Origin of the sequence: Novosphingobium sp. PhB55 (assembly GCF_004368805.1) — a bacterium.
Taxonomy (GTDB): Bacteria; Pseudomonadota; Alphaproteobacteria; order Sphingomonadales; family Sphingomonadaceae; genus Novosphingobium.
In genome coordinates, this window is record NZ_SODQ01000002.1 from 633,307 (window position 1) to 690,977 (window position 57,671).

The 57,671-nt window shown below is 65.2% G+C and carries 44 protein-coding genes and 1 riboswitch (2 of these 45 only partly in view); of the genes, 23 read left to right on the forward strand and 21 right to left on the reverse strand.

The window, feature by feature from the left end; translation table 11 throughout:
- Both EDF57_RS07075 and EDF57_RS07080 read right to left on the reverse strand, forming a co-directional pair.
- A protein-coding gene (locus EDF57_RS07075; protein WP_134093630.1) for a flavin reductase crosses the window boundary here: on the reverse strand, window positions 1-413 show its 5' portion. 532 nt of this gene lie to the left of the window's left edge; only the first 413 of its 945 coding nucleotides appear in the window; it begins with the start codon at window positions 411-413; its stop codon lies beyond the left edge, outside the window.
- A 13-nt stretch (window positions 414-426) separates the two neighbouring features.
- Complete coding sequence (locus EDF57_RS07080; protein WP_208324809.1) at window positions 427-1,818, reverse strand: LLM class flavin-dependent oxidoreductase; 1,392 nt, start codon at window positions 1,816-1,818, stop codon at window positions 427-429.
- Window positions 1,819-2,080: 262 nt separating this feature from the next.
- Between EDF57_RS07080 and EDF57_RS07085 the strand changes: the two genes are divergently transcribed.
- Entirely contained in the window at window positions 2,081-2,827 is a 747-nt protein-coding gene (locus EDF57_RS07085) for an SDR family NAD(P)-dependent oxidoreductase (RefSeq protein WP_134093631.1), read from the forward strand.
- Between the two features lie 4 nt (window positions 2,828-2,831).
- On the opposite strand, the gene EDF57_RS07090 is transcribed toward EDF57_RS07085, so the two are convergent.
- Together EDF57_RS07090 and EDF57_RS07095 are read right to left on the reverse strand one after the other, a co-directional pair.
- Window positions 2,832-3,671: an IclR family transcriptional regulator gene (locus EDF57_RS07090; protein ID WP_208324810.1), complete on the reverse strand. Its 840-nt coding sequence runs from the start codon at window positions 3,669-3,671 to the stop codon at window positions 2,832-2,834.
- A gap of 185 nt (window positions 3,672-3,856) precedes the next feature.
- Window positions 3,857-5,239 carry an MFS transporter gene (locus EDF57_RS07095; protein WP_208324811.1) on the reverse strand — a complete coding sequence of 461 codons (1,383 nt, stop codon included), beginning with the start codon at window positions 5,237-5,239 and terminating at the stop codon, window positions 3,857-3,859.
- A gap of 406 nt (window positions 5,240-5,645) precedes the next feature.
- Between EDF57_RS07095 and EDF57_RS07100 the strand changes: the two genes are divergently transcribed.
- Window positions 5,646-7,223: an aldehyde dehydrogenase (NADP(+)) gene (locus tag EDF57_RS07100; RefSeq protein WP_134093632.1), complete on the forward strand. Its 1,578-nt coding sequence runs from the start codon at window positions 5,646-5,648 to the stop codon at window positions 7,221-7,223.
- Between the two features lie 180 nt (window positions 7,224-7,403).
- On the forward strand, window positions 7,404-8,762 hold the full coding sequence (locus EDF57_RS07105; RefSeq protein WP_134093633.1) for a hypothetical protein: 1,359 nt from the start codon (window positions 7,404-7,406) through the stop codon (window positions 8,760-8,762).
- Window positions 8,763-8,966: 204 nt separating this feature from the next.
- Here the strand turns inward: EDF57_RS07105 and EDF57_RS07110 are convergent, their stop codons facing one another.
- The 7 genes from EDF57_RS07110 to EDF57_RS07140 form a co-directional block, all read right to left on the reverse strand.
- Window positions 8,967-10,232: an amidohydrolase family protein gene (locus tag EDF57_RS07110; protein WP_134093634.1), complete on the reverse strand. Its 1,266-nt coding sequence runs from the start codon at window positions 10,230-10,232 to the stop codon at window positions 8,967-8,969.
- Window position 10,233: 1 nt separating this feature from the next.
- The gene (locus tag EDF57_RS07115; RefSeq protein ID WP_243840934.1) at window positions 10,234-11,700 is read right to left on the reverse strand and encodes an amidohydrolase; all 1,467 of its coding nucleotides are present in this window, start codon (window positions 11,698-11,700) and stop codon (window positions 10,234-10,236) included.
- 79 nt (window positions 11,701-11,779) lie between these two features.
- Window positions 11,780-14,854: a TonB-dependent receptor gene (locus tag EDF57_RS07120; protein WP_134093635.1), complete on the reverse strand. Its 3,075-nt coding sequence runs from the start codon at window positions 14,852-14,854 to the stop codon at window positions 11,780-11,782.
- Between the two features lie 77 nt (window positions 14,855-14,931).
- Entirely contained in the window at window positions 14,932-16,572 is a 1,641-nt protein-coding gene (locus EDF57_RS07125; RefSeq protein ID WP_243840935.1) for an amidohydrolase family protein, read from the reverse strand.
- A 992-nt stretch (window positions 16,573-17,564) separates the two neighbouring features.
- On the reverse strand, window positions 17,565-18,653 hold the full coding sequence (locus EDF57_RS07130) for a mechanosensitive ion channel domain-containing protein (protein ID WP_134093637.1): 1,089 nt from the start codon (window positions 18,651-18,653) through the stop codon (window positions 17,565-17,567).
- A complete protein-coding gene (gene metC / locus EDF57_RS07135) occupies window positions 18,650-19,876 on the reverse strand; it encodes a cystathionine beta-lyase (protein ID WP_243840936.1) in 1,227 nt (408 codons plus the stop codon). The genes EDF57_RS07130 and metC overlap by 4 nt, the downstream gene beginning before the upstream one ends.
- 156 nt (window positions 19,877-20,032) lie before the next feature.
- Entirely contained in the window at window positions 20,033-21,382 is a 1,350-nt protein-coding gene (locus tag EDF57_RS07140; RefSeq protein ID WP_134093639.1) for a hypothetical protein, read from the reverse strand.
- Window positions 21,383-21,698: 316 nt separating this feature from the next.
- Here EDF57_RS07140 and queF point away from each other — a divergent pair, with 316 nt between their 5' ends.
- On the forward strand, window positions 21,699-22,160 hold the full coding sequence (queF, locus tag EDF57_RS07145; protein ID WP_134093640.1) for a preQ(1) synthase: 462 nt from the start codon (window positions 21,699-21,701) through the stop codon (window positions 22,158-22,160).
- A gap of 158 nt (window positions 22,161-22,318) precedes the next feature.
- Here queF and EDF57_RS07150 read toward each other — a convergent pair whose 3' ends face one another.
- Window positions 22,319-22,585 (reverse strand): hypothetical protein, encoded by a 267-nt coding sequence (locus tag EDF57_RS07150; protein WP_132270035.1) that lies wholly within the window; start codon window positions 22,583-22,585, stop codon window positions 22,319-22,321.
- A gap of 119 nt (window positions 22,586-22,704) precedes the next feature.
- Here EDF57_RS07150 and EDF57_RS07155 point away from each other — a divergent pair, with 119 nt between their 5' ends.
- On the forward strand, window positions 22,705-24,264 hold the full coding sequence (locus EDF57_RS07155; protein ID WP_134093641.1) for a bifunctional GNAT family N-acetyltransferase/carbon-nitrogen hydrolase family protein: 1,560 nt from the start codon (window positions 22,705-22,707) through the stop codon (window positions 24,262-24,264).
- A gap of 31 nt (window positions 24,265-24,295) precedes the next feature.
- Here the strand turns inward: EDF57_RS07155 and EDF57_RS07160 are convergent, their stop codons facing one another.
- Window positions 24,296-24,865 (reverse strand): nucleoside 2-deoxyribosyltransferase domain-containing protein, encoded by a 570-nt coding sequence (locus EDF57_RS07160; RefSeq protein WP_134093642.1) that lies wholly within the window; start codon window positions 24,863-24,865, stop codon window positions 24,296-24,298.
- Window positions 24,866-24,962: 97 nt separating this feature from the next.
- On the reverse strand, window positions 24,963-26,654 hold the full coding sequence (locus EDF57_RS07165; RefSeq protein WP_134093643.1) for an alpha-glucosidase: 1,692 nt from the start codon (window positions 26,652-26,654) through the stop codon (window positions 24,963-24,965).
- Window positions 26,655-26,930: 276 nt separating this feature from the next.
- On the opposite strand from EDF57_RS07165, the gene EDF57_RS07170 reads away from it, so the two are divergent.
- The 5 genes from EDF57_RS07170 to glgX are packed head-to-tail and all read left to right on the forward strand — an operon-like array spanning window position 26,931 to window position 36,087.
- Complete coding sequence (locus tag EDF57_RS07170) at window positions 26,931-29,312, forward strand: glycogen/starch/alpha-glucan phosphorylase (RefSeq protein ID WP_208324817.1); 2,382 nt, start codon at window positions 26,931-26,933, stop codon at window positions 29,310-29,312.
- A complete protein-coding gene (gene glgB / locus EDF57_RS07175; RefSeq protein ID WP_134093645.1) occupies window positions 29,309-31,483 on the forward strand; it encodes a 1,4-alpha-glucan branching protein GlgB in 2,175 nt (724 codons plus the stop codon). Before EDF57_RS07170 ends, glgB begins: the two co-directional genes overlap by 4 nt.
- A gap of 29 nt (window positions 31,484-31,512) precedes the next feature.
- On the forward strand, window positions 31,513-32,775 hold the full coding sequence (gene glgC / locus EDF57_RS07180) for a glucose-1-phosphate adenylyltransferase (protein WP_134093646.1): 1,263 nt from the start codon (window positions 31,513-31,515) through the stop codon (window positions 32,773-32,775).
- A gap of 46 nt (window positions 32,776-32,821) precedes the next feature.
- A complete protein-coding gene (gene glgA / locus EDF57_RS07185) occupies window positions 32,822-34,285 on the forward strand; it encodes a glycogen synthase GlgA (protein ID WP_134093647.1) in 1,464 nt (487 codons plus the stop codon).
- On the forward strand, window positions 34,282-36,087 hold the full coding sequence (gene glgX, locus EDF57_RS07190) for a glycogen debranching protein GlgX (RefSeq protein WP_134093648.1): 1,806 nt from the start codon (window positions 34,282-34,284) through the stop codon (window positions 36,085-36,087). The genes glgA and glgX overlap by 4 nt, the downstream gene beginning before the upstream one ends.
- On the opposite strand, the gene EDF57_RS07195 is transcribed toward glgX, so the two are convergent.
- Complete coding sequence (locus EDF57_RS07195) at window positions 36,023-37,144, reverse strand: glycosyltransferase family 1 protein (RefSeq protein WP_134093649.1); 1,122 nt, start codon at window positions 37,142-37,144, stop codon at window positions 36,023-36,025. The two genes, glgX and EDF57_RS07195, sit on opposite strands and share 65 nt — an antisense overlap.
- Window positions 37,145-37,228: 84 nt before the next feature.
- Window positions 37,229-38,695 carry an oligosaccharide flippase family protein gene (locus EDF57_RS07200; protein WP_134093650.1) on the reverse strand — a complete coding sequence of 489 codons (1,467 nt, stop codon included), beginning with the start codon at window positions 38,693-38,695 and terminating at the stop codon, window positions 37,229-37,231.
- A gap of 603 nt (window positions 38,696-39,298) precedes the next feature.
- Here EDF57_RS07200 and EDF57_RS07205 point away from each other — a divergent pair.
- Window positions 39,299-40,021, forward strand: a complete 723-nt coding sequence (locus EDF57_RS07205) for a sugar transferase (RefSeq protein ID WP_243840937.1) — start codon at window positions 39,299-39,301, stop codon at window positions 40,019-40,021.
- A gap of 499 nt (window positions 40,022-40,520) precedes the next feature.
- Here EDF57_RS07205 and EDF57_RS07210 read toward each other — a convergent pair whose 3' ends face one another.
- From EDF57_RS07210 to EDF57_RS07225, 4 genes are all read right to left on the reverse strand, one after another.
- Window positions 40,521-42,668, reverse strand: a complete 2,148-nt coding sequence (locus EDF57_RS07210) for a bifunctional diguanylate cyclase/phosphodiesterase (RefSeq protein ID WP_166675197.1) — start codon at window positions 42,666-42,668, stop codon at window positions 40,521-40,523.
- Window positions 42,669-42,874: 206 nt separating this feature from the next.
- Complete coding sequence (locus EDF57_RS07215) at window positions 42,875-44,608, reverse strand: ATP-binding protein (RefSeq protein WP_134093652.1); 1,734 nt, start codon at window positions 44,606-44,608, stop codon at window positions 42,875-42,877.
- 129 nt (window positions 44,609-44,737) lie between these two features.
- A complete protein-coding gene (locus EDF57_RS07220) occupies window positions 44,738-45,406 on the reverse strand; it encodes a glutathione S-transferase family protein (RefSeq protein WP_134093653.1) in 669 nt (222 codons plus the stop codon).
- Between the two features lie 94 nt (window positions 45,407-45,500).
- Complete coding sequence (locus EDF57_RS07225; protein ID WP_134093654.1) at window positions 45,501-46,673, reverse strand: glycerophosphodiester phosphodiesterase; 1,173 nt, start codon at window positions 46,671-46,673, stop codon at window positions 45,501-45,503.
- 286 nt (window positions 46,674-46,959) lie between these two features.
- Between EDF57_RS07225 and EDF57_RS07230 the strand changes: the two genes are divergently transcribed.
- From EDF57_RS07230 to cobJ, 5 genes are all read left to right on the forward strand, one after another.
- Window positions 46,960-47,679, forward strand: a complete 720-nt coding sequence (locus EDF57_RS07230) for a DUF899 family protein (RefSeq protein ID WP_134093655.1) — start codon at window positions 46,960-46,962, stop codon at window positions 47,677-47,679.
- A 117-nt stretch (window positions 47,680-47,796) separates the two neighbouring features.
- Window positions 47,797-48,030: riboswitch (cobalamin riboswitch) on the forward strand.
- Window positions 48,031-48,205: 175 nt separating this feature from the next.
- On the forward strand, window positions 48,206-49,339 hold the full coding sequence (locus EDF57_RS07235; protein ID WP_347876946.1) for a cobalamin biosynthesis protein CobG: 1,134 nt from the start codon (window positions 48,206-48,208) through the stop codon (window positions 49,337-49,339).
- Window positions 49,340-49,969 carry a precorrin-8X methylmutase gene (locus EDF57_RS07240; protein ID WP_134093656.1) on the forward strand — a complete coding sequence of 210 codons (630 nt, stop codon included), beginning with the start codon at window positions 49,340-49,342 and terminating at the stop codon, window positions 49,967-49,969.
- Window positions 49,966-50,715 (forward strand): precorrin-2 C(20)-methyltransferase, encoded by a 750-nt coding sequence (cobI, locus tag EDF57_RS07245; RefSeq protein WP_134093657.1) that lies wholly within the window; start codon window positions 49,966-49,968, stop codon window positions 50,713-50,715. The genes EDF57_RS07240 and cobI overlap by 4 nt, the downstream gene beginning before the upstream one ends.
- Window positions 50,712-51,461 carry a precorrin-3B C(17)-methyltransferase gene (gene cobJ, locus EDF57_RS07250; protein ID WP_134093658.1) on the forward strand — a complete coding sequence of 250 codons (750 nt, stop codon included), beginning with the start codon at window positions 50,712-50,714 and terminating at the stop codon, window positions 51,459-51,461. Before cobI ends, cobJ begins: the two co-directional genes overlap by 4 nt.
- On the opposite strand, the gene EDF57_RS07255 is transcribed toward cobJ, so the two are convergent.
- On the reverse strand, window positions 51,437-52,186 hold the full coding sequence (locus EDF57_RS07255; protein WP_134093659.1) for a cobalt-precorrin-6A reductase: 750 nt from the start codon (window positions 52,184-52,186) through the stop codon (window positions 51,437-51,439). The genes cobJ and EDF57_RS07255 overlap by 25 nt on opposite strands.
- Between EDF57_RS07255 and cbiE the strand changes: the two genes are divergently transcribed.
- The 7 genes from cbiE to EDF57_RS07290 all read left to right on the forward strand — a co-directional run.
- Window positions 52,185-53,390, forward strand: a complete 1,206-nt coding sequence (gene cbiE / locus EDF57_RS07260) for a precorrin-6y C5,15-methyltransferase (decarboxylating) subunit CbiE (RefSeq protein WP_134093660.1) — start codon at window positions 52,185-52,187, stop codon at window positions 53,388-53,390. The genes EDF57_RS07255 and cbiE overlap by 2 nt on opposite strands.
- Window positions 53,372-53,752 carry a cobalamin biosynthesis protein gene (locus EDF57_RS07265; RefSeq protein WP_243840938.1) on the forward strand — a complete coding sequence of 127 codons (381 nt, stop codon included), beginning with the start codon at window positions 53,372-53,374 and terminating at the stop codon, window positions 53,750-53,752. Before cbiE ends, EDF57_RS07265 begins: the two co-directional genes overlap by 19 nt.
- A complete protein-coding gene (cobM, locus tag EDF57_RS07270) occupies window positions 53,749-54,558 on the forward strand; it encodes a precorrin-4 C(11)-methyltransferase (RefSeq protein WP_134093661.1) in 810 nt (269 codons plus the stop codon). The genes EDF57_RS07265 and cobM overlap by 4 nt, the downstream gene beginning before the upstream one ends.
- Window positions 54,555-55,325, forward strand: a complete 771-nt coding sequence (gene cobF / locus EDF57_RS07275; RefSeq protein WP_134093662.1) for a precorrin-6A synthase (deacetylating) — start codon at window positions 54,555-54,557, stop codon at window positions 55,323-55,325. The genes cobM and cobF overlap by 4 nt, the downstream gene beginning before the upstream one ends.
- A 91-nt stretch (window positions 55,326-55,416) precedes the next feature.
- A complete protein-coding gene (locus EDF57_RS07280; protein WP_134093663.1) occupies window positions 55,417-55,635 on the forward strand; it encodes a ParD-like family protein in 219 nt (72 codons plus the stop codon).
- Window positions 55,632-56,432, forward strand: a complete 801-nt coding sequence (gene map / locus EDF57_RS07285; RefSeq protein WP_134093664.1) for a type I methionyl aminopeptidase — start codon at window positions 55,632-55,634, stop codon at window positions 56,430-56,432. The genes EDF57_RS07280 and map overlap by 4 nt, the downstream gene beginning before the upstream one ends.
- A gap of 147 nt (window positions 56,433-56,579) precedes the next feature.
- On the forward strand, window positions 56,580-57,671 hold the 5' end (the start) of the coding sequence (locus EDF57_RS07290; protein ID WP_134093665.1) for a catalase. It continues 1,152 nt past the right edge of the window; only the first 1,092 of its 2,244 coding nucleotides appear in the window; its start codon is at window positions 56,580-56,582; its stop codon lies beyond the right edge, outside the window.

Sequence of the window (57,671 nt, forward strand, 5' to 3'; positions counted from 1 at the left end):
ACGAAATGATCGCCGGCGACGACTTCGGATAGCACCCGGCAGTCGAGCCAGGCGGCCGCATCGGGCAGTCGCGGCGTGCCGATCGCGCTGTCGTCATAGGTGAGGCCCTGGAACTTGTCCTCGCCCTTGCGGCCGAGCGCCTTGCAGATGCCTTCCTGGCCCACGGACAGGATGTTTGCCGTGAACTTCGCGCTTGCCCGCAGCACCGGCCAGGTGCTGGAGGACTTGTCGACGCAGAAGGTGACGAGGGCCGGATCGAGCGAAAGCGACTGGAAGGTGCCGACGACGAAGCCGGTGGGCTTGTCGTCCTCGGTGCGGCCGGTGATCGCGACGACCCCGGTGGGGAGCAGTGCAAAGAGCTTGCGCTGTTCCGCCGCCGAGAATGCCGCAGGTGATGGAGGAATGCTCGCCATGGCGGACTCCGGCTCAGGCGTTTTCAGGAGTGCGCGACAGATCGCGAGCGATCGCCGCACCCGGATGATCGGCGGCCAGGCGAGCCTGTCCAGCACCGAAAATGTTCTCGCGCAGGGTCGAGCCATCGTACTGCGTGCGCATCAGGCCGCGCTTCTGGAGAACGGGTACGACATAGTCGGCGAAGTTCTTGAGGTCCTGGTACTTCACGCCGTAGCCGAGGTTGAAGCCGTCGATGCCGGTGTCCTCGACCCAGGAGGCGAGCTGGTCGGCAATGCTTTCCGGGCCGCCCACAAGCGTCGGCGAGGTACCGCCGATCCCGATGTATTCGGCGATGTCGCGCGGGGTCCACTCCTTGGTCGGGTCCATCTTCGAGAAGAGGTCGACCATGGTCTGACCGGCGTTGGTCTTCACGTGGCGCAGCGGCACGTCGGGATCGAACGTGGACATGTCGAGGCCGGACCAGCCGCTGTAGCGCGCCATCGCGCCTTCGTAGTCGACCAGGCTCTTGTACTGTTCGTAGCGTTCCTGGGCTTCGGCGTCGGTGGCGCCGGTGACGACGGTCATCATCTGGACGACGGCGACGTGGCTTGGATCGCGGCCCGCTTCGGCGGCCTTCGCGCGCACGGCGTCGACCTGCTTCTTGAGACCGGTCTTCGACGTGGCATTGGTGAACACGGCTTCAGCGGTCGCGGCGGCGAGGGCGACGCCCTGGCTCGAACCGCCGGCCTGGAAGATCACCGGGGTACGCTGCGGCGAAGGTTCACACAGGAAGATGCCGGGGACCGAGAAATATTCGCCCTGATGGCCGATCTCATGGACGCGGGAGGGATCGACGTAAGTGGAGGTCGCGGCATCGGCAACGGCGGCGCTGTCTTCCCACGAACCTTCCCAGAGCTTCAGCGCGACGTCGATGAACTCGGCAGCCATCGCATAGCGGTCGTCGTGCGAACGCTGGGTGCCGGTTCCGAGGTTGCGCGCCGCGCTCTGGGCGTAGGAGGTCACCACATTCCAGCCGATGCGGCCGTCGGTCAGGTGGTCGAGCGTCGCGAACTTGCGGGCAAGGCTGTAGGGATGGTCGTAGGCCGTCGTCGAAGTAACGCCGAAGCCGAGGTTCCTGGTTGCGGCCGCCATGGCGGTGACGACATAGGACGGATCGTTGGCGGGGATCTGCGCGCAGTCCTTGAGCGCTGCGTCCACGTTGCCGCGATAGATGTCGTGATAGCCGACATTGTCCGCGAAGAAGACGCCGTCAAAGCAGGCTTTCTCCAGCATCTGTGCAAATTCGACCCAGTAGTGGACCGACTTGTACTCGCGGCCGCGATCTTCGGGGTGACGCCAAAGCCCGGCCGAAAGGTGGCTCGGGCCGTTGAAGTCGAACGCGAACAGCTTCATCTGCTTGGTCATGTCAGCCTCTCCAGTGCGTTCTATAATTGAACGTGATGTTTGAGATATGAACGTAATATCCCTAGGAGAGAGTCGCGTCAAGAATTAGGCTCAGGCGCGCAGTCAGGCCGAACAGACTGAAAATCGGGTAATTTTTCGGATTAAGGGAACTCGTTCTCGAGAAAGATCCGACGAGAGAGACGAATCGAGCCGTCAAGCCGCAGGCTTAAGCTGGTCCCTGCCTTGCATCAGAAATCCAGCCATTTGAGAGAGAGCAAAACGGATGAAGCGATTTGAAGGAAAGGTGGCGCTCGTCACCGGCGGGCGATCCGGAATCGGACGCAGCATCGCGCAGAAACTGCGGAGCGAAGGCGCGCTGGTAGTGACCGCCCAGCGCGGTGAGGATCCGGAGTTTTCCGGCGTATCAGTCGATTTTTCGGATCTGACAGGTCCGCGCAGGGTGATCGATCATGTTCTGACCCGCGCAGGAAGGCTGGACGTTCTGGTCAACAATGCCGGGGTCATGGTCGAAAGCGCGATCGAGGAAATGACGCTGGAGGCCTGGAACCAGACTTTGGCCATCAACCTCACGGCGCCGTTCCTGATGATCCAGGCGGCCCTGCCGCATCTTCGCGAGACCCAGGGCAGCATCGTCAACGTTGGTTCGATCGAGGGTCTCGGTGCCAATCCCGGCCATGCCGCCTATTGCGCGTCGAAGGCCGGCCTGCACGGGCTGACCCGGGCCGTCGCCATCGACCACGGGCACGAAGGCATTCGCTGCAATGCCGTGGCGCCGGGCTGGATCGATACGGAACTGAACGAGGCCTTCATCGAACCCATGCCCGATCCGCTGGCGTTTCGCCGTGAGATCGCACGCATACACCCTGCCGGGCATACCGGCTCTCCCCAGGATGTCGCCAATCTCGTGGCATTCCTGGCTTCGGATGAAGCACGTTTCGTTACCGGGCAGGTCTATCCCGTAGACGGCGGCCGGATGGCGAAGCTTAGCCTGCCATCCGGCTCGCTGTAACTTATTATTTGCCGGGAGCGAGAGCCCGCGCGATCTCGCTCGCCGTTTGTCGCAGCTGCGCCGCAAGATCGTCCAGTGGGCGGCTCCTCATGCGTTCGGAAGGGCCTGTAACCGACAGAACGCCGATGAAATGCCCGAGTTCATCATGGACCGGGACCGACATGGCGAAGAGGCTTTCCTCCAACTCGTCATCGACGATGGCATAGCCGCGCTCGCGCACCTCGTGGAGATCTCGGATCAGTTTCTTGCGATCGGTAATGGTCTTGCTGGCGAAGCGCTCGAGTGTCCTGGGCATAAGCGCCTCGATACGCTCGTCGTTCAGGTCGGCAAGAACCTGCTTCCCGGTGGCGCTGGCATGGATCGGAAAATCACGGCCCACATAACCCTGCGAGAGCGTTATGAGCCGGTTGGAATGCGCCTCTGCGATCAGGTCGAAATCCGCTTCTCCGTTGACGACGGCATAGCCCACCATCTCGTTGAGGCCGTCTGCCAAGGCTTTGAGGATAGGCTGAACGCGGGCGATGATGCCCTGATGGGGATCTGCAAGGCGGCCTAGCCGAGCGATCTTCCAACCCAGCTTGTACTTGTTGTCGAGCCGTTCGACGAAGCCGGTCTGTTCCAGGCTGAGGAGAAGGCGAAACGCGGTGGGACGCGACATTCGCACATGCTGCGCAAGTTCGGTCACGGTTATTCCGGCCGGAAAGCGACCCAGTTCGTTGAGGATCGTTGCGGCCTTGATGACCGACTTGTTGGTAAGCTCGGTGGTTTCGACCGCGTCGGACGCCGTCTCGCCGCCATTTGTCATGTCGGCGGTTTCGACATCGATTTCGCTCGGTTCCGACACAGTTGGTCCTGTCCTCCAGTTGGTTGCCTCTTCCAGATGGGGCAAAGCGCCACGGCGATCAAGTCGGGGAGTGAGCGCTGGCCTTGGGCCAATGGGTTGGCAGAGGTCGGATATAGGCCAAAAAAAAACGACCTCCCCCAGGGCGTGAAAGGGGAAGGCCGAAGTGGGTGTCGGGATAGCCAGGCCTAAGCGGGCTCGGCCGCTGCGTTCTGCGGTCGCTTGCGCGTCGACGCCGAGGTCTCGCTGAGCAGTTTGCCCTTCGTTTCCGGCGCCAGGATGTGCGAAACGACCCCGCCGACAAGGCAGATGGCGGCGGCGATGATCATCGTGCCGGACGTGCCGAGCGATTCCATCGACAAGGGCAGGAGGAATGTGCCGGCCGCAGCGCCGACGCGCGAGACCGCCGTTGCGAAGCCGACGCCGACGCCGCGGATCTCAGTGGGGAACACTTCACCGGGATAGACGCCGGTGAGGGTGGTCGACACCGCGTTCACGAACGAAAAGGTCAGGAAGCAGAAGACGATCAGGGCTGGCGAGGGGTTTGCCACCAGTGCGATGGCGAGCAAGGCCAGGGTGGAGATGTAAAACGGCGGGATCGCCAGCTTGCGGCGGCCGAGGCGCTCGATGAAGAAAGCGGCGAAGAAGGTGCCGATAAGGGCAAGGCCGTTGAGAGCGAGGCCGCCGGTCAAGCCGTCCTTCAGACCGATATGTTCAAGCACGATCGGCGCGAACGTGCCGATGGCGAAATAGGGGGTGACATTGCAGACCCAGAAAACCGAGATGAAGATCGTCGCGCGGATATAGTCGGGCGAGAAGAGATGCTTGAAGCCAAGGGCCTCGGTGGGTTCCTGGCCGTGAATGTCGCGCTGGCCTTCCTCGCACATGTATTCACGGGCGATCTCGATGGCTTCCTCGCGGCGGCCCTTGCTCATCAGCCAGCGAGGAGATTCCGGAGTGCCGAGGCGCAACAGGAGAACGATCAGGGTCGGTACCGTGCTGAGCCCCAGAATGACGTTCCAGCCGGCAAGGTCGTAAACGGTCAGGGCCCAGCCCAGCGCATAGGCGACGAGAAAACCGAAATACCAGCCGACTTCCTGGATCGAAAGCAGGCGACCGCGCAGACGCGCCGGGGCGAATTCGGCGAGCATCGGCCAGCCGATCGCGTAGTCGGCACCGATCGCAACGCCCATGAGCGTGCGCACCAGGAAGAGCTGGTAGGCGTCAGTGACGAAGAATTGCGCGGCCGACCCAACAAGGAAAATAGCCATATCGATAGTGAACATCGGCTTGCGGCCGATTTTGTCGGCGAGATATCCCCCGAGCGGTCCGCCGATGAAAATGCCGATAAGGGTCGAGGCGCCGATCAGGCCCTGCCAGACCAGCGAGAGGTTCATGTCCCGCGTCATGGCCGGCATCACAATGCCGATCCCACCGAGGATGAAGCCGTCGATGAACATGCCTCCCGAGATCAGGAGCGTCAGCTTTGCGATGAAGGCGCGTTGCTTCTGGGGCATGGGTGCCGGGCGGTGAGTCGCTGGCATGGCAGCGACCGATTGTACATTGGCCAAGTCCACTTCTCCTATCCCATTTATTGTTATCAATTCCGCGCTTTCAGCTGCGGTTATGGCTGTCCGAGCAGCGTTGCAGAGGGACACGCAAGGCTGCCGATAATGCGGTGACCGTTCACATAGTAAACGCTACGTTCGAAAAACAATCAGCAAATGCGTCGGCTGTCAAGCGCTTCTCGCCTGCGTCACGTCGCTCTTGACGGCAAATTTGGCGCAGACTATCACTTTCTAATACCGAACGCCATGTTCGGAAAATGAACGTCGTATTGACCGGTTCAAGTTGTACGTACGCGTACATCGCCGTCCTGCGCCAAGCCGGGGGATGACGAGTCCGACAAGCAGGATCCCGCGCTGCAAAGCCGGGTTCATGCTGTCCGCCCAAGGGCAAGAGGATGGAAGGAAAATCATGAGTATTACTGGCGAACTGCTGCTGGGAGCGCGTTCCATTCGCGGGACGAGTGGAAGCTTCGAAGCAAGCGATCCCACTACCGGAAACAGCATGGCGCCCTCCTTCGGCGGCGCGTCGATCGACCAGGTGGATGCCGCCTGCACGCTTGCTGCAAGGGCTTTCGACGGTTTCCGTGAAGTGCCGCTGGAGCGCCGGGCGGCGTTTCTGGAAGCGATCGCCGAGAATATCCTGGCGATCGGCGACGATCTGATCCTGCGCTGCATGGCCGAAAGCGGCCTGCCCCGCCCCCGGCTGGAAGGCGAGCGCGGTCGTACCGTCGGCCAGCTCAGGATGTTTGCGGCGGTAGTACGCGATGGCGGTTTCCTCGATGTCCGCATCGACCCTGCCCAGCCCCAACGGTCGCCGCTTCCTCGCGTCGATCTGCGCCTGCGCAACATCCCGATCGGTCCGGTCGCGGTCTTCGGCGCCAGTAATTTTCCGCTCGCCTTCTCGGTAGCGGGTGGTGACACCGCTTCGGCTTTCGCGGCGGGTTGCCCGGTTGTGGCCAAGGCGCATCCGGCGCATCCGGGAACGTCCGAACTCATCGGCCGCGCGATCCAGGCGGCGGTCCAATCCGCAGGCCTGCCGGAAGGCGTTTTCTCGCTAATCGGCACCAGCGGCATCGCGGAAGCTCAGGCGCTTGTCGCCAATCCCCATATTGCCGCAGTCGGCTTTACCGGTTCGCAGATGGGCGGGACGGCGCTGATGAAAGTTGCGGCCGAACGCCCGCGTCCCATCCCGGTCTATGCCGAGATGAGCAGCATCAATCCGGTCATCCTGCTTCCTGAAGCTCTGGCGGCGCGTGGTTCCGAAATCGCGACCTCCTTCGTCGCATCGCTGACGCTGGGTGCGGGGCAGTTCTGCACAAACCCCGGACTCGTTCTGGCCATAGAGGGCCAGGGGCTGGACCAATTCGTCGAGGCGGCGGCGTCCGAACTGCGCGGCGCTCCCGCTGCAACGATGCTGACCTCCGGCATTCACGAAGCCTATGGCGCCGGTACGGCCTTGCTCGCCGACCACCCGGCAGTCGCCACGGTTGCCCGCGGCCTTGTCGGCGGAATCAACCAGGGACAGGCCGGGCTGTTTGTTGCGAAAGCCGCCGATTTCCTTGTCCATGACGCGCTGCAAACCGAGGTATTCGGTGCCTCCGCGCTCGTGGTCCGGTGCGCGGATGAAGCCGAACTGCGCCGCGTGCTCGAACACCTCGAAGGACAATTGACCGCCGCAATCCACCTGGACAAAGACGACACCGATTTCGCGCGGCGCTTGCTGCCAATCCTGGAGCGACTGGTCGGGCGCATCCTGGTCAACGGCTTCGGTACCGGCGTGGAAGTCGGTCATGCGATGGTGCATGGCGGACCGTTCCCAGCCACGTCGGACGGTCGCACGACATCGGTTGGAAGCCTGGCCATCCGCCGGTTCCTCCGCCCCGTAAGCTATCAGGATCTACCCGAGACGCTGCTGCCCGACGCGTTGAAGTGGAACAATCCGCTGGGTGTCGAACGCCTCGTCGACGGCAAGCGGGAAACGCTCTGACGCTTCGACAGGAAGATTGGAACAGCCCGCGCGTCGATCCGAGGCGCGCGGGAAATACGGGACGAGCGACGCAAGATCGCCGACCTGGGAGAAGGAAGCCTCGATGACCTGTGATCTCCTGCCCGGCAACGGGCCGATAGCCAATGCCGCATTTCTGCCGCTCGTCTCTGGGTGCGCAGGATGTTGATGGTTGTTCCCGCGCTGGTATTTGCTTCAGCCTTGCAGGCCCAGCCAGCAGCAGCACCGCCGGCTATGCCGGTCGAGCCGGCCATACCGGCCACGCCGGTCGACCCGGTTGCCTCCCAGTCGGAGGCCGTTGCAGGCCCTGTTACGCAGGATGCCTCCAGCAAGGGGGAAGCGGCGGCTCCACTCCCGCCATCGTTGCCGGACAACCCACCGCTGCAGAAGGATGGTCACCTGAAGCTGGGTGTAGGCATTCGCGGGCGTGTCGACGTTCGTTTTAACGATGCGGACAGTTCCGGCCAGCGACGGACCTCGACGCACTTGTCCTTCGACACGGTCATTCTGAAGCTGGACTATGATTCGTCGACTTTCTTTGGCGCCGCTGAATACCGTTTCTATGGCGGTAACTTCATCTACAGCCGCAAAAACGGCTACGAGGGTATACCCGGAGAGATCAACTTCCCGGCCTACGCTTATGTCGGTGCCAAACTTTCCGCCTCGGACAAAGTGACTGTCGGGCTCCAGCCGGTGCCGTTCGACGATCGCTACTGGGGATCGTCCTGGTACAACAGCATGGGCTTCGTCTACGGCCTTGAGGAGGTATACGACGTCGGGATCAGCTACGCACATACAGGAGGCAAGGTTTCCGTCGCCGCAGGTCTGTTCCCGACGACCGGACCGGCGGTGATGGGGCAGAGCAGGGACAGTGCCCGCTACAGCGTCAACATCGTTCGCGGTGATTCCTATCTGCCGGACACCTCGAGCAATGCGGAGCGCAACATCGTCGCTGGCCGAATTCAGTACGCAGTCGCCTCCTCAGATCGCGGCAAGCTCACCCTGACAGGCTCTGCCTGGCTTTCGGACGTCCATAATTTCGATACCGACAGGGACGGCTCGCGCCGTGCCTATGCGCTTAGCCTGACTGATGAAACGACGCCGCTACGCAAGAAGCTGCTGGTGGCACGGCAGGTCATCAATCCTGCCAATGCCGGGCGTAGCGACCTGATTGCTGTGGGCGATTATGACTCGTCGTACAATATTGCCGCCAAGAGCACGATGGTATTCGGGGAATTGAGCCATCCGATCGAGACCGGTCGCTTTCCTCTGAAGGTCAACCTCTATGGCAGTTACGCGCGGGTGTTCAAGGACGCGGCCGGCTTCGCCGATACGCAGCGGTTCAATCTTGGTGCTTTCTGGACCGACAAGGCGACGGGACGCATCCGCGTATGGACCGAGGCTCTGGTCGGCCGCAATGATCCTTATGTCGGTGCGGGCCAGTTCATTTCCGGCGGTGCGCAAGGCGGTGACAATCGCTGGAAGGTTTCGGCACTTGTGATGGCTGGATATTATTTCTGAGTGAGTCCGGCTGAAGGGCCGATGTCTGATCGATAGTCAGGGGATGTGTTCGAGGTCGCTCCGGTCAAGATCGACCATCACGGATTCGCGCTAAAGGGATTAGAGCGGGCATCTGGGTTATTAGATGCTGCTCCCGCCAGTTGATCTCTGTTCCGCATGATGAACCTGCCATGGGGAAGGAGTCCTTCCCCATGGCAGATAGTTTCAGTTCAGATACCGATCGCGCAGTTCCTCGGCTCGCGAGGTCAGCGGCTGTTCCTGACCGTCAACGAAGATGCGCAGGGCTTCGCTGAGAGGTTCCAGCGGATCGCCGCTCCAGATGACGATATCGGCACGCTTTCCAGAGGCGATGGAGCCGACCTGGGAGTCCAGTCCGAAGATCCGGGCCGGAGCGAGCGTCACTGCTTCGATCGCCTGCGCATAAGCAAGTCCGCGCGAGACCGCGATACCGGCGTTGTAGCGCAAGTCCCGGACGCGGGGGCCGCCGTCATTGCCTTCAACCGCGATCTCCACGCCGGCTTCCGACAATCGCCTGGCGTTCTCCAGCGTGGCGCCCAGCAGTTCGAAAGTCTGAGGGATGTTGGCGGTAGGGTTGAGCAGGACCGGGACGCGCGCAGCCGCGATCTCGGACGCGACCATCCATGCTTCTTCGGCACCGCTCAGGATCACGCGGAGGCGATATTCCTTCGCCAGGCGCAAGACCTCGGCAATGTCGGATGCCCGGTGGACGTCGACGATCAGCGGCACGGTGCCGTCGAGGACCGGTTGCAGGGCTTCCAGGTCCGCGTGTGATAGGCCAAGGTCGCGCAAGTTGCCGCTGTCGTAGGCGGCCTTGTGTGCACGGTAGAACTTTGCGTTGTCGAGCAGGTTGCGCAGTTCCACGAATTCCGCCGCGCGAGAGCCGCCGGCGCGCGTGGCGCCGTCCTCGCCGAACTCCAGTACCATGCCGACCCGCGCCTTGAGCAGCAGGCGCGCGCCCTGGCCGAGGGATATTGCCGCCGCCTGTCCGCCGAACGGAAGCTGGCGATCTTCGTCCCGATCATCGTAGCCCGGAACGACGATGGCGCTGGTGACGCCGCCAAGCCGGGCGACCGGGATCAGGGTGGAATTGCCGTTGAGCCCGTATTGCACATCGAACGCGGCGCTAATCTGCCTGTTGCGGTTGCGATCGTCACGCGTGCCGCTGACCGAGCTTACTTCGGCGAGGCCGAGCGCGGTGTTCACCGCGACCAGGCCGGGGGTGACGATATGGCCCTGGGCGTCGATGATGCGCGCGCCAGACGGCGCGATGACGCTCTTGCCGGCCGCGGCGATCACGCCGTCGCGGACGACGATCGTGCCGCTGTCCACTTCTCCTACCGGGCCGGGCGTAAGGATATGGGCATTGACGATGGCCAGGGTTTCGGCCTGGACCGGGAACGCTGTCAGCGCGGCAGAGACGGCAAGACTGCCGATGAAGCTGCGAAGCATGTCAAAGCCCTCCGTTCGGTTGGCCGAGTTCGAAGTCGGACCGATGGTTGTTCTGAGGCGCGTCGGCATCGTGGACCAGCGCGCCGTCGATGAAGACCTTCTGGGCAATGGCGTAGACGCTGAACGGGTCGCGGGTCCACAGCACCACATCGGCGTTCTTGCCGGGTTCGAGAGTGCCGGTCCTGTCCGCAATCCCCATGATCCGGGCCGGATTGGCTGTGAACCATTTCACCGCCTCGGCTTCGGGAATGTCGATCCCGGCGCGGCGACCGGCCGCCAGCGCGACGGCGCTCTCCACGTTGAGGCGCTGCGTCAGGCGCTGTTCGTCGGAATGGATCGCTACGCAGACGCCTTTCCTGGTCAGGATCGCCGCGTTTTCCTCGATGCCGTCATAGGCTTCCATCTTGAAGCCCCAGCGGGTCGCCCAGATGGCAACGCAGATGTCGTTTTCCTTGAGGAGATCGGCGATCTTGTAGGCCTCGACCGCGTGGTGGAAGGCGCGGGTCTTGTAGCCGAACTCCTTCGAGACATCGATCATCACCGCCATCTCGTCGGCACGGTAGCAGTGGTTCTGGACGAGGATCTCGCCCTTGAGCACGCCGGCCATGGTTTCCAGCGCGAGATCGCGCTTGGGCGCTTCGGCGGCCTCGCCGCGTTCGCGCTTGCGCTCATAGCCGTCCCACTTGCGCGCATATTCGGCGGCATCGATCCAGGCCTTCCGGAACCCGGCGACTTCGCCCATGCGGGTCGCCGGCGCGCGGCCACGGCTGCCGTAGCGGCCCTTGGGGTTTTCGCCGCAGGCGATCTTGAGCGCATAAGGCGCGCCGGGGAACTTCATCGCCTGCTCGGTCACGGCGGGCACGTTCTTGACCGTGACGCCGCGCCCGCCGAACAGATTGGCCGAGCCCGGCAGGATGAGCAGAGATGTGACGCCGCCGGCGCGGGCCTTGTTGAACACGGGATCCTGCGGCCAGATCGAATGCTCGGCCCAGACTTGTGCGGTGTTGGGGTCGATGTTCTCGTTGCCGTCGGCATGGCCCTGGACGCCGGGCGCGGGGAACACGCCGAGGTGCGAGTGGGCATCGATGACGCCCGGCGTCACCCACTTGCCGGTGCCGTCGATGACCGCTGCGCCTGCAGGCGGCACCACGTCGGCGCCGACCGCGAGAATCCTGCCGCCCTCCATGACCACCGTACCGTGCTCGATCTGGAGGCCGGTCGCCGTGAGGATCGTGGCATTGACGATCGCGGTCGTAACCGAGGGGCGCGGTCGGTAGGTGCTGGGATAGGGATCGGTGGCACCGGCGGCAGGCGCCGTGCCGGCGATCGGCGCGCTTTCGGCGGAGGGGTGGGTCTGCTTGCCGTTGGTGGCACAGGCAGAAAGCGACAACGTCAGGACCAGCGCCGAGCTGGCAAGGGCGATCCTCGAACGATGCTGTGTCGGTGTCAGGTGGCTGCGGATGCGCACGTGCGCTTCTCCTTATGACGACAAGAGTGATTGTGACCGGTCTCTTTCGCGTCGCGGTTGAGAGACCGGGCGAGGGCGATCAGAACGACTTGCGCACGCTGGCGTACCAATAGCGACCGTAGGGCTGGTAGAGGGCCCCGTTGTAGCCATAGGAGCCCGAATCCAGCGGCGGCTTCTCGTTGGTCACGTTGCGCGCGCCGATACGGAAGCTCGTGCCCTCCAGAGTGCCGTCGCGGAAAGCGTACTGGAGATAGAGGTTGGCTGTTACCTGGCCCTTCACGATCCAGTTGTTGCCATCGGCATCGGTAAGCCCGGTGTCTTCCACGCTGCTGATGTATTGGCTGAAGGCGCCGACCGTCAGGCCGCCCAGGCTCCAGGTCAGCGAGCCGGAGACGCGCCATTTGGGCAGTCCGTCCTGGCGTATCAGGTCGCCTCCGCCGGTGATCGCGGTTCCGGCATTGATCTGGCCGGCGTCCCGCGCTTCCAGCAGTGCGGCGATTTCCGGCGAGGGCGCGCGGTAGTACTTGAGCAGCCGCGCGGCATTGACGTTGAGGGCGAAGCTGCCAACGCTCGTGTCGCGCAGCTGCCAGGCGAATGTCATGTCCAGCCCGCGCACTGTCTGTGGTTGCAGATTGACGTACTGGTCCTTGACGTACTGCACGACGCCGACCGGGGCGAGGCCCGTCCCCGCAACCAGGGCCACGTCGTCTGCCGTCGGCGCGAGGCGGACGACGTTCGGGTTCGACGAGCCCTGCTGACGCAGCAGATAGTCGAGGATCAGGGCATTGCCCTCACCGAACAGGCCGACGATGCCCTTCTGTTTGATCTGCCAGTAATCGACGGTGAACGTGAAGTCGCCGAAGCGCGAGGGAATGAAGCGGGGCTCCAGTACCGCGCCCAGAGACCAGTTTGTCGAGGTTTCCGGCTTCAGGTCGGGATTACCCGAGCGCTGCGCGGTGGCGACGTAGGATTGCGAGCAATTGGAGAACGAGGCGATGCGTCCGGCCTGAAGGTCGGCCTCGCAGCGCACGTAGTCGGTGCGGGTATTGCCGCGGGTCACCAGGGAGGCGTTCATCTGCTCCAGGTTCGGGGCGCGGAAACCCTGCGCCCAGGAGCCGCGAAGGCGGATGCCGTCGACCACGTCCCAGGCTGCGGCCACCTTGGGCTTGGCGATGCTGCCGAAGTCGCTGTAATGTTCGTAGCGGCCGGCGACCTGCACTTCCAGCTTGCGCACCAGCGGCACGTTCATACCCGGCGAGACCAGCGGGATGGCAAGTTCCGCATAGGCCGAGCCGACCGTGCGCGCGCCGAAGGTGTCGGGCGTGGGGCTTACGCCGAACAGGTCGCTCGGCTGCACGGTGCCGGTCACCGTGTCGGTCCAGGTGATCGTGCCGTCCACGCGGGAATCGCGATCATCGAGCTGGGTGTCGCGGCGCAGTTCGACGCCGGCGGCAAAGCCAACGTCGCCGCCCGGAAGCGTCACCAGGTCCGGGGTCGATATCTTGAAGTCACCGAGAGCGAGGGTCGTCTTGCCACGCCGCTTGGCGACGACCGAGATGGCATCCAGAGCGGCCTGGTTGCTCGGCGTCGTATCCACGCCCGAGGGATTGGCGAGGTTGCCGCCATTGAAGGGATTGTAGGCATCGGGCGTCGAAAGCGCGAGATTGGCCTGGAGCGCTGTCGCGCTGACACCGGTCTGGCGGTCGACGACGGTCGCTTCGGAGTAGAGGCCGGCGGTTTCCCAGTTGAACTTGCCGAACGTGCCGCGCAGGCCCAGCAGGAAGCGGGTCTGCTGGTTTTCGACTTTCACGCGCGTCGGGCCGAGGTCGCCGAAGCGATAGTTGCTGATCGTGACCGGAAGGCCTGCCGCCGGGATGTTCAGGCCGGCGATCCGGTTGGGGTTGGCCGTACCGTCGGGCAGGGTGGCGGCGCCGAACGGGTTCCAGTAGTTCGACGCCGGGATCGTCATCTTGATCGACCCGATCGAGAACACGCTGTCCTGTACGCTTTCGGTCTGCGCCAGGTAGTAGCCGGCTTCCCCGAACAGCGTCAGATCGTCGGTCAGATCGTAGTGCGCGGTGGTGAACAGGTTGATCCGCTTGAGCGAGGGAATGACCGAGAGCGGATAGTTCGCCTGGCCGTCGGAGCGGAGATTGCGGTCCGCCGCGCCCGTCGCGCGGTTGCCGTCATCCACGCAGATGCCGTTGCCCAGGCCGATCTGGCAGCCGCTGTTGGTGGAAGGCTGGATGTGGAACTGGCCCGAGGCGTTCGTCAGTGCCGTGCCGTTCGCCCGGACCGTGCCGAAGCTGGCAGGAGTCTGGAAATCGCCCCAGGGAGACAGCGTGCTGCGGCGGTCCAGCGAGGTGGCGCCTTCGAACCGGGTTCCCTCGAACAGCGGACGCTTGTCTGCCGATGCGGTGAAGTCCTGATCGGTGGAATCGAGCGCGCTGCGGTCGGTGTAGCTGAACGAGAGCGTGAAGTTGCCGCGATTTTCCGCGAAGTTGTGGCCGGCAAGTCCGCTGACCTGAAGTTCGCGCAGCCCGGTGCCCTCGGCGCCGCCGTACTGGACTTCGACGTGGCCACCCTCGATGTCGCTCCGCAGCACCGTGTTGACAACGCCCGCCACGGCATCGGTGCCGTAGATCGCCGCCGCGCCGTCGCGTAGCACTTCGAGGCGCTCCAGCCCGGCGACGGGAATGGCGTTGCTGTTGTAGGTGATGACCGGCACGAGATTGCCGTCGGCCTGGCTACCCGGATGCTGGACGACGCGGCGACCGTTCAGCAGGACCAGCGTATTGCCGACGCCGAGATTGCGCAAATTGACCGAGCCGACGTCGCCACGCGCGAAGTTGCTGCTGGTGCCGCCATTGGTGCTGTTGAACGAGACATCGCCCATCTGCGGGATCGAGCGGAACAGCTCATCCCCGGAAACGGCGCCGACCGCGTCGATCTGCGCGCGGTCCACCACGGTCACTGGGAGTGCTTCGTTGACCTTGGCACCCTTGATCTGGCTGCCGACGACGACGATCTCGCTGGCCTTGGCGCTGTCCGATGCTTCGGTCTCGTCCTGGGCGTGGGCGGTCTGGGCGAGGCACAGGCCGAGTACGGAAGACGCAAGAAGAACCTGCCTGAAACAGGCGCGACGATTACGCATGTGAAACTGTCCCTGTTGATTTGCGCGCGCATGACCGGCGCGCGGGTATGGTGTCCGCGGGTTTGGTGCGGCTGCGGTCAGTAGAAACGGATCTCGTCTACCTGGAACGCGATGCGCGCGCCCGGTCCGCGCTGGGTGCCGATTTCGACCTGGACAATGCCGTCGCTGGTCCAGGCGGGGCCGGCGCCTTTGCGGGTGGCAACGGCCTTGAGCTCGCTGAAGGGCACGTCGATCGAAGTCCAGCCTTCACCGGCCTGGATGTCCTTGCTCCATCGGCCGTCAAGGCCGTTGAACTGGAGGCTGTAGGAACCGGCGCCCTTCACTTCCAACCGGATTCCCTTGTATCGATGAAGGTCGACCGGGCGGACGGAACCGCGCGTCAGGGGAATGGCTACGCCGGCGTAGGCCTCCGCTTTTTGCGCCATGCGGGCCGAGACCAGCAGGGCATGGCCGCCGCCGTCGCGGGGAACGACTTGCGAAATCTCCACTGTACGGTCGAGCCCGCCGTCGCCCGTTTCAAGGCGCAGGGTATCGAGGCTGGAGCGGCCGTCCGCGCGTTCGAAATCGTCCACGAGAGGAGCGACTTGTGCCGAAGGCAGGCGATCGCTGCGATTTGCGAGGGGCAGGGCGGGGGCGCCGGAACCGAGCACGAGCTTGCCGTCGATGAAGACCCGATCGATCTTGTGAATGTCGGCGATGTCTTGCCAAGGCTTGCCTTTGACCAGGATGAGGTCGGCGCGCTTGCCCGGTGCGATCGTGCCGCGATCCTGGTCCAGATGAAGGATGCGGGCGCTGACCGAAGTGGCGGCGGTCAGCACTTGTGAGGGCGACAGGCCTGCCCGCACCAGCAGCTCCAGTTCGCGGATGGTCGAGGCGCCGTGGGGCGTGTCAGGCATCCCGGCATCGGTGCCGACGCCGATCGGCACGCCTGCGTCGAACAGGGCCTTGGCATTGTAGAGCGCATTGTCGAACTTGGCGAAGGACTGCGCGACTTTGGAATCGCTGCGGTCGCGCGGCGCGCTGCCGGGCTTTTGTGGGTCGTAGACGGCCAAAGTAGGGATCACCGCCATGCCGGACTTGCGGATCGAGGCGATGTCCTCCGCATCGAGCCGGCGATCCTGCATCGAGTGCGCGAGTGAATCTACGCCCCCTCGCGCGGCGGCGAGGCCGCGATCGACGGTGACGGTATGCGTCAGCACTTCGAGACCCTCCGCATGGGCCGCCGAGGAGAGCGCCGCAAGCGTCGCCTCGTCCATGCTGGTGTTGTCGGCGGCGGTGCCGTAGCGCCAGCCGTCGGCAAAGGCCTTGATGAAGTCGGGCTTGTAGGGAAGCAGGCTCTTTACCGCGGCCCGAGCGGCCTCCGGCGTATTGATCCAGATGGTCGTCGCCTGATCGCCCCAGTCGGCACCGTGGCCGCCCGGCGTGCTGATACGGGCGGCGAAAGCGACGTGGGGCGAGGCGATTTGCGCCAGCCACTCGCGGCGTGGAAGATAGGATTCCGGTTGTTCGTGAAAATCACTGACCGAGGTCACGCCGTTTTTAAGATAAGCGGTTGCGATCTGGGGTGTCGTCGCCGGAACCCCCGAAGGCGTCCAGTGCGAATGGAGGTCGAAGAGCCCCGGCAGCAGGGCTGCACCGCGCGCGGCTATCTTGCGGGTACCGGCCGGCAAGCGCAGGTTTGGGCCGACTTGCGAAATGCGGCCGTTCTCGATCAGCACGTCGGCCTTAAGGGGCGGCGCGCCCGTTCCGTCAAAAACCGTAGCGCCCATTATGGCAACAGGATCATTGCTGGGCGATCCCGCGGCTGAGTACGTAGTAAAAGCGACTGCCGCCAGAACGGCAGAGCGCAGAAAAGCGCGTTGCAAAACGACCCCCTGAAGTAGCTGGGAAAATGGAGGGCCTGGCGTTGTCGCCTCGGATCGGAACCCGGCATTCCGCCTTAAGGGTTCCGCCCCATCAACTGCGGGTATTCTCAACCAATTTAGTTGTCAATGCAGTGCGTCGCAATTTCAGCCGATTTTTGAAATAATGATGCAAGCTATGTGTCAGGCTGTCGGTGCAGCTAGGCGTGGATGTCAAGGCGTTAAGACGAAAATCCGAGATTCTTCAAACATAGGCAATTGAAATTCATTGTATGTGAATCTCAATGCCGAGTATTAATGGCGGGTACGATGGATGTATTTGGCAGGAAAAATTGGTTCCGTCAGTTCGGCTTGACCACTCCGCATATAAATAGCGCACCGTCCGTGAGATTTCAGAGTTGATAACCTTTTTCCGGGCGTTGCGCCGTCTGAGAAATGCCGAGGTGTGAGAACCTTTAAGAGAAACATACTCCTAATACGTCGTCCTATATTCGGCTGACATGACCGGGTAGTTGATGCTCTGTCCAAGTCGCGGCCAGGCCTCCTTCGAAGCGGCCCCCACGGATCTTCCGTGGCGTTCCATTCACACGCCCCGCCATTGCCAAACTCCGCCCCGGGGACCGACCAGGAACGTCAACCCCCGAGTGGTGTCCGCAAGGCGAGTGACTGCTCACGCGGAATCGACGGCTCGGATCTGCCCGATGGTCAACGGTGCTTTCGGCTTCGCTAAAATGCGCGAATCCTTCTCGTTCCAGCGCGCTGTATTTCAGAAAGTGTATCCCAATTGGTTTACGCCGACAGTTAGGGGCGAATTAGGATACAGAAGGTGCGCTGCAGGAGGGAGGAGATCAGGTTGGAATCGAAGGGTCAGTGGGTGAGGGTGTCTGGTGTGTTCCACGCAGCGCTTCGATCACATGGCGCATCGTTTCGGTGTCGCGCACGTTGAGATCGCGTTGGGGGTAGGGAACTTCGATGCCTTGCTCGCGCATCAGGCGCCAGAGCGCCTTCAAGACGTCGGACCGCACATTTCCAACGCCTTCCTCGGGATCGGTGATCCAGACGTGGATCACGAAGCTGACGCCGCGCTCCGCGAAACTGTCGAGCCAGACGGTGGGCGGCGGGGCGGCCAGGACGCGCTTTACCGACTTGGCGGCGGCCAGCATGAGATGTTCCACGCGTTCGATATCGCAGGCGTAGGGCATGACCACGGGAACCTGGATACGCACGTTCTTGCTCGAATAGGACCAGTTCTCGACCTGATTGATCATCAGGTTTTCGTTCGGGATCAGGTACTCCTTTTGATCCCGCGTGGTCAGCGAGACGGCGCGGATGCCGATGCGGCGGATCTGGCCGAAAGTGGACATTCCGGCGGCGTCCGTGATGGTGATGACGTCGCCGGGCTTGATCGACTTGTCCATCAGGAGGATGATTCCGGCGATCAGGTTGCCGAACGTCTTCTGCAGGCCGAAGCCGATGGCAAGGCCGAAGGCGCCGGAGAACACCGTCAGTGCGGTGAGGTCTATGCCCAGAACGTCGATGCCGACGAGGATCGCGATCGTCCAGATCAGCAGGCTGACCAGCTTTTCCGCCAGCAGGCGCTGGGTCTGGTCGAGCCCGGTTGCCGAGCGGAGCACACGGCTGGAAAGGCGGCTGGCGCCCCAGGCGATGGAGATCACCAGCCCCAGCACGAAGAGCAGGACGACGAGATCCCAGACCGAAATCCTGCTGGATCCGACCTGCACCGCCAGCCGGTCCAGCGTGTCCACCAGATCGCTGAGAAAGCCGCCGTGCGAGGTGACTGCGTTCTTGAGGCCGTCCGCTCCCGCCAGCGGCTGGTCTGCCCCCGTACGGCCTGCCGCATGGGTCGCAGCCTCAGCCGTGCCGCTGGGCGACGGCGTCGGGCTGGGCATCACCATGCGGACGACCGGGTTGGTCATGTCGCCGCGCCGGTCCGCTTCATGGCCGCGAGAGCCTGTTCGAGATCGGCAATGAGATCGTCCGTGTCCTCCAGCCCGACGGCGAGGCGCACGCCGAAGTGGTCGGACGCCTCGTGCTGGCCCGGAGGCCAGGGCATGATCTCGCGGTGCCGGGTCGGCTCGATCGGCACGACCAGGCTTTCGAATCCGCCCCAGGAATAGCCGATGGCGAAGAGGTTCAGGGCGTCGATGAAGCGGTTGCGATCGGCCATGGTGCCGCCGTTGAACACGAAGCTGAAGAGGCCGCAGCCGCCAGTGAAGTCGCGCGTCCAGATGTCGTGGCCGGGCGAGCCGGGCAGCATCGGACAGAGCACTTGCGCCACTTCCGGGCGAGATTCGAGCCAGCGCGCTATCTTCAGCGCGGATTCGGCTTCCTGGCGCAAACGCACGCCCAGGGTGCGCAGCCCGCGAAGGGCCAGTGCCGCGTCGTCAGGCGAGACGACGATGCCGAGATCCTGCGCGCGTTTGCGCAGCTTCTCATAGAGTTCCTCGCCCGCGCTGGCGCTGCCCATCATCAGGTCCGAATGGCCGCCGACATGCTTGGTGAGCGCCATGACGGTCACGTCCACGCCCTTTTCCAGTCCGGCAAAACCGAGCGGGCTGGCCCAGGTGTTGTCCAGAACGGAGACGGCGCCCTTGGCGCGCGCGATGCGGGCCAGTTCGGGAACGTCGCAGACTTCCATCGACAGGCTGCCCGGCGCCTCGATCAGGACGGCGCGGGTCCGTTCGCAGAACAAGTCTTCGTAGGCGGGAATGTCGAGCGGATCGTAGAAACGGGTCTCGATCCCGAAGTCGGCAAGCATGCCGGTGCCCATCGAGCGGGTGGGGTCGTAGGCATTGTCAGTGATGAGCACGACGTCGCCCGGACGAAGCAGCGCGAGCATGACTCCGGCGATCGCGGCGACGCCCGAGGGATAGATGACCGTACCGTGAGCGCCGGGCTCGATCTTGGTCAGGGCCTCGCAAAGCGCCCATTGCGTGGGAGCGCCGCGGCGGCCGTAGAAGAACTGGCCGTCTTCGTTGCGGCGCGGGCCTTCGGCGAGTGCAGCGGTGTTTTCGTAGAGATGCGTGCTCGCGCGCCAGACCGGCGGGTTGACGACGGCGCCGGTCCACTCCTTGCGGCGGCCTCCGCCGACCAGCTTGGTGAATGGGGCGAGGTCGTCGAAATTGTCCAAATCGCTCAAAGTGCTCTCCGCTCTTGCGCTTCCAGCACTACCGTCCCGCGGGGCGGGGGTCGAGAGGCAAGACGGCCGGCGGACGCCGCGATGGCGCCGGCTGTCTGACGGGGCAAGGTGGCCGAAGCGGAAATTGGCCCGCTCAGGCTCTGGCATGCCTGAGAATCAGGCGAGGCGGCGCATCGGGGAATTGGGGTCCTGGCCCATGTCGCGGGCGGCTTCGACTTCCCGGGCGGCGATCGCGGCATGGTCGCGCGGGCCGGTGTCGAGGCGGATGGGGGCGAGCCGGACAGTCGCGGGATCCGGACCTTCGCCCGGAACACCCAGCGAGAACACGCGGCGCTCGGCATGGCCATGCTCGTCCACGAGGCACAGGCGCACGAGCGGCACGAAGAGGCTGGCCTGTCCCTGGCGCATCACGCGAATCGCGTTGAGCGGCAGTTGCAGTTCGCCCTTGAACGTGCGCGCTTCGCCGGGGGCGAGCGCTTCTAGGGTGTGGCGCAGCGGCAAGGCGGCAGGTTCGGGCGCGAGCTGCTCCACTTGCGATAGCGAGGCGTGAGCGGAGATCATGTCGCCCAGCACGCGCCAGGGCTCGGCAAGGCCGCTTTCCGGCGCGGACAAGGTCAGGCGGTATTGCAGCGTGGCGTAAACGAGCGACAGGCGCAGCGTCACGGGTTCGAAATCGACTGCGATCACGCCCGGACCGGACGGCGCCGGGGCCCTTGCCGGCGCCGGGTTAGGGGCCGGTATCGCAGCTGGTGCCGGCTGCGACGGCGATTGCGGCTCGGGATTGCGCAGCGGCTGCACGCGGGGGGCCGGCGAAACGGGGGCTACGGGATCGAGCGCGGCGATGGCGGCGGCTGCGACGGGGGCATCGGCCGTCTCCTGGACGATTTCGTCCTCAGGCTCGGCTTCAGGTTCGAGACCGGCTTCTTCCCAGGCCGTGGCAGGCGCGCGGCGGCGGCGAAGGAGCAGGAAGACGCCGACCCCGGCCGCGACCAGGGCAGCGGGGATGGCCAGCCACCATTCCGGCCAATGCGGCGTGGCTGCGGGCGGGTTTGCGAGGTCCGCTTCCGGCGCGGCGGAAGGCTGGGCCGGCAGAGCGGCGCTGTCGCTCGCTGTCGGCGTGGGGGCGGGTGCCAGCGGCTGGGCCGGCAACTGGGCCAAGGGGGTGACGGCGGGTGAGGGCGCGGCGGCGGCGGGTTCCGTGCGCGATGGCTCCACCGGGCGAGCGGGCGTGGCCGTGGCGGCTGGCGGGGTGGCACGCGGCTGGGGGCGGTCGCTGGCGCGCGCGGCGGGCGGCGGCGGGGCGGCGATGGTCGGCACCGGTGTCGGCCGCGAAGTGGGCGCTGCGGCGGGGGCTGCGGCCGGTGCATCGGGAGCGGTGTCGCGCGGGGTGACGGTGGGGTTCTGCGGGTCCACCGGACCTTGCGGGCGCGGCGCGCCCTGGCCTTCCTGCTGGCCGGGCGGCAGGCTCCAGGTCGATTGCGCGAAAGCCGTCGTCGGTCCCGCCATGAGGCCGAGCGCAAGTGCCGCGCGTGAAAGTGGTGTCGCGAATTTAGTCACATCGGCCCCGCATCAAACTCCCAGCCCCACATTAGACCATGCGCTGAACCCGCGGTTAATGCTCCGCTCCAGCGCGGCGAGACGTGAGCGATCATAGCCCAATGCGGGGCGCGCGGGCAATCGCGCCCTTGGCGCATTTCCCCGCCGCACTTGCGGCGGCCCGCATTACAGGGTCGGATCCCCGTCACGGTCCGATTCCCGGTCGCCGTCGCCGTCTCGGTCGCATGGCTTGAAGCGCGGCGCCGGGGCACCTATCAATGGCATCATGACTGACACCACCATGACTCCGCTGCATCTGGGCCAGAACAGTGCGCTGCCGACGTCTCCCGAAGACGCCGTGCTGGACTACGTGCCGAACCCGCGCCAGGGCAGCCACTATCTCGTGCGCTTCGCCGCGCCCGAATTCACCTCGCTCTGCCCGGTTACCGGCCAGCCCGATTTCGCGCACCTGGTGATCGACTATGCACCGGGCGCAACCATCGTCGAATCCAAGAGCCTCAAGCTGTTCCTCGGCGCGTTCCGCAACCACAACGGCTTCCACGAGGACGTCACCGTCGGTATCGGCCAGCGCCTGTTCGACGAGATGAAGCCCCATTGGCTGCGCATCGGCGGCTACTGGTATCCGCGCGGCGGCATTCCCATCGACGTGTTCTGGCAGTCCGGCGCGGCGCCGGAAGCGCTCTGGGTTCCCGACCAAGGCGTGCAGGGCTACCGCGGCCGCGGCTGATCGGCCCGGTCAGCCCATGCCGGGCACCGGTTCCTAGTTCCGGTATGATGAGCAGGGGCGCCGGCTTGTGCCGACGCCCCTATGCCCCGGGCTTTCCCTCAGGGTTTCGCGAGAAGTTGCCCCCTCGCTTCCCAAGGTCCGTGCCGGGTTACGTAACGCTATCTGGCGGCGAACTGTACGCCGTTCACGCGCCTGAGATCGACAGTTCCCTTGCCAAGCGAGGCCATCTGGCGGTTGCTCAGGCACTGGGCGTAGACCGTGGGCGCTTCCGCCTTCAACGCGGCTTCCGTAGCCAGGGCGTCATCGAGGCGTGCGGTACATTCGGCGCGCGATTCGTAAGTTTGCACAGGCGTCGATAGCCTCTCGCAAGCTGATCCGTCATCGCTGCAGCCAAACAGGGCGAGGGCAATGAGTGTAGCGCTCATTCGTCTCTCCTTTCGAAGGGGATAACGGGCGCCCGGCCGAAAATATCCCGCAAGCGACGGGAAAAGAGTCATTTTCGAGGCTGGAACCTCTGCCGGTCTCATGCGTAGGAAACGCCTTCATGGACCAGACAAAAGCCAAGCTCATCATCCGCCCCGCCACTGTAGCCGATGCACCCGCAATCGCGCGGCTCTCGGTGAAAGTCTACGGCAAGGCCGATGCCTTCACCCGCGCCGAGATCCGCGGCCAGGTCATCAATTTTCCGGAAGGACAGTTCGTCGCCGAATATGACGGCAAGGTCGTCGGCCACTGCGCAACGATGATCGTCACCGCCGCCCAGGCCTTTCGCCCGCATACCTGGGAGGAGATCAGCAACGGCGGTTATGGCCGTCCGCCGTCGGACGATGGCGACGTGCTCTACGGCTTCGAGGTCTGCGTGGACCCCGATTACCGCCGCCTGCGCATCGGCCAGCGGCTCTATCGCAAGCGCAAGGAAGTCTGCCAGTATTTCGAGCTGAAGGGCATCGCCTTCGCCGGACGCATGCCGGGCTATTCGCGGCGCATGCGCCAATATCCCGACCCGGCCGACTATCTCCAGGCCGTGCGGGACAAGAAAGTGCGCGACCAGGTGATCCAGTTCCAGATGAACGAGGGTTACGAACCGCGCGAAATTCTGCCGGACTACATCCCGAACGACAAGGAAAGCGGCGGCAACGCCGTCCTGATGTACTGGACCAACCCGCTCGCCCCGCGCGATACGGGTAAGGCGGTGCCCGGCTTCAAGGAGCGCGTGCCTTCGACCGTGCGGGTGGCCACCGTCCAGTTCATGATGCGCAAGATCGAGCAGATCGACCAGTTCGAGGAGCAGGTGGAATACTGGATCGACGTGGCCGCCGATTACGAGAGCGATTTCGTGGTCTTCCCCGAGCTGTTCACGCTGGAGCTGCTGTCGATCGAGGAGACCAAGCTGGAACCCGCCGCTGCGATCGAGAAGATCGCGGACTACACCGAGCGCTTCGTGGAATTCATGCAGCGCATGGCGGTGAGCTACAACATCAACATCATCGGCGGCTCGCATCCCACCCGCGTCAAGCTGGGCCAGGGCAAGAGCGAGATCCGCAATATCGCCTATACCTTCCTGCGCGACGGTGCGGTGCACGAGACGCAGAAGCTGCATCCCACCCCGTCCGAGCGGCGCTGGTGGAACATCAAGGGCGGCTACGGCGCCAACGTGATCCCCACCGACTGCGGCCCGATCGGCGTGATGATCTGCTATGACAGCGAGTTCCCCGAGCTTTCCCGCCACCTCGTGAACCAGGGGGCGCTGATGCTGTTCGTGCCGTTCTGCACCGACGAGCGCCGCGGCTTCCTGCGCGTGCGGTACTGCTGCCAGGCCCGCGCGGTGGAGAACCAGTGTTACGTCGTGACATCGGGCGTGGTCGGCAACTTGCCCAACGTGGAGAACATGGACGTCCACTACGCGGAAAGCGCGATCCTTACGCCGTCCGATTTCCCCTTCGCGCGCGACGGCGTGGCGGCGGACACCGCGGCCAATACCGAGACGATCGCCATCGCCGACCTCAGCCTGGATGCGCTGCTGACGGCCCGTCAGTCAGGCGCGGTGCAGAACCTGAAGGACCGGCGCTTCGACCTCTACCGGGTGGAATGGACGCAGCAGTAGGAAGCGGAAGCGCGGGATCGGGCGGCGCGGGTCATTTCCGGGGCTTGAGGCCCCGCGCTGCCGCCGCCACGCGCAGGCGCGTCTCGGCGATCAGTTCGTCGAGGCTGGCCACCTGCTTCACGCCGTATCGCGCGCCGGTGATGTCGACATTGCCCTTGCGCCAGAAACCCGGCGGGCAGAGCAGCACGACTTTGCCGGAGCGGGCGTGCAGCCCCAGTTCCAGCAGGCTCACCGGGCTTTGCGATCCGGGCGCGAGGTAGAGCACGATCACGTCGGCACTGTCGAGCGCGGCCAGTTCCCATTCGACCTGGCGGCGGAACTCCGGCTCGCCGGCCTCGGGCTTCCAGGCTGGGTTCCAGTCCGGGCGGCGCGGATTGAGCAGGACCACGTCCTCGCCGCGAAGCGCCTCGATCACCTGCTTCTGCCAGTCGGGCGCGGCGCCCATGTCGATGCTGCCTCCCAGGAACACCCGCGGGCGATCGTGCCGGGGCGGAAGCGGCTCGGGCGAAGTCACCACGGCGGTTTCCGCCAGGGCCGCAGCGGGAGCCACGGAAAGCACGAGCGCGGAGAGCAGCAGGGCAAGGGAAGGCGCTTTGATCATGCCGGCCCTCTAGACAATGCGCAGCCGTGCCAGCCAGCGAAATCGTTGGTCGGCGCGTGCCGGAAGGGCGGCAGTGGCAGTTCTTCGCGCCCCTTCCTTATCGGGCCTTCACCCAGAGCACGCCGTAAGGCGGGAGGGCAGCCGGCGTCGCCCCGTTGATGGCAAGAACGATATCGCCCTGCACCGCAAGGGCCTGGAGTGCGGGGCTGGGAGTCAGCGGCTCGGGCGAGAGATTGAACAGGCAGAGCAGGCGCTCCTCCCCGTCCACGCGCAGGAAGGACAGCAGTTCGCCGTCGCAGGCGAGATCCTCCAGCGCGCCGTGCCGCAGCACCGAGCTCGCCTGGCGCAGGGCCAGCAGCTTGCGCGTGAAATGGAGCAGCGAGGCGGGATCGCTCTCCTGAATGGCGACTGCGCGGGTGAGGTTCTCGGCGGAAAGCGGCAGCCAGGGCGACACCGGCGTGAAGCCGCCGAGGGGGAGGTCCTCCCAGGGCAGCGGCGTGCGGGCACCGTCGCGCGAGAGGGTCAGCGGCCAGTTGGCGATGGCCTCGGGGTCCTGCAACTGCTCGAAGGCGATCTCATCCTGAAGCAGCCCCAGCTCCTCGCCTTGGTAGAGGATCACATTGCCGCGCAGGGCCATGAGCAGGGCCATCTTCGTCCGGGCAAAGATACCCCGGTGTTCGGGCGCGCACCAGCGAGAGAGGGCGCGGGGGGCATCGTGATTTTCGAAGGCCCAGCTCGGCCAGCCGCCGTTCTCGTCCGGGGCAAGCTCCCAGCGCTGCAAGGTCTCGGCCACGAAGCGGGCGGTGAGGGCGGGGGCGTAGAGAAAGTCGAAACCATAGGCGCTGTTCAGCCGGTGTTCCCCGGCGGTATAGGCGCGCCGGTCCGCCTGCGGATGGTCTCCTCCGATCTCGGCCACGGTGTGGATGGCGCCATATTCGTCGCAGACCGCCCGCAACCGCTCCACAAAGCCGATCATGTCGGGGTGGGACTGGCTGTAGGTCTTGAGCTGGAAGTCGAAGGGGCGGGTGCGGAGGCGGCCGTCGGCCGGGGCGGGAGGATTGTCGCGCAGCAGCGGATCGTTCATCGCGTGGTTGAGCGCGTCCAGACGGAAGCCGTCCACGCCGCGCTCCAGCCAGAACCGGGCCGCCTGCAGCACCGCGTCCTGCACCGCGGGATTGTGCATGTTGAGCTGCGGCTGCTCCTTCAGGAAAGTATGCATGTAATATTGGCGGCGGCGGCCATCCCAGGTCCAGGCCGGGCCGCCGAACACCGATTGCCAGTTGCAGGGCGGGGTGCCGTCTTCGCGGGGATCGTGCCAGACGTACCAGTCCGCCCTGGGATTCCCGCGGTCCGAGCGGCTTTCCGCGAACCAGGGATGGAGGTCCGAGGTATGGGCATAGACCTGGTCGATGATGACCCTGAGGCCCAGGTCGTGAGCGTGGGCAACCAGGGCGTCGAAATCGGCCATGGTGCCGAAGACCGGGTCGATCCCGCAATAGTCCGCCACGTCGTAGCCGAAGTCGCGCATCGGAGAAGTGAAGAAGGGCGAAATCCAGATCGCGTCCACGCCCAGCCGGGCGACATGATGCAGGCGGCGGGTGATGCCGGGAAGATCGCCCACGCCGTCGCCGTTGGAGTCCTGGAAGCTGCGCGGATAGATCTGGTAGATCGCCGCGCCTTGCCACCAGGGGGGACGGGACGAATCGAGGGCTGGAGAAGCGGAGGGAAGGCCGGAAGCGGCGCCAGGAATGGAAGGGGTTGGGGCGACGTCGGATTCGATCAGGCTCATGAGCACCTTTCGCGGGTATTTGCGGGCGATCATATCACCAGCGGGGCAGCCCGGCGCGAATTTTTTGCGGCACTGCACAATGCCCCTTGCCGCAAGCGGGCGCTGTGCTAGCCATGATCGGGAAGCGCGGGAAAGTGCAGCGGTCCGCTTTTGCTTGCCTGACGCTAAACCATACGGATTGCAGGATTTTTCAAAGCATCTTGCACGTCCAATACCAGGAGTGTGCCCGTGGCGACCGAACCTGTTTCCAACAGCAAGGCCGAAGCGCCCTCGGAAATGGACAAGCACATCGTCAGGGTGCTTCGCCAGCGCGTCGGCAAGGACGAGCGGGCGGCCAAGCAGCATGACTGGTACACCGCCTCGATCCTCGCCCTGCGCGACGAAATCATCGAGAAGTGGATTGATTCCACCCGCCGCACTTACGATTCCCAGGGCAAGCGGGTCTATTATCTCTCGATGGAGTTCCTGATCGGTCGCCTGCTGCGCGACGCGCTCTCGAACATGGGCATGACCCGCGAGTTCGAAGCCGCGTTGAAGGCCCACGGCCTCGACCTTGCGGCTCTGGAGGAACTGGAACCCGATGCGGCGCTCGGCAACGGCGGTCTCGGCCGTCTGGCGGCCTGCTTCATGGAGAGCCTCGCCACGCTGGATATCCCGGCTTACGGCTATGGCATCCGCTACGTGAACGGCATGTTCCGCCAGCGCGTGGACGACGGCTGGCAGGTCGAGCTGCCGGAAACCTGGCTGGCCCACGGCAATCCCTGGGAATTCGAGCGGCTTGAGAGCACTTACCGCATCGGTTTCGGCGGCGAGGTCGTGGCCGAAGGGGACGGCGTGTTCTGGCACCCGGCCGAGCAGGTCGAGGCCACGGCGATCGACACGCCGGTGGTCGGCTGGCGCGGCAAGCGCGTGAACACCCTGCGCCTCTGGACCGCCAGCCCGCTCGATCCGATCAAGCTCGACGCCTTCAACGCCGGCGACCACTTCGGCGCCCTGGCCGAGCAGGTCCGCGCCGACAGCCTCGTGCGGGTGCTCTATCCCGCGGATTCCAGCCCGGCCGGACAGGAATTGCGGCTGCGGCAGGAGTATTTCTTCACCGCCGCCTCGATCCAGGACATCGTGCGCCGTCACGTCCAGTACCTGGGCGATATCCGCACCCTGCCGGAGCAGGCGGCGATCCAGCTCAACGATACCCATCCCTCGGTGGCCGTCGCCGAGCTGATGCGCCTGCTGGTCGATGAAAACGGCCTTGAATTCAACGAAGCCTGGGACATCTGCCGCCGCACGGTGTCCTATACCAATCACACGCTCCTGCCGGAGGCGCTGGAATCCTGGCCGCTGCCGCTGTTCGAGCGCTTGCTGCCGCGCCACATGCAGATCATCTACGCGATCAACAGCCGCGTCCTGCGCGAAGCACGCAAGGCCGGCTGCAGCGATGCCGAAATCTCGGCGATCTCGCTGATCGACGAGAACGGAGAGCGCCGCGTACGCATGGCCAACCTGGCCTTCGTGGGGGCCCATTCGGTCAACGGCGTGGCCGCGCTTCATACCGACCTGATGAAGAAGACGGTCTTCGCGGACCTTCACAAGCTCTATCCCGACAGGATCAACAACAAGACCAACGGCGTCACGCCGCGCCGCTGGCTGCAGCAGTGCAATCCGGGGTTGACCTCGGTGATCCGCGAGGCGATCGGGGACGGCTTCCTCGATGATGCGGAGAAGCTCTCCGACCTCAACGCTTTCGCGGCCGATGCGCAGTTCGGCGCGCGGGTGGCCGACGTGAAGCGTGCCAACAAGGTGGCGCTGTCGGACTACATCAAGAAGACGATGGGCATCCGGCTCGATCCCGACGCCCTGTTCGACGTGCAGATCAAGCGCATCCACGAATACAAGCGCCAGCTGCTCAACCTGATCGAGACGGTGGCGCTCTACGACCAGATCCGCAGCCATCCCGAACGGGACTGGGTGCCGCGCGTGAAGATCTTCGCGGGCAAGGCCGCGCCGAGCTACCATAACGCCAAGCTGGTCATCAAACTGGCCAATGACATCGCCCGGCGCGTCAATGCCGATCCCTCGGTCGGCGGGCTGCTGAAAGTGGTCTTCGTGCCCAATTACAACGTCAGCCTGGGGGAGCGCATCTTCCCGGCGGCCGACTTGTCCGAACAGATCTCGACCGCGGGCATGGAAGCTTCCGGCACCGGGAACATGAAGTTCGCGCTCAACGGCGCTCTCACCATCGGCACGCTCGACGGGGCCAATGTCGAGATCAAGGACCATGTGGGAGACGACAATATCGTTATCTTCGGCCTCACGGCGGAAGAAGTGGCAGCCAAGCGGGCGAGCGGCTACAACCCGCGCGAAGTGATCGACGGATCGCGCGAACTGCGCCAGGCGCTCTCGGCGATTTCCTCGGGCGTCTTCTCTCCCGACGACCCGGATCGCTACAAGGACCTCATCGGCGGCATCTACGACCACGACTGGTTCATGTGCGCTGCCGATTTCGACAGTTATGCCGCCGCCCAGCGCTCGATCGACGCGCGGTGGGAGGACATGGCGGGCTGGCGTTCGGCAACTATCAGGAACATCGCCAATGTCGGTTGGTTCTCCTCGGATCGGACTATCTCCGAGTATGCCAAAGACATCTGGAAGGTCCTGTGAAGCCACCCGAAAGCGCTATCGAGTCCCTGCTGCAAGGCGTTCACGCCGATCCTTTCTCGCTTCTCGGCCTCCATCCCGGGCCTGACGGGTGTTACGCACGCGCCATCCTGCCTGGCGCGGAGACGGTCGAGGCCTTCAGCCTGGACGGCCGCCGGCTGGGCATGCTCGGCAAAGTGGACGACCGCTTCCTGTTCGAGGGCAAGCTGCTCGGCAATCCGCAGCCTGTCCGCTATCGCTGCACCGCCGGCGACAGCGACTGGCTGGTTACCGATCCCTACACGTTCGGGCCGGTGCTGGGCCCCATCGACGACCTGCTGATCGCGCAGGGCACGCATTTTCGCCTGTTCGACAAGCTCGGCGCGCATATCATGCGGCACGAGGGCGCCAACGGGGTCCATTTCGCCGTCTGGGCACCCAACGCTCGCCTGGTGAGCGTGGTGGGCGATTTCAACGACTGGGATCACCGCCGCCACATCATGCGCAGCCGCAAGGACATCGGCGTCTGGGAGATATTCATCCCCGACATCGCCGATTACCGTGCCTACAAGTATCATATCGTCGGCGCGGACGGCAGCGTGCAGCCGCTCAAGGCCGATCCATTCGCCTTCATGTCGGAAATCCGCCCGGCCACCGCGTCGATGACCGCTCACCCCGCCAAGCTCGAATGGGGCGACGAGGCCCATCGCGATCACTGGGCCTCGGTCGATCCGCGCAAGGTGCCGGTCTCGATCTACGAGGTCCACGCCGGGTCCTGGCAGCGCGACCGCTTCAATTGGTTCCTCAATTGGGACGACATGGCGGACAAGCTCATCCCCTATGTCGTGGAGATGGGCTTCACCCATATCGAATTCCTGCCCATCAGCGAGCACCCCTACGATCCGTCCTGGGGCTACCAGACGACCGGGCTCTACGCCCCCAGCGCCCGCTTCGGCGAACCCGCGGGCTTTGCGCGTTTCGTGGACGGCGCGCATCGGGCGGGGATCGGTGTCATCCTGGACTGGGTGCCGGCGCATTTCCCCAAGGACGATCACGGGTTGGTCCGCTTCGACGGCACCGCGCTCTACGAGCACCAGGACCCGCGGCTGGGCTTCCAGCCGGACTGGAACACCCTGATCTACAACTTCGGGCGGCGCGAGGTGCAGAGCTTCCTCGTCAACAACGCGCTGTTCTGGGCCGATCGCTATCACGTCGACGGCCTGCGCGTGGATGCCGTCGCCTCGATGCTCTACCGCGATTATTCGCGCAAGGCCGGCGAGTGGATCCCGAACGAGCAGGGCGGGCGCGAGAACTGGGAAGCGGTGGATTTCCTGCGCGCCACCAACCGCGCGCTCTACGGCCAGTATCCCGGCGTCTTCACCATCGCCGAGGAATCGACCGCATGGCCCGGCGTCACCCAGCCGGCCTATGACGTGCCGGAAGGCGAGCATGCCTCCGCGCTGGGCTTCGGCTTCAAGTGGAACATGGGCTTCATGCACGACACGCTGCGCTACATGGCACGCGATCCGGTGCACCGGCGCTATCACCACAACGACATCACTTTCGGCCTGGTCTACGCGTTTTCCGAAAATTACGTCTTGCCGCTCAGCCATGACGAGGTGGTCCATGGCAAGGGCTCGCTGCTGAACAAGATGAGCGGCGACGATTGGCAGAAATTCGCCAACTTGCGTGCCTATTACGGCATGATGTGGGGCTATCCGGGCAAGAAGCTGCTGTTCATGGGCCAGGAATTCGCCCAGCGCCGCGAATGGAGCGAGGAACGCGCGCTCGACTGGGACTTGCGCGACGCCCCTGCACATGAAGGCATCCGCAACCTGGTGAAGGACCTCAACCACCTCTACCGCGACAAGCCCGCGCTTCACTGCGGCGATTGCGATGGCGACGGTTTCGAATGGCTGGTGGTCGACGATGCGGCGAATTCGGTCTTCGCCTGGCTGCGCAAGGCGCCCGGTGCGCCGCCGATCGCGATCATCTCGAATATGACCCCGGCCATGCACACGGGTTATAGACTGCCGCTGCCTTGCGGCGGCACATGGAACGAGATCCTGAACAGCGATTCTCCCCATTACGGGGGAACCGGCAAGGGCAACCTGGGCCAGGTCGAAGCCGCAGACGGTCATGCCATGGTCACACTGCCGCCGTTGGCAACCATCATGCTCGAATACGCCGGCTGAAAACGGCGACACGAAGGAGAGTGAGTGCAATGAGGACGCCGACCGGATCGCCACTCGCGCGCGATGCCATGGCTTATGTGCTGGCAGGGGGGCGCGGCAGCCGACTTGCGGAACTGACCGACAACCGCGCCAAGCCCGCGGTCTATTTCGGGGGCATGAGCCGCATCATCGACTTCGCCCTGTCGAACGCGATCAATTCCGGCATCCGCCGCATCGGCGTGGCCACGCAGTACAAGGCGCATAGCCTGATCCGGCACATGAACCGCGCCTGGAACTTCATGCGGCCCGAACGCAACGAAAGCTTCGACATCCTGCCCGCCAGCCAGCGCATTTCCGAGCTGCTCTGGTACGAAGGCACGGCCGACGCGGTGTTCCAGAACATCGACATCATCGCCTCCTACACCCCGAAGTACATGGTCATCCTGGCCGGCGATCACATCTACAAGATGGATTACGAATTGATGCTGCAGCAGCACGTCAATTCGGGCGCGGACGTGACGGTGGGCTGCCTGGTGGTGCCGCGCAAGGATGCGAGGGCTTTCGGCGTGATGCATGTCGACGAGAACGACGTGATCACCTCGTTCCTGGAAAAGCCCAAGGATCCCCCCTCGATTCCGGGCGATCCCGCCCATGCCCTGGCATCCATGGGCATCTACGTGTTCGATACCGAGTTCCTGTTCGAGCAATTGCGCCGCGACGCTGCCGACCCGGATTCCAAGCGCGATTTCGGCGGGGACATCATCCCCTACATCGTCAAGCACGGAAAGGCGCAGGCGCACCGCTTCACCAATTCCTGCATCCGCGCTGCCGAGGAAATCGAGGAATATTGGCGCGACGTCGGCACCGTCGACGCCTATTTCGAGGCCAATCTCGACCTGACCGACACCGTGCCCAAGCTCGACATGTACGACCGTGATTGGCCGATCTGGACTGATACCGTCGTGGCCGCCCCCGCCAAGTTCGTCCATGACGAGGAAGGACGGCGCGGCCAGGCGATTTCCTCGCTGATCAGCCAGGACTGCATCGTCTCCGGCTCGCTCGCACGGCGCTCGCTGCTGTTCACGGGGGTTAAGATGGGGAGCTTCTCCTCGGTGAACGAGGCGGTGATCCTGCCCTATTGCAACATCGGCCGCCATGCCCGCCTGTCGCGCGTGGTGATCGATTCCGGAGTGCGCATCCCGGAAGGGCTGGTGGTGGGCGAGGATCCCGAACTCGACGGCCGCCGCTTCCGCCGGACGGACAATGGCGTCTGCCTCATTACCAAGCCCATGATCGATCGCCTGAATCTGTGAAAGTGATGCCTGTGAGAGTGATGTCTGCGATCGCGGCCTGCGGGGAATGCGCTTGAAAGTCCTGTCGGTAGCTTCCGAGGCGGTGCCGCTGGTCAAGACCGGCGGTCTCGCGGATGTCGTCGGCGCACTTCCCGCCGCGCTGGCGGGCCACGGCGTGGAAATGACGACGCTTCTGCCGGGCTACCCCTCGGTGCTGAAGGCGATCGGCCGCGCCCGTTCCGTACATGCCTGGGATTCGCTGCTTGGCGTTCCCGCGCGGCTGCTGTCGGGCAAGATCGACGGATATCCTTTGCTCGTCCTCGATGCTCCCGCGCTCTACGCCCGTGACGGTGCGCCCTATGCCGATGTTGCCGGGCAGGACTGGGGCGATAACTGGCAGCGTTTTTCGGCGCTCGGCCGCGCCGCTGCCGACATTGCCGGCGGGGCCATGGTGGCCCGCGGCAAGCCCCGGCGCTTCGATCTCGTCCATGCGCATGACTGGCAGGCCGCCATGGCGCCGGCCTATCTCCACTTCGCACCTTTCGGCGGCGAGGCGGGCCGCGTGCCCTCGATCGTGACCATCCACAACATGGCGTTCCAGGGCTGGTTCGGCGCTGAAGTCTTCCCGCGCCTTGGCCTCCCGAGCGAGGCCTGGTCGATCGACGGGGTCGAGTATCACGGCGGCCTCGGCATGCTGAAAGCCGGTCTCGCCTGCGCCGATGCGGTGACGACCGTCAGCCCCACTTACGCCCGCGAAATCCGCTCCGCCGCATTCGGCATGGGGCTGGAAGGCCTGATCGTAGCGCGGGGGCGGGCAGTGTCCGGCATTCTCAACGGCATCGACATCGCGCTCTGGGATCCGTCGCGAGACCCGGCTTTGGCCGCCCCTTACGAGGCGAAGAAGCTGGAGCGGCGCACGGCCAACAAACGCGCGCTGGAAGCCGAATTCGGCCTGGAGATCGACGAGGGGCCGCTGTTCATCGTCGTTACCCGGCTGACCTGGCAGAAGGGCATGGACGTCCTGCTGGAAGTGCTCGACCACCTCGTCGGCCTTGGCGGACGCCTGGCCCTGCTGGGTTCGGGCGACAGCGCCATCGAACAGGCCCTGCATCAGGCCGCTGCGCGTCATCCAGGGCGCATCGCTGTGCGGATCGGCTACGACGAAGCGCTCTCGCACCGGATGCAGGGCGGCGGCGACGCCATCCTGGTGCCATCGCGGTTCGAGCCTTGCGGCCTGACGCAGCTCTATGGTCTCGCTTATGGCTGTGTGCCGGTGGTGGCGCGCACGGGCGGCCTGGCCGATACCGTGATCGATGCCAATCCGGCGGCTTTGGCCGCGGGAGTGGCCACCGGCGTCCAATTCGACGGCATCCATTACGATGCTTTTGCAGCCGCACTGACCCGTACGGTGGACCTCTATCGCCGCGCTGAGCAGTGGCGCACGATCCAGAAGAACGCGATGAAGTGCGACTTCTCATGGAAGGCCAGCGGCCAGGCCTATGCCGACCTCTACCGCACCCTGACAGCATGATTCCGCTCGGCGTGTCGGTCTGCGAAGGCATGACCCGCTTCGCCTTGCGCAGTCCCCTTGCGTCGAAAGTCTGGCTCTGCCTCTTCGACGGCGAGGGGGAACGACGTTACGCCATGGTGCGAAACGGCCCGAACTGGGTGCTGGAAATGCCGGGCAACCTCACCGGCGCGCGCTATGGCTATCGGGCGGAGGGGGAATGGGCACCCGAGCGCGGGCTCTGGTTCGATCCCGCAAAACTGCTCGTCGATCCCTACGCCGTGGAACTGGACCGCCGCTTCGTCCAAAGCCCCAGGCTCGCTATATTCGGCGACGATACCGCCGACATCGTCCCGCGCGCGCTCGTGCCTCCCCTCGTCGAACCCGCGTTGGTTGAGGCCCCGCGCTTCGTCGTCGGCGGCCTGGTTTACGAACTCAACGTCCGGGCCTTCACGCGTCTCCATCCCGAAGTGCCCGCACCCTTGCGTGGAACCGTAGCAGCGCTCGCTCATCCTGCCGTGATCGCGCACTTGAAGAAGCTGCACGTCACGGCCGTCGAACTCATGCCGATCGTCGCCTGGATCGACGAGCGCCACCTGCCGCCGCTCGGGCTCGTCAACGCCTGGGGCTATAATCCGGTGGCGATGATGGCGCTCGATCCCGGCCTTTGCCCCGGCGGAACTGCCGAACTGCAATCGACGGTAGCGGCCCTCCACGCCGAAGGCATCGGCGTCCTGCTGGACCTGGTGTTCAACCATAGCGGCGAAAGCGACGTGGAGGGCGGCGTCCTGTCCTTGCGCGGCCTCGACAATGCAGCTTATGCCCATGCCCCGGACGGATCGCTGATCAACGACACCGGCTGCGGCAATACTCTCGATTTCGCCAATCCGGCGGTGCGCCGCCTGACCCTCGATGCCATGCGGCACTTTGCGGGAACCTGCGGCGTCGACGGGTTCCGCTTCGACCTTGCCCCCATTCTCGCGCGTGGCCCTGGATTCGATCCTGCAGCGCCGATCTTTGCGGAAATTGCGGCCGATCCGATCCTGTCCACCCGCGTCATGATCGCAGAGCCTTGGGACATCGGGCCTTCCGGTTACCAACTCGGTCGATTTCCGCCAAACTGGCTGGAATGGAATGATCGGTTCCGTGACGACGTGCGCCGTTTCTGGAAGCATGAGGAGGGCATTGGAAAACTGGCGACGCGGCTTGCAGGCTCGTCCGATTTGTTCGGACCGATGGAAGATGCCTGCCGCTCGATCAATTTCCTCGCCGCTCATGATGGCTTCACATTGGCCGATACGGTAACTTACCAGGAACGCCACAACTGGGCCAATGGCGAGCAAAACCGCGACGGGCACGGTGAAAATTTCAGCTGGAACAACGGCGCGGAGGGTGCGACATCCGTGCCCGGCATAGTGGCGGCCCGCCGCGCAGACATGAAGGCAATGCTCGGCACGCTTTTCGCCTCCACAGGCACCATCATGCTGACCGCCGGCGATGAATTCGGCCGAACCCAGCAAGGCAACAACAATGCCTATTGCCAGGATAATGCCATCGGCTGGGTTGACTGGGAAAGCCGCGACCGGGAGCTGGAAGATCACGTCGCCGAACTTTCCGCCATTCGAGCCGCCCATCCGGGGCAGTTCGCGCGGCTCGCCCCGAACCTGCGGTGGCTGAACGCACAGGACGCCGAGATGTCCCTCCAGGATTGGGAGGCGCCGGGCGCTGACTGGCTGGCCTGGCAGGCAGACGACTTGCGAGTCACCGTGAACCGGGCCGGCCGCGACGTTCGGATGGCGCGTCTTCCCGAAGTATCCTCGAAATGATCGCGTGAAGCCGCTCGCCGGCATGGTCCCAGGTCAGTTGGCTGGCGCGAATACGCCCGCGCGAGGAGAGTGCCTGGCCTAAGGCGGAACCTTCCAGAACGGCCAGGATCGCCTCCCTGAATGAACCGGACGATTCGGCATCGACGAGAAGGGCGGCATCGCCGCAAACTTCCGGCATGGCGCCTGCCCGCGCCGCGACAACCGGCGCGCCACAATGCATGGCTTCGATCGGGGGAAGACCGAAGCCCTCGGTCAAGGATGGAAAAACGAAAACGGCCGCCCCTTCGTAGAGCGCGCGCAGCTCCGCATCGGACACGAAGCCGGTGAATGTCGTGCCTGGCGGCGGGCGCCAACCCTTTGCAAGGTATGCGTCGGCTGCCGGCCCCCCGGCGACGACCAGCCTTGTGTCACCGGGCAATCCCTGTTGCAGCGCCTCGAAAATGCGGGAGAGATTTTTGTACCGCTTCGCCGTGCCCATCACGAGCACATAGCCGCCTTGCCGCAGCGCGTGACGTTCCAGAATACGGCGATCCGGTGTGACGGAGAGCAAGTGATCCGTGCCGTTATGCACGACATCGATCTTTTCCCGCGGCCCGATTCCATACGCGGTCAAAGTGTCGCGGCCAAATTCCGAGACGGTGAGAATCCGCCGCGCCCGGCGGCCGATCCACGGCAAGAGACGCCGATAGGCCACGGCTTGACGCCCCGAATAGTCCTCCGGATGAAGAAATGTCTGCGCATCATGGATCATGACAAGGCTGTTCTCATGAAGCAGCGGCGCCAGGTTGCAGAAGTTGACGAGAAGATTGCCTCGCGCATGGCGGGGCAGGGTCACCATCTCCCAACCCTGGCCCTGCCCCCAGGCGCCGCGAACCTGGGTGGGCCTTAGTTCTGCAAACTCGGCCGCCATGGCGGCCGGATGATGGGGAGACAGGAGACGGACCGCGTGCTCGTCCGCCATCCTCTTCATCAATTGAGCGGAATAGTGCGCTGCCGTGCGATGTACGCCGTTGAGCCCTCCGCCGAGAAACTTCCCGTTGATGTCGATCGCGGCCACGAGATCAACCGCCTTGGCGCCGAGGCAGAGCGGCCGCGTGCACGGTATGGGCAACGAAAGTTCTCTTCATCGCTATTGTCTCGCTCATCCGGAAAAGGCCTCAAGGCTGAAGACGCGGAGGCGCGCCGCGATCAGGAGCACGACGAGGGCCAGCAGCCCCGAAACCGCGAGATGAAGGGCGAGCCTGATGCCTGCGCCGTGCGTGTCGGTGACGAACCCGCTCTGCCTCATCGCATGAAGGACGATCCCGAATGCGAGGGCCAGAAGACAGGCCATTGCGAAATTCCAAACGGCTTCGCTGACGCGAATACCGCCCTTCCAACGGATCAGGTGGAACGCCCAGAGCGTGCTCAGAAAGACAACGGCGGCTTGTGTCCAGGCCAGCACCTCGATCCCGAACGGCGCAGCGGCAACGACGGCAGCGATGGAGGCAACGGCCGTGACGAGGTTGTAGGCCATGACCCATGATGTCCGGTCTAGAGCTGCGAAGGCCGGTTCGACCAGGATCTGCCCTACGCCCGCCACTCCGCGCAGTCCCATGGCATAAGTGACGACCATGGCCGCGAGGTAGGACGGTTGAAACAGCGCCGAAACGGCGTCGCTCGCGAATACGATGATGACCGCCCCGACCATGCCGGTCAGCAATGCGACCGTGCCGGACAGCCGTGCGAGCGGCGGTGCGAGGTCCAGGTCTTGCCGGGCGGCACTGCCGAACTGGGTAGAGGCGAAGTTGCTCATTGGTTGACTCAGGACATCCGTTGCCCCGGTCGCGATCCGGTTACCGAAGCGGTAGAGACCGACATCCGTGGGGGAATGAAACAGCCCCAGAAGCACGTCGGCCGCATAGCGGGAAAGGAATGCAAGAAGGCGCGAGCCATAGAGATTGCTAGAGAAAATCGCGGCCCTTCTTGCCAAGGGCCTGCTGAAAGTCAGCCGGGGCCAGGTCCTCCCCCCCAGAATGAAGAGCGCCGCCCCGAACGCGATACGCGCATAGCGGGCAGCGACCAGTGCATAAAGGGAATGCCAGGACCACAACAAGACCGCACCGCTGACTAGCGCTACAAGGTTCTCCAGGAACACGAAGCGGAAGTTGCGCGCCAGGTGCTTGCGCCTGAGCATCGTAGCGGACGACCAGGCGACAAGCGCTGCGACCGGCTGGGCCAGGGCCAGCAGAAGCAGCACCAACCCGAGTTCGGGGGTGGCGAATACCCATTGCAAAGGGTACGCGGCTGCCGCCAGGAGGGCGGATGCCCCGCCGACAAGCATGAGTATCAGCCAGAAGCTAGTCGATACTATAAGGTCTTCATCGCCTTTCGCTGTCAGGATGAACTGAAATATCCCGGTGTATATCAGTGTTTGCACCAGTATCACGAAGACGTTCGCGAGACTGAAAATGCCGAACTCTGCCGGGAGCAGGAAACGAGCTGCCAGGAGTGTCATGACTAGCGTCGAAACCTGTTCGAGCGCACGGGCCACGAAGGCGAACAGCGCCATCCCGCCGCGCTTGCGAACATCGCGCAAGGTTTGCGTGGTTAGCACCGCGGTGGTCATCGGATCGAATAGCCTGCGGTGGAGTGGTTTGAGGGGCGGTGCTCCGCAGAATCGATCGCGTACCCGTCCGCCTCGCCCTTGCCTTTGGAGCGGGCGATAGAAGGCGCCCGCGCCGTGGCGGTTGCGTAGTCTAATGTAATGGTCTGGAGATCGACTTTCGGAACGGAAGACAAGCTGTGCGAACTCCAGTTGCTGGTCGCGTCGATGCCTCGGCCAGACACGCGCATATGTAAGTTTGCGCAGGATTATCAGGGTTCGTCGGATTTTTGTTTCAAAGATGCCGCCGCTGCGGATGAAAATATTGGTCGGATCTTGGTGGGACACCGCACCAGACCCGGTCCGCACCCGCAAATGGGGCTGCCATTTCCAATATCCATCGGGTCGTGGCGATTTGCGTCCATTGTCGATGTGTCTGTCATCGATCGAGGCTTGCTCAATTATTCTCAGTCAAAATACGTAAGTATTATACTGATAATAATGGATAGAATACTGTGATGGATTTCCAAAATGGAGGCATCTTATGTTGCAACCGCGAAGGCGGAGATGATAGCTCCGCGTTAACGAAGAACTAGGGGCACTGACGTGCTCCGGCGGGGAAGCATCATGGGGAATTACCACGCGACAGATATTGCCATGCTTGCAAGGTTTCCTTTGCAGGCAAGATCGAATTTTTCCAGCGCTATTCGGAACGAGCAGCCTAGAGCGATATCAGTCGCAGAGTATGCGGCCTGGCGCGTCTTTGATTTGACGATTTCGCTTCTTATTCTTGCTTTTATGCTACCTTTTCTAGCCGTGCTCTCGGTGATGGTTTTTGTCGGCGATCCGGGGCCGGTATTCTATCGGCATAACCGGATCGGTCACAGGGGGCGCTATTTTCAGTGTCTGAAGTTCCGCACGATGAAGCTCGATGGCGATGCCATTCTGGCCGCTCATCTCAAGGCGTCGCCTGCGGCCAGGACAGAATGGGATGCTACCCGCAAACTGCGGTCCGATCCGCGAGTCACGCCATTAGGGGCGGTAATGCGGAAGTTGAGTCTCGATGAATTTCCGCAATTACTCAATGTTCTGTCGGGTGAAATGAGCCTGGTGGGACCCAGGCCGATCGTCGAGCAGGAAGTCCAGAAATACGGGTTCTATTTCGAGCATTATTGCCGTGTCAGGCCCGGTCTTACGGGCATTTGGCAAACCAGCGGCAGAAGCGACACTTCCTATCAGCAACGCGTCACCATGGATGTGGCTTACGTGGGCAGGAAAAGTGTGGCGTTCGACTTGTGGTTGATGGCCAAGACGTTGCCAGCGGTTCTGGCGGCGAAGGGGTCTTATTGAAAGAATGAACACGCTTGCGCTGGCCGTGAATTTGCAGCCGCATCGTAGGTGACAGCGAGCGAACATGCTCGCGGCGATTTTGGCAGTGTTCGTGCGTGATCGGGCCGAGGAAGACTGGTTCGTTATCAGTTTCTTTTCGGTGCTGGAGCCTTATGACTTATGTGAGCATTGTGTGTCTGCGCTGTGGGTGCGGAAGTGACGGTACATGTCAATCTTAGCTGCCGCTACGCCCAAGTTCCTTGACGCTAAGTCCGGCGCGGGTTGTGGTCTGATGAAAATGTCATCTGCACTTCTGATCCACTTCGGGCGCGATATTCGTGATTGCGGGAATTGCCAAAGCTGCGAGGCCAGCGGCGATAGTGACTTTTGCGTACTGCGATTGCTCAGCCGTTTTGGCATTGAGAGCCAGCGACGAGCAGCCTCTGTGGCTCTGTCGTAAGGAGGATCAAACAAGGAGAAGGCGAAGCGAGGAGGCCAACAATCTGATGCCCGGTTTCAGTTAGAGCACGCCCAGGATCGGCTCGCCCGTGCGGTAATCGACGATGGCAGCGGCGTTGTTCTGGAGGGTGATGAGGTTTTGCGCGGCGATCCTGGCGGGGGCGGGCTTGCCGAACTGGTAGCCCTGGGCGAAATCGCATCCCCATTGGCGCAGGGTAGCGGCTTCGGCAATTTCCTCGATGCCCTCTGCGACAACGTCGATGTTCAGCTTATGGCAGATGTCGATCACGCCTTGGATCAGCGTGGCGCTGCGCATCTCGATCAGGCGGCCGCCGCGAACGAAGCTCTGGTCCAGTTTCAGTCGGTGAATTTCGAATTCGGAGAGGTAGCTGAGCGATGAGTATCCTGTGCCGAAGTCATCGAGGGCGATTACGTAACCACGATCACGCAGACCCTGGAGGTTGTCGTGAACGGTGGGCGACTTGTTCAGGAGGACGCCTTCGGTGATTTCGAATCCGATCGATTTCGGGGAAACGTCGAACCGGGCGCGGTTGAAGTCGATCTGGTCAAGCAGCGCCGGATTCTCGAGCTGGAGCGGGGAGAGATTGATCGAGGTGCGCAGGTCCGGCCAGCGGCGGCTGTCGCGGAAGGCTTGCTGGATGATCCACGCGCCGAGTTGCGGCATGAGGCCGAGCTTTTCGATCACGGGGACGAAAACGGCGGGCGTGTCCTTGGCGCCGCGCTTCAGCCGCAACAGTGCCTCCACCCCGGCTGGCTTCATGGTGCGCAGGCTGATGATCGGCTGGTAGAACAGCTCGAAACCTTCGTCCTCGATGGCCTTCTTCATCCGCGCTTCAAGGCCCTTGCGGCTCTTGAAGGCCTCGCCGAGTGCGGGATCGTAGACGACGTGGCGTTCCGGTCCCGCCGTCTTGGCAGCGCCCAGGGCGATGTCGGCATGGCGCATCAGGTCGCTGGCGGTATGGCCATGTTCTGGAGCAGCGGCGATGCCGGCAGAGATCGTGACGGCGACGGTTGTTCCGTCCCGCGTTTCGCGCGTGACGGCGATGCCGGTGGCACGGGGGCCGAGGGTGAAGATGTCCGAATTGCCGACGATCAGCACGGCGAACTCATCCCCGTCGAGCCGCGAGACGAGGCACTGGGAACCCTGGAATTCCTTGAGCAACTGCTTGCCGAAGTCGAGGATGACTTGATCCCCGGCGCGATGGCCCAGTTCTTCGTTGATGGCGCTGAAATCGTCGATGTCCAGCAGGATGAGCTGGCAGGCCTGAGAACCGGCGATCTGCTCAAGCTGCTTGATGAAAGTGGTGCGGTTCACCAGCCCGGTGATGGGGTCGAAAAGTTCGAGATAGCGCGCGCGCTGCGAGTTCGTTTCGGCTTCGTCCTTCAGGTTGCTGGCACGATAGGCCACCATGAGGAACAGGCCGAGCACGGCTGCGCCGATCGCCAGGGTGGCCGGGATAACGTATTCGCGGATCGCTTCCCCCGGCATGGCCGGCCGCCATGCAAGGCGGCCCAGCGAGGTGCCGTCCGAGGCTGACAGCTGGACGCTTCGCATGTTGGACGGCGCAGCGGTGCGCGGGCCAAGGGCCGTGAACCCATCCAGCATCAGCGTGCTGGACCAGCGATTGAGCAGGGGATCGTCGAGGTATGTGATGGTCACCAGCGACAAGGGCTCTCCCGCGGCGGGAATGCGGGACGCGGCGACGACGACGGGAACGCCGCGAATCGAGGCGAGATCGGCCTTGGCATCCGGCGCTGCCTTGGCGGCTGTTCCTTCCGAGGCAGGCGACGCGTGGAGCGAGCTGGCGAGATCCTTGGCGGTGTCCTGGATTTCCTCCAGATCGGCCTCGTCGGCCCGGCCACCGCGGGTATAGCCGTAGATCGCGCCGGAGCGGGTGAGGATGGCCACGGTCCGGGTGGTTTCAGCGCTGACGGTGGGCCGTCCCAGCTCATTGTCCAGCCAGTTGGCGGCTTCGTCCGGGCCGAGCGCTGCGATTCGCTGCGCAGGTTCCATGCGGGCGCTGGTGGCCGCGGCCTGGGCTGCAGCACCGGAAAGCGTGCGCGCGATGGTCTTTTCGACTTGCTGCTGCTGTCGGTTCGCCGCGATTCGGTCCATGGACTGCGAGGTCACGAAAAGTGCCGCCGAACCGCCAAGCGTCAGCCCAAGAAGACCAACGATCGCTGCCACCCCCCGGTGACCCGCTAATTTCTGGCCGTTAAGCATTCGCGATCCCTACTTGGTCCCCGACTTTCTGGGTCCTTCGAAGCGATTGCATTAACCTGCTTTCGTCAACAAATCGCAACCAGACAGTCGGGTGCCGGAAATATCTTCGCTACCCTGGGACAGCGGCTGTCTCGCCCCGCGCGCCCTTTTTCCTATTATAGGCGAAAAATTCAGGCGCAGGCGCGGAGCAGGGTCAGGCCGCTCTCATCTTCGATCAGACGAAGCCCCGGCTGGCCGGCGACGATGTCCCGGAAGCTTGAGAAACGGGGCGGCTTGAGCAGATATCCTGCCGCGCCGAGTTCGACCGAGCGCCGCTGGTCCGGCCCATAGTCAGAGCCGCTGCACATGATGACCAGCATGTCCCTCAATCGCTCGTCTTCCCGGATCTGCTCCAGCAACCTGAACCCGTCGACATCGGGCATGTTGATGTCCAGCAGGATCAGGTCGATGTCCGTGCCCGGCGCAGCGAGCAGGCGATGGGCCTCGCGGCCGTCGCGGGCGCTGCGCAAGTTGCAGCGTAGCCGGGGCCGCTTGAACAGCGCGAGTTCGGTCAGTTCGAGGTCTGCCTCCCGGTCGTCCACGATCAGCACATTGGCGATGGATTCCGGCCTGCCCTCCAGATCGCAGGGGGTATCAAGCTGGGCATCTGGCAGGGTGAAGTGGAAAGTCGCGCCATTCCCGCGCGTGGCCGAGCAGCCGATTTCGCCGCCATAGAGAGCGACGATGCGCCGGCAGATGGCGAGCCCGAGCCCGGAGGATTCGTTGCTGTGAACCAGCCGGCGGAACGGCTGGAACACCTGGTCGATCTCGCTCGGCCGAATGCCGACGCCATTGTCGGAGACGCTGAAACGGTCGCGTCCATCGACGATATCGTGCGCGATCGTCACCGTTACCGGACCTTCGTTGTGAAGAATGGCATTGGCGATCAGGTTCTGGAGCAATTGCCGTAGCTGCACCGGGTCGGCAACGAGATCGGGCAGGGCGGCATGGGTCAGCACGGTACCGCGTTCGGCGATGATGCGGGCCAGGTTCTGGCGCACGTCCTCGACGATGTCCGCCAGGTTGCAGGTCAGCCGCTCGGGTTCGTTCTGAACGTCGAGGCGGGTATATTGGGAAACCGAGTCGATCAGCATGCCCATGCGCGCGGCGGATTCGCCGATGAAGCGCAAGTAGGTTGCCTGCCGGTCGCCGCTTGCGGGTTCCTCTTCGGGCGTTTCGCGCAGGAGGTCGGAAAACGACATCAGCGTGCGCACGGGTTCCCGCAGATCGTGTGCCAGCGCGCGGGTGAAGACGCCCAGACTGGCATGTTGCTCGCTGATGCGCCGCTGCTGTTCCTGGAGGCGATGCACCATGCCCTGGAGGCGGGTGTAGAGTTCGGCGTTTTCCAGCGCGACCGAGGTGGTGTCGGCCAGGGCCTGGAGAATGGCCAGTTCCTCCGCCGTCGGCGCGCGGCGGGACGACCAGTAGTTGCCGATGGCGCCGATGGGCGAGGTGCGGCGGATCGGCACCATCGCCATGCTCTTCACGAACGTGGGGCGATAGGCTTCGACCGGGACGCGCGGATCGGCGTAGATATCCTCGATCACCGCGCTCTGTGCATTGATCATCACCCAGCCGCTGACACATGTGCTCATCGGGAAGCGGCGGCCCTTCCACAAGGGCGCTATGGCGTTCTCCTCCGCGTAGTAGCACATGTCGCCGTCCCGCAGGACGAACGTGGCGCCGTCGGCTCCGGTCAGGTTGCGCGCGGCGTCCCGGACGATGGCGGTGACGGCGTCCAGATCGCGCGCGTGGGACAAGTCCTGCACCGCGGCGACGAGGCGCTCCATGGCCGAAATGTACCACGACGAAGGCTCGGCGGGCGATGCCGGGACACTGGGGGGGGAGAACAGGGTGGCGTCCATGGCAAGCGCCTTCGGTTTCGATCGTGACTGCACCGCACGCGGGTCTAGCGGGCGAAACCTTCCGCAAGCCGAACCCGGCGATATGTATTTGTTCGGGGGTGCCGGACAGGCGCGGTCAGGGGCAGGCGTTCAGGCCGGTGCTTCGGGCCGGGTGCCGGATGCGGCCTCGAATACCGCGCGCTGGTCCGCGAAGGCGCGTTGATAGGCGGGGCGTGCTTCGGCGCGGGCGATATAGGCCAGCAGTGGGGGCCAGGCGTCGAGGAGGTTGGAACTGACCAGTCGGCGCAGCACGGTCACCATCATCAGGTCTCCCGCGCTGAAGGCACCGTCCAGCCATTCGGCGCTCCCAAGCGAGGCGGTCAGTTGCTGGAGGCGGGCCTGGACGCGCTTTTCCAGCATCGGTTGCCGCGCTGCGAACCAGGGCTGCTCCCGCTCGAATATCATCGCCATGGTGCATTCGACGATGGGTGGCTCCACCGTGTTGAGCGCCGCGAAGAGCCAGGCGACGGCCCGCGCACGGGCATCGGCATCCTCGGGCAGGAGACCGGGGTGTGTGCCGGCGAGGTGGAGGACGATGGCGCCGGATTCGAACAGCACGAGATCGCCGTCTTCCAGGCTGGGGATCTGCCCGAAGGGCTGGTGCGCGAGATGTTCGGGCCTCTTGAGCGCTTCGAACGAAAGCAACCGCACTTGGTAGGGCAGGCCCAGTTCCTCCAGCGCCCAGCGTACCCGCATGTCCCGCGCGAGGCCCCGCCCCCGGTCGGGCGAGTTTTCGAAAGCGGTGATGGTGATCGTCATGGCGAGGCTCCCGGCAACGCGGGATCCTACCATGCAGCGAAGCGACAGGCGATCCGGGTTCGTGTGGGCGGGCGGGTTGCCGAAGCGGGCTGCCTCAGGCCGTGCCGTCCACGGCCGCACGTCCGAGGCCCGGATCGTCGGTGAAGAAGGAATCGACACCCGCCGCGATGAAGCGGCGCATGAATTCGATGCAGGCCTTGTCCTGACGCGCCGCATCGCCCCCCGGGCCGCGGAAGTCCGTGGGCAGGAAGCTGTTTTCCGGCCGCACCGTCCAGGTCGAGACGAGCAGGCCGGCCGCATGGGCATCGCGCACCAGCGTGCTCGGCTTGCCCAGCGGGCCGGACTTGCCGGTGGCATCGCCGAAGGGGATGATCCCCTGGAGCACGGGGGCGATCCAGTCGGCATAAGTCCTGACTTCGGCCAGACCGGCGGGCGTGAGCATCTGCTTGAACGTGAGGCTGCCCCCGGAGGCGGCGACATCGGCGGGGTGCATGTCCAGAGGCACGGTCAGTTGCAGGAGTTGCAGGCTGCGATAGGCGGCGATGCGCGGGCGCAGCCACTTGAGATTGGCCACCTCGAAGCTCTGGACGATCACCGGGGCGGTCGAGAGATAATGGCTAGCGGCCACGCGGTCGAGGAAGCGCTGTTCCTGCGGCAGGCCGATCCCGGCGAAATAGGTGGAATGCTTGATCTCGGGAATGAGGCCGATCTTGCGGCCGCGTGCGGCGGATTCCGCAGCCACGAAGTCCGCGATTTCCTCAAGCGTGAGCAGTTGGAACTGGCCGTCGTAGCTCTTGCTTTCGGGGCGCATGGCACCGAGCCGTTCGACTGCGCGCAGGGTCTTGATCTCTGCGAGGGTGAAGTCCTCGGTGAACCAGCCGGTGACCTTTTCCCCGTCGATCACCTTGGTCGTGCGGCGCTGGGCGAATTCGGGATGGTCCGCGACATTGGTAGTTTCGGCGATGTTGTTCTCATGCCGGGCGATCAGGGCACCGTCCTTGGTCGAGACGAGATCCGGCTCCACGAAGTCCGCGCCCTGGTCGATGGCCTTGGCGTAGGACGCCAGGGTGTGCTCGGGCCGCAGCGCCGAGCAGCCGCGGTGGCCGATCACCAGCGGCTTCTTGCGCGCGCCTCCAGTTTGCGCGACCGAATTCTGCGGCGCCGCCAGTGCGGGGCCTTGGCCGAGAAGCGTGGCGGCGCCTGCTCCAGCGCCGGCAAGGAGCATGCCGCGGCGGGACAGGGTGGTTTCGGCCGGGTGGTGGTTCATCGCGGTAATCTCCGGGCTCAAGGCAGGGATCGCGGGCAGCGTACCCCGTGCAGAAGCGCGGCGCTGCGGCCATGATCCCGCCTCCTGGCGGGGCGGCAGGGTGGGTCATTTGCGCGACTAGCCCCGGATCATGACAGCACGGGGTCGGAATATCGCCTTGCGTCAGGGGCTTGCCGCGTTGCCGGAAGGGGGCGGCGATTTGCCGCAGCTTTGCGTGAACTCTTGCCCTCGTTCGGGCGTTCAGGCTGCGAGCGTCAGGGGAGCAACCGGAGGGAGGAGCCCGATCATGGAACATCTCAGTTTTCCCAACGAAAGCGCCGAATACCGCCGCGCGCGTAATGAACTGCTCGATGCCGAAATGGACCTGCGGCGCCAGACGGAAACGGTTGCGGCGATGCGCCGGGCGCTGCCCCCCGGCGGGACGATCAAGGAGGACTACGTCTTCGAGCGCATCGGGGATCATCAGCGCCCGGAGCAGGTGCGGCTGTCGGAACTGTTCGCGGGGAAGCCCAGCCTGATCCTCTACAGCTACATGTTCGGTCCCGAGCGCGACGAGCCCTGCACCGGCTGCACGCATCTGCTGGACGGGCTGGACGGGGCCGCACGGCATGTCCCGCAGGCTGCGGCGTTCTACGTCGTCGCCCGTTCGCCTTTGGCCCGTCTGGTGGCCTGGGCGCGTGAACGCCGCTGGCCGCATCTCCGGTTCCTATCGGCCGAAGGCAGCAGCTACACACGGGACTATTTCGGCAACACGGCCGGCGTAACCCCCGCCATGCGCCAGGAACGCGGGTACGAGGACGGCAAGGACTGGGACGAGCCGATGATCAACGTCTTCCGCAAGGATGGCGGCGAGGTTCGGCATTTCTGGGGCGGCGAACTGCTCTACGCCCCGGAGGAGCCGGACCAGCACCATCGCTCGCTGGATGCTTTGGACCCGGTCTGGGGCTTGCTGGACCTCCTGCCCGAGGGACGCGGAGATTTCTTCCCGAAGCTGAGCTACCGCTGACCGGGGGGCTCTAACCGCGCTGCCGGCGCGCGTGCCTGTTTGGACGTGGCTCCATGAGACTTGCGGATCGGCATTTCCTGCGTTAGCGCCCCGGTGCCCGCCCAATCCGTCAGGATCGGCGGGCAAGATCGCGCCGGTGCCTCGAACGAGGCTTAATAGGGAACGCGGTGAGAGGGTTCGTCCCTCAAATCCGCGGCTGTCCCTGCAACTGTGAGCGGTGAGCAAGATGCCGTGGCTTCCCCCGGGAAGCCGGCCACTGGATCGCGGGCGCCCGGCGCCACGGTCCGGGAAGGCCGAGCATCGCGCTTTGACCCGCAAGCCAGGAGACCTGCCGGCGCATCGGTCGCTCTTGCCCTGGCCCAGGGATAGGCCAAGGCTCGGTACTCCGCGTGAGCGACGAAGCCGTGCGGCTGGGGCTGCATCGGCGCGCAGGACGGGCGTTCATCGCGCCCGCCCGTCGTTGCGTGCGGACCGACGCCCGTCGGCAAGCCCCGGTCATCGTCGCTGCGCGCGAGAGGATGATGCCGTGCGGCAGGATGAAACGCGCGTCCCGATGACAGGCTTCGCCTTGCGCGGATGGTGCCCGGATGCCTGGCGTCCGATGATGGCCGGAGACGGGCTGATCGTGCGCGTGAAGCCCCGGCTGGCGCGCCTGACCGCGGCCGAGATCGCGGTGCTTGCCGATCTGGCGCGCCGTTTCGGCAGCGGTGCGATAGACATCACCAATCGCGCCAATCTCCAGATCCGCGGTGTCCGCGAGCAGGGCTGGCAGGATTTGCTGCGCGCCCTGGTCGACCGGGGCCTGGTCGATGCCGACGCCGGTCTGGAGGGGCGGCGCAACCTGCTTGTCGCACCCGGCTGGGATCGCGGGGACGATACCGCGCGGATCGCGGAAGAACTCCTGGGCCGTCTGGGCGAGTTGCCCGAATCGCCCGGAAAGATGGGCATCGCGGTCGATGCCGGCCCCGTCGCCACACTGCTGGACAGCCCCGCGGATTTCCGCATCGAGCGCGCGGAAGCCGGCGGCCTGCTGCTCCGCCTCGACGGGCGCGAGAGCGGGGTTTCCATCCTGCCGGAAGAGGCCGCAGACCGCCTGATCGCGCTGGCCCACTGGTTCGTGGAGACCGGCGGGGCCGCGGCCCGCCGGGCCTCGCGCCACACGGCCGCTCTTCCGCAATGGGCGCGGGGGGATAGCCGTCCCGCCGTCGGAGCCGCTGCGCCGCATGGCTACGGGGTGCCGTTCGGGCGGATCGAGGGGGAGGCACTGGTGCGGCTGATGGCAGCGACCGGCGCTGCGGCCCTTCGCGTTACGCCTTGGCGGCAGCTTCTGGCGGAATCCGACGTGCGAGAGCCGGTGGAGGGCTTCATTCTCGATCCCGGCGACCCGCTGCTGCGCGCCGATGCCTGTCCGGGCGCGCCGGCATGCCCGCAGGCGACGGTCGAAACGCGCGAACTGGCGCGCCGGTTGGCGCCGCATGTGTCCGGGCGCCTGCACGTTTCCGGCTGCGCGAAAGGCTGCGCGCGCGCACGGCCGAGCGACGTGGTCCTGACCGGGCGCGACGGCGCCTTCGACCTCGCCCTCCGTGGCCGCGCGGGCGACCCGCCGACGCGGGGCGGCCTTTCTCCCGACCATGTCCTTGCCCATTTCGGAGCCTCATGAATGGCGCATATCTACGAAAAGGATGGCGCGGCCATCTATCGCCAGTCGTTTGCGACGATCCGCGCCGAGGCGGACCTCGCGGCCTTTCCCCCTGACGAGGAGCGCATCGCGGTCCGCATGATCCACGCTTCGGGGCTGGTGGAGCTGGCGCGGCACATCCGCTTCTCGCCCGGATTCGCCCGCGCGGCGATGGCGGCGCTGGAGGCGGGTGCGCCGATCCTGTGCGATGCGCGCATGGTGGGCGAAGGGATCACCCGCGCCCGGCTTCCCGCGGACAATGCGGTGATCTGCACGCTCCAGGATCCGCAAGTCCCGCAAATGGCGCAGGCGATGGCGAATACCCGCTCGGCGGCGGCGCTCGAACTCTGGCGGCCGCACCTTGGCGGGGCCGTGGTGGCCATCGGCAATGCGCCCACCGCGCTGTTCCACTTGCTCGACATGCTGGAGGACCCCGATTGCCCGCGCCCGGCAGCGATCATTGGCTGTCCGGTGGGCTTCGTGGGGGCGGCCGAGTCCAAGGCCGCCCTCTGGGATGCCTGCCCGGTGCCCTGCTGCATCGTCGAAGGAAGGCTGGGCGGCAGCGCGATCACCGTGGCCGCGGTCAACGCCATCGCGAGCAGCGCGGAATGAGCGTGGGAACCGTACACGGCGTCGGACTGGGCCCCGGCGCGCAGGACCTGCTGAGCGTTCGCGCCGACCGATTGGTGCGCGGAGCCAGGCATGTCGCCTACTTCCGCAAGGCCGGCCGGCCCGGTCAGGCGCGGCGGATCGTCGAGGGCATGCTCCGCGCCGATGTCGTCGAGCATGCGATGGAATATCCGGTGACCACGGAGATTCCGCTGGGAGACCCGCGCTACAACGCCTGTCTTTCCCGCTTCTACGCAAGCTGGACCGAGCAACTGGCGAAGCTTGTCCGCGAGGGCGAGGATGTCGTGGTGCTCTGCGAGGGCGACCCCTTCTTCTACGGCTCGTTCATGCACCTCTATACCCGCCTGGCCGAAGCAGGGGGCCATGCAGGGCCGGCACCGGTGCCGGTCGCCGTCGTGCCGGGGATCACCGGAATGTCGGGCGCCTGGACGGCATGCGGCGCGCCGATGACCTGGGGCGACGATGTCCTCACTGTCCTCACCGCCACGCTACCCGAGGCAGATCTGGCGCGGCGCATTCGCGATACCGACGCGCTCGTGGTCATGAAGATCGGCCGCAATCTGGCCAAGCTGCGCCGCGCCGTCATCGCTGCCGGGCGCGAGGGGGAGGCCTGGCTGGTGGAACATGCCGCGATGGCCGAGCAGCGGGTGACGCCGCTCGCCGAGGCGGAAGCCGTGACGCCCTACTTCTCGATCCTGCTGATCCACGGACAGGGGCGCCGGCCATGAGCGGCTGGCTCGCCATCGCCGGGCTGGGGCCGGGCGACGAGGCGCTCGTCACGCCCGAGGCTTCTGCGGCCCTGGATGCCGCCACCGACGTGATCGGCTACGGCCCTTATGTCGCTCGGGTGGCGCCGCGCGTGGGCCTGCGCTTTCATGCCAGCGACAACCGCGTCGAATTGGAGCGCGCTGCCCATGCGCTTTCGCTCGCGGCCGAGGGGCGGCGCGTGGTGGTGGTCTCCTCCGGGGATCCGGGCGTCTTCGCCATGGCGGCGGCGGTGTTCGAGGTTTGGGAGCAGGGCCCCGCCGACTGGCGCGAACTCGATATCCGGGTCCTGCCGGGCATCACCGCCATGCTGGCGGCGAGCGCGCGGGCGGGCGCGCCGCTGGGCCATGACTTCTGCGCCATCAATCTTTCCGATAATCTCAAGCCCTGGGCATTGATCGAGCGCCGATTGCGGCTGGCGGCGGAAGCGGACTTCGCCATGGCCTTCTACAACCCGCGTTCGAAGGCGCGGCCGGAAGGTTTCGCGCGCGTCCTTGAGATCCTGCGCGAGGCTTGCGGGCCGGAGCGCCCGATCCTTTTCGCCCGCGCCGTCTCCACGCCCGAGGAAGTCCTGACCATCGTGCCGCTGGCCGAGGCGCGGGCGGAGATGGCGGACATGCGCACCATGGTCATCGTCGGATCGAGCCGCACCCGGCTGGTGGCGCGAGACCGCGGTCCGGTCCTCTACACGCCGCGGTGGGCGGAATGAGCGAGCCAGTCCAGCACTTGCTCCACCCGTTCCAGCGCGCGGCGGGGCGGGATCGCGGGGCGGTCTATCATCGTCACGGCAAGCCCCAGTTCGCGCGCGGCTTCGAGCTTGGCCGACGCGCCGGAGCCGCCCGCGTTCTTGCAGACCAGCAGGTCGATCCGGTGCGCACGCAGCAAGTCCGTGTCGCGCTCCGGCGTGAAGGGTCCGCGGTCGATCACGAGGTCGTGATGCGGCAGGGACGGCGCTTCGGTGGGGGCATCCACGAAGCGCAGCAGATAGTGGTGCTGGGGCTGGGCCGCGAAAGCCTCGACGTGCATCCGGCCGAGCGCCAGCATCACCCGGCGCGGCGGACCCTCCAGGCTGGCGACGGCGGCGGCGAGGTCTGGGACCTGATGCCAGCGATCCCCGCCGCGCGGTGCCCAGGGCGCCCGCGTCAGCGCCGCCAGCGCAATTCCGGCGGCCTTGGCAGCGGCAATGGCATGAGCGCTCATCGTGGCCGCGAAGGGATGCGTTGCATCGACAAGATGGGTGACGGCGGTTTCGCGCAGATAGCGCTCCAGCCCGGCAATGCCGCCGAAGCCGCCCACGCGGACCGGCACCGGCTGGCTTCGCGGGCTGGCCACCCGTCCGGCATAGCTCAGCACGGTGTCGATCTCGCGCTCGGCCAATGCCGCGGCGAGGGCGCTCGCCTCGGTGGTGCCGCCGAGAATGAGGACGCGGGTCATGTCTGAAGCTCCCCAAAAGCCTTGGCTGACGATCGTCGGTATCGGCGAGGACGGTCTGTCCGGCCTCGGCGAGGCGGCCCGCGCCGCCCTTGCGGCGGCCGAAGTGGTGACCGGCGCCGCCCGCCACCTCGGCCTGCTGGCGGGGCTTAGTGCGGAATGCCGGACATGGCCAGTGCCGTTCGAGAGCGGGCTGGCCGCGCTGCTGGCGCTGCGGGGGCGGCAGGTGGTCATGCTGGCTTCCGGCGATCCGTTCTGGTTCGGCGCGGGTTCGGTGGTGACACGGACGCTCGACCGCTGGGAATGGACCGCGCACCCGGTGCCCTCGACTTTCGCCCTCGCGGCCTCGCGGCTGGGCTGGCCGGTCGAGGCGACGCGGTGTCTGGGGCTCCACGCGGCGCCGCTGTCGCGGTTGCGTCCGCACCTTGCGCCGGGGCAGCGGGCCCTGGTGCTGCTGCGCGAGGGGGCGGCTGCCGCGGAACTGGCCGATTATCTCGCGGCGGAAGGGTTCGGGGCATCGCAGCTCACGGTGCTCGAAGCGCTGGGCGGCCCGCGCGAACGGATCCGGCAGGTGGCGGCCGAGGGCTTCGATCTGACCGACGTGGCTCATCCCGTCGCCGTGGGCGTCCTCTGTGCGGGGGAAGGGCGCGTCCTGCCCCGGACGTCCGGACGCGGCGATGACTGGTTCGCGAACGACGGCCAGATCAGCAAGCGCCCGCTGCGCGCCCTGGCGCTTTCGGCGCTCGCGCCCCGGCCCGGCGAGATGCTTTGGGACATCGGCACGGGATCGGGCTCGATCGCGATAGAATGGCTGCTCGCCCACCGCGACATGCGGGCCCTGGGCTTCGAGGTCGATCGCGAGCGCGCGGCGCGGGCGCGGGGCAATGCCCTGGCGCTCGGCGTCGATCATCTGCGCGTGGTGGAAGGACGCGCCCCCGAGGTGCTGGAAAACCAGCCCCTGCCGGACGCCGTCTTCGTGGGCGGCGGGCTGGGCGCGCCGCTGCTGGAGCGGCTCTGCGATCTCCCGGCGGGCACCCGGCTGGTGGCCCATGCCGTCACGCTGGAAAGCGAGGCTCTGCTGGCCGCGGTCCATGGCGAGGTGGGCGGCACGCTGCTGCGCATCGAACTGGCGCAGGCCGCGCCGCTGGGCACGCGGCGCGGCTGGAAGGCCCACTATCCCGTCGTGCAATGGAGCGTGACCTTGTGATCGTGGCCGGCTTCGGATTTCGCGCAGGCGCATCCCTCTCCTCCGTGCGTGACGCACTGGCGCGGGCCTGTGCGGATGGCGCCGAACCGGACGTTCTGGCCGCGCCTGCCGACAAGATCGCGCTCCTGCGCTTGCTTGCTCAGGAGCGACAGGTTCCGGCAGTCCCCGTCGCTGGCGAAGCGCTGGAAGCGGCGGCGACGGTGACTCTGTCCGCCGCCAGCCTTGCCGCTCGCCGTACCGGCAGCGTCGCCGAAGCCTCGGCCCTGGCGGCGGCCGGTCCCGGCGCCCGGCTGCTGACGGCCCGCCATATCTCGTCCGATCGCATGGCCACTTGCGCCATGGCCCAGGGAGCCAGTTCATGACCGTACACTTCATCGGCGCCGGTCCGGGCGCGCCCGACCTGCTGACCTTGCGCGGCCGCGACCTGATCGCTTCGAGCCCGGTGTGCCTCTATGCGGGCTCGCTGGTGCCCGCCGCCGTGCTGGAGCATTGCCCGCCCGGCGCGCGGATCGTGAACACCGCGTCCCTGGATCTCGACGCGATCCTAGCGGAGATCGTGCAGGCCCATGCCGAGGGGCATGACGTGGCCCGTCTCCATTCCGGGGACCTCTCGATCTGGTCCGCCATGGGCGAGCAGATCCGCCGCCTTCGCGCGCTGGGCATCCCCATCAGCGTGACGCCGGGCGTACCGGCTTTCGCCGCCGCTGCGGCGGCGCTGGAGACCGAGTTGACGGTGCCGCGTCTGGCGCAGTCACTGGTGCTGACGCGGACACCGGGCCGGGCCAGCGCGATGCCGGAGCGCGAAAGCCTTTCCGCCTTCGCCGCGACCGGCAGCACCCTGGCGATCCACCTTTCGATCCACAACCTTGCCGCGGTGGTTGCGGATCTCGTGCCCCACTACGGCGCGGATTGCCCGGTGGCGGTGGTCTGGCGGGCGAGCTGGCCGGACGAGAAAGTCGTGCGGGCGCGGCTGGACGGTGTGGAGCAGGCCGTGGCGGGAACGATGGAGCGCACCGCCCTCATCCTGGTGGGACGGGCTCTGGACGTGGAAGAGGGCGTGGCGGCGGAAAGCAGCCTCTATGCCCCCGACTACGATCGCCGCTTCCGGCCGCAATCGGCGCAATCGCCATTCGCTTCCTCGGGCCTTGCCGGGGAGCTGGAGCCATGACCGGCACGGTGGATATCCACCTGATCGGCATCGGCACCGGCAACCCGAACCACCTGACGCTTGCGGCCATCCGCGCGATGAACGGGGCGGATCTGATCCTGCTGCCCCGCAAGGGCGAGGCGAAGTCCGATCTGCTCGATCTGCGCTGGTCGATCTGCGACAGCGTGCTGACGGAAGAGACGCGGGTCGTGGAGTTCGATCTCCCCGTCCGTTCGGAAACCCCGCCCTACCTCGAAGCCGTGGATGCCTGGCACGCCGCCATTGCCGGGGTCTGGGCGAGCCAGATCGACCGGCACCTGCCGGAAGGCGGCACGCTGGCGCTGCTGGTCTGGGGCGATCCCTCGCTATACGACAGCACCCTGCGGATCGCGGAGCGGCTGCAGCGCGGGGGGCGGGCGCTGAGGGTTCATGTCGTGCCGGGCATCACCAGCATCCAGGTCCTCACGGCGGCTCACGGCATTGCGCTGAACGGTCTGGGAGCGCCCGTGACGATCACGACGGGACGGCGCCTGCGCGACGGCGGATGGCCGGGCAACGCGGAAACGCTGGTGGTCATGCTCGACGGCACTTGCGCCTTCGCCGCGCTGCCGCCGGAGGGCCTGTCGATCTGGTGGGGCGCGTACCTCGGCATGCCGCAACAATGCCTGATCGCGGGCGACCTGGCGGAAATCGGCCCGCAGATCGTGCGTCGCCGCGCCGCGCTTCGTGCGGAGCATGGCTGGATCATGGATGTCTACCTGCTGCGAAGGTCCGGCTCAGACGCCTAGCCCGGAAGAAGCTGCCCCTTGCCCGATCTCGTCGGCTTGCATATGGGCCATATATGATTCGTATATGGCCCATAAGGTAAAGGCCGGTTGCATGGGTATCGTCAATATCGAGGATGAGCTGCACGACCAGCTCCGCAAGGCCAGCAAGGCGTCCTATCGTTCGATCAACGCGCAGGCGGCTTTCTGGATCAGGATCGGCATGCTCTGCGAGTTGAACCCACAGCTCACGTTCCAGCAGATCGTCATTCGCGAACTCAGGGAGGCGGGGGTCGACCCTGACGATCGGGCCTGCGGGGCGCGCGTGCCATGATCAAGACGCCGGAGGAAATCGAACTCATGGCCGAATCCGGCCGTCTTCTGGCATCGGTGTTCACGTTCCTAGATGGACAGCCGCTCGCCGGGCGGACGACCATGGAGATCAACGATCTGGTGGAGCACATGATCGTCCACCAACTGGCGGCGCGGCCCGCCAGCAAGGGGCAGTACGGCTATGGCTATGTGCTGAACTGCTCCCGCAACGATGTCGTGTGCCACGGGGTCCCTTCCGGGACCGAGACGTTGCGGGCGGGAGACATCGTCAATTTCGACATCACTCTCGAAAAGAACGGCTTCATTGCCGATTCCAGCAAGACTTATGCCGTGGGCGAGATCGCGCCTGCGGCCGCGCGTCTGGTGAAGACGACATATGAGGCCATGTGGAAAGGCATCCAGGCGGTTCGGCCCGGCGCGCGGCTGGGCGATGTCGGCCACGCCATCGAGCATCACGCCAAGAAAGCCGGCTATTCGGTCGTGCGGGAATATTGCGGACACGGCATCGGCCGGGAAATGCACGAGAAGCCCGAAGTGCTCCATTTCGGCCGGCCGGGTACAGGCGTGAGGCTGGAAGAAGGCATGGTCTTCACGATCGAGCCGATGCTGAACCAGGGGCGGCGCATGGTCCGCACAGAGGATGACGGTTGGACGGTGGTGACGGTGGACGGCAAGTTGTCCGCCCAGTTCGAGCACACGGTGGCGGTCACCCGGAATGGCGTGCGCGTCCTCACCCTGCGGCCCGAGGAAAGGCTTCCGTCGCGCGGCAAGACCGCCTTGCGCCCGGCCCGGGCATAATCGCGATGACCTAGGTTAATTTCGGCGGATCGGCGGCAACTCCCCTTCGCGGGCGGGGTTATCGGGCACAGACACCGAGCATGCAGGTATGCCGAAGCGGCGGCCTGCGAGAGCATCGGTGCCATCTCATCCCAGCGAGGATAGCCCATGGCCAAGACCCCCACGAAAGCTTCCGCGAAGCGTGCACCCGCCCAGAAGACGCCGTCGAAAAAGACGCCGTCGAAGAAGGCTCCATCTGACATCAGCGCCGCCGATATCGGCGGCGAAACGCCCGCCAGGGCCGACCCGGTTCCGGGAGACGCCGCGATCTCCCATAGCTACGCCGAGACCCAAGGTTCCGGCGGAGAAACCCGCCAGAGTGCGGGGGAGGGCGTTGCGGCGCTGACGACCCAGCAGGGCGTGCCGGTTTCGGACGACCAGAACAGCCTGAAGCAGGGCGCGCGCGGGCCGACGCTTCTGGAAGACTTCCATTTCCGCGAGAAGATCTTCCACTTCGACCATGAGCGCATCCCCGAGCGCGTCGTCCACGCGCGCGGCTACGGCGCTCACGGCTACTTCGAATTGACGGACAGCCTGGCCGATGTCAGCCGGGCCGACGTGTTCCAGCGCGTCGGCGAGCGCACGCCCGCCTTCGTCCGCTTTTCCACCGTGGCCGGATCAAAGGGTTCGTTCGACCTTGCGCGGGACGTGCGCGGCTTTGCGGTCAAGATCTACACCCAGGAGGGCAACTGGGACCTGGTAGGCAACAACATCCCGGTCTTCTTCATCCAGGACGCGATGAAGTTCCCCGATCTCGTCCATGCCGCCAAGCCCGAGCCGGATCGCAATTTCCCGCAGGCCCAGACCGCGCACGACAATTTCTGGGACTTCGTCAGCCTGACGCCGGAAAGCTTCCACATGATCATGTGGACCATGTCGGACCGCGCCATTCCGCGCTCTTTCCGCACCATGGAAGGCTTCGGCGTGCACACCTTCCGGCTGCTGGACGCCGAGGGCAAGTCCACGTTCGTCAAGTTCCACTGGAAGCCGAAACAGGGGCTGCAATCGGTGGTCTGGAACGAGGCGGTCAAGATCAACGGCGCCGATCCGGACTTCCATCGCCGCGACTTGTGGGACGCCATCAACGCGGGCGACTTCCCCGAATGGGAACTGGGCGTCCAGCTGTTCGACGATGCCTTTGCCGACAGCTTCGACTTCGACGTGCTCGATGCCACCAAGCTCATCCCCGAGGAACTCGTG

Bases quoted from the DNA above. Each gene is read 5' to 3' on its own strand.
- cobI (WP_134093657.1), top strand. From the start codon at position 49,966: ATGAGCGTGGGAACCGTACACGGCGTCGGACTGGGCCCCGGCGCGCAG.
- glgC (WP_134093646.1), top strand. From the start codon at position 31,513: ATGAGGACGCCGACCGGATCGCCACTCGCGCGCGATGCCATGGCTTAT.
- cobF (WP_134093662.1), top strand. From the start codon at position 54,555: ATGACCGGCACGGTGGATATCCACCTGATCGGCATCGGCACCGGCAAC.
- EDF57_RS07160 (WP_134093642.1), bottom strand. From the start codon at position 24,865: ATGATCAAAGCGCCTTCCCTTGCCCTGCTGCTCTCCGCGCTCGTGCTT.
- EDF57_RS07205 (WP_243840937.1), top strand. From the start codon at position 39,299: ATGGGGAATTACCACGCGACAGATATTGCCATGCTTGCAAGGTTTCCT.
- cbiE (WP_134093660.1), top strand. From the start codon at position 52,185: ATGTCTGAAGCTCCCCAAAAGCCTTGGCTGACGATCGTCGGTATCGGC.
- EDF57_RS07225 (WP_134093654.1), bottom strand. From the start codon at position 46,673: ATGAACCACCACCCGGCCGAAACCACCCTGTCCCGCCGCGGCATGCTC.
- EDF57_RS07155 (WP_134093641.1), top strand. From the start codon at position 22,705: ATGGACCAGACAAAAGCCAAGCTCATCATCCGCCCCGCCACTGTAGCC.
- EDF57_RS07080 (WP_208324809.1), bottom strand. From the start codon at position 1,818: ATGACCAAGCAGATGAAGCTGTTCGCGTTCGACTTCAACGGCCCGAGC.
- EDF57_RS07105 (WP_134093633.1), top strand. From the start codon at position 7,404: ATGTTGATGGTTGTTCCCGCGCTGGTATTTGCTTCAGCCTTGCAGGCC.
- cobJ (WP_134093658.1), top strand. From the start codon at position 50,712: ATGAGCGGCTGGCTCGCCATCGCCGGGCTGGGGCCGGGCGACGAGGCG.
- EDF57_RS07265 (WP_243840938.1), top strand. From the start codon at position 53,372: ATGGAGCGTGACCTTGTGATCGTGGCCGGCTTCGGATTTCGCGCAGGC.
- EDF57_RS07085 (WP_134093631.1), top strand. From the start codon at position 2,081: ATGAAGCGATTTGAAGGAAAGGTGGCGCTCGTCACCGGCGGGCGATCC.
- EDF57_RS07100 (WP_134093632.1), top strand. From the start codon at position 5,646: ATGAGTATTACTGGCGAACTGCTGCTGGGAGCGCGTTCCATTCGCGGG.
- EDF57_RS07230 (WP_134093655.1), top strand. From the start codon at position 46,960: ATGGAACATCTCAGTTTTCCCAACGAAAGCGCCGAATACCGCCGCGCG.
- EDF57_RS07220 (WP_134093653.1), bottom strand. From the start codon at position 45,406: ATGACGATCACCATCACCGCTTTCGAAAACTCGCCCGACCGGGGGCGG.
- queF (WP_134093640.1), top strand. From the start codon at position 21,699: ATGACTGACACCACCATGACTCCGCTGCATCTGGGCCAGAACAGTGCG.
- EDF57_RS07130 (WP_134093637.1), bottom strand. From the start codon at position 18,653: ATGACCAACCCGGTCGTCCGCATGGTGATGCCCAGCCCGACGCCGTCG.
- cobM (WP_134093661.1), top strand. From the start codon at position 53,749: ATGACCGTACACTTCATCGGCGCCGGTCCGGGCGCGCCCGACCTGCTG.
- EDF57_RS07280 (WP_134093663.1), top strand. From the start codon at position 55,417: ATGGGTATCGTCAATATCGAGGATGAGCTGCACGACCAGCTCCGCAAG.
- EDF57_RS07200 (WP_134093650.1), bottom strand. From the start codon at position 38,695: ATGACCACCGCGGTGCTAACCACGCAAACCTTGCGCGATGTTCGCAAG.
- EDF57_RS07215 (WP_134093652.1), bottom strand. From the start codon at position 44,608: ATGGACGCCACCCTGTTCTCCCCCCCCAGTGTCCCGGCATCGCCCGCC.
- EDF57_RS07165 (WP_134093643.1), bottom strand. From the start codon at position 26,654: ATGAGCCTGATCGAATCCGACGTCGCCCCAACCCCTTCCATTCCTGGC.
- glgA (WP_134093647.1), top strand. From the start codon at position 32,822: ATGCGCTTGAAAGTCCTGTCGGTAGCTTCCGAGGCGGTGCCGCTGGTC.
- glgX (WP_134093648.1), top strand. From the start codon at position 34,282: ATGATTCCGCTCGGCGTGTCGGTCTGCGAAGGCATGACCCGCTTCGCC.
- EDF57_RS07255 (WP_134093659.1), bottom strand. From the start codon at position 52,186: ATGACCCGCGTCCTCATTCTCGGCGGCACCACCGAGGCGAGCGCCCTC.
- EDF57_RS07140 (WP_134093639.1), bottom strand. From the start codon at position 21,382: ATGGCGGGACCGACGACGGCTTTCGCGCAATCGACCTGGAGCCTGCCG.
- EDF57_RS07110 (WP_134093634.1), bottom strand. From the start codon at position 10,232: ATGCTTCGCAGCTTCATCGGCAGTCTTGCCGTCTCTGCCGCGCTGACA.
- EDF57_RS07120 (WP_134093635.1), bottom strand. From the start codon at position 14,854: ATGCGTAATCGTCGCGCCTGTTTCAGGCAGGTTCTTCTTGCGTCTTCC.
- EDF57_RS07240 (WP_134093656.1), top strand. From the start codon at position 49,340: ATGGCGCATATCTACGAAAAGGATGGCGCGGCCATCTATCGCCAGTCG.
- map (WP_134093664.1), top strand. From the start codon at position 55,632: ATGATCAAGACGCCGGAGGAAATCGAACTCATGGCCGAATCCGGCCGT.
- EDF57_RS07150 (WP_132270035.1), bottom strand. From the start codon at position 22,585: ATGAGCGCTACACTCATTGCCCTCGCCCTGTTTGGCTGCAGCGATGAC.
- EDF57_RS07170 (WP_208324817.1), top strand. From the start codon at position 26,931: ATGGACAAGCACATCGTCAGGGTGCTTCGCCAGCGCGTCGGCAAGGAC.